The organism is Hyphomonas sp. (assembly GCF_041398465.1).
GTDB lineage: Bacteria > Pseudomonadota > Alphaproteobacteria > Caulobacterales > Hyphomonadaceae > Hyphomonas.
Map to the genome: position 1 here is coordinate 1 of NZ_JAWKUS010000002.1, position 54,964 is coordinate 54,964.

57 protein-coding genes, 1 tRNA gene and 2 pseudogenes (1 of these 60 cut by a window edge) are annotated in these 54,964 nt (G+C 59.0%); 32 read left to right on the forward strand and 28 right to left on the reverse strand.

Features of this window, described 5'->3' with window-relative positions; genetic code table 11:
* From R3C98_RS06615 to R3C98_RS06645, 7 genes and pseudogenes are all read left to right on the forward strand, one after another.
* A pseudogene (locus R3C98_RS06615) lies at window positions 1–1,441 on the forward strand (hypothetical protein); the annotation flags it as partial.
* On the forward strand, window positions 1,438–2,778 hold the full coding sequence (locus R3C98_RS06620) for a multicopper oxidase domain-containing protein (RefSeq protein WP_371313339.1): 1,341 nt from the start codon (window positions 1,438–1,440) through the stop codon (window positions 2,776–2,778). The pseudogene R3C98_RS06615 and the gene R3C98_RS06620, both read left to right, overlap by 4 nt.
* A gap of 32 nt (window positions 2,779–2,810) precedes the next feature.
* Complete coding sequence (locus R3C98_RS06625; protein WP_371313340.1) at window positions 2,811–4,259, forward strand: multicopper oxidase domain-containing protein; 1,449 nt, start codon at window positions 2,811–2,813, stop codon at window positions 4,257–4,259.
* 41 nt (window positions 4,260–4,300) lie between these two features.
* On the forward strand, window positions 4,301–5,752 hold the full coding sequence (locus tag R3C98_RS06630; RefSeq protein ID WP_371313341.1) for a hypothetical protein: 1,452 nt from the start codon (window positions 4,301–4,303) through the stop codon (window positions 5,750–5,752).
* Window positions 5,749–6,270, forward strand: coding sequence for a hypothetical protein (locus R3C98_RS06635; RefSeq protein WP_371313342.1), 522 nt, complete (start codon window positions 5,749–5,751; stop codon window positions 6,268–6,270). The genes R3C98_RS06630 and R3C98_RS06635 overlap by 4 nt, the downstream gene beginning before the upstream one ends.
* 117 nt (window positions 6,271–6,387) lie before the next feature.
* A complete protein-coding gene (locus R3C98_RS06640) occupies window positions 6,388–8,502 on the forward strand; it encodes a S8 family serine peptidase (protein WP_371313343.1) in 2,115 nt (704 codons plus the stop codon).
* Between the two features lie 47 nt (window positions 8,503–8,549).
* Window positions 8,550–8,933: a hypothetical protein gene (locus tag R3C98_RS06645; RefSeq protein WP_371313344.1), complete on the forward strand. Its 384-nt coding sequence runs from the start codon at window positions 8,550–8,552 to the stop codon at window positions 8,931–8,933.
* 2 nt (window positions 8,934–8,935) lie between these two features.
* On the opposite strand, the gene R3C98_RS06650 is transcribed toward R3C98_RS06645, so the two are convergent.
* The 8 genes and pseudogenes from R3C98_RS06650 to gspD all read right to left on the reverse strand — a co-directional run bounded on the left by R3C98_RS06650 (window position 8,936) and on the right by gspD (window position 16,620).
* Window positions 8,936–9,565 (reverse strand): type II secretion system protein GspJ, encoded by a 630-nt coding sequence (locus R3C98_RS06650; RefSeq protein WP_371313345.1) that lies wholly within the window; start codon window positions 9,563–9,565, stop codon window positions 8,936–8,938.
* Window positions 9,565–9,951 carry a prepilin-type N-terminal cleavage/methylation domain-containing protein gene (locus R3C98_RS06655; RefSeq protein ID WP_371313346.1) on the reverse strand — a complete coding sequence of 129 codons (387 nt, stop codon included), beginning with the start codon at window positions 9,949–9,951 and terminating at the stop codon, window positions 9,565–9,567. The genes R3C98_RS06650 and R3C98_RS06655 overlap by 1 nt, the downstream gene beginning before the upstream one ends.
* The gene (locus R3C98_RS06660; protein WP_371314010.1) at window positions 9,944–10,249 is read right to left on the reverse strand and encodes a GspH/FimT family protein; all 306 of its coding nucleotides are present in this window, start codon (window positions 10,247–10,249) and stop codon (window positions 9,944–9,946) included. Before R3C98_RS06660 ends, R3C98_RS06655 begins: the two co-directional genes overlap by 8 nt.
* A gap of 72 nt (window positions 10,250–10,321) precedes the next feature.
* Window positions 10,322–10,429 (reverse strand): annotated as a pseudogene (locus tag R3C98_RS06665) (prepilin-type N-terminal cleavage/methylation domain-containing protein); the annotation flags it as partial.
* Window positions 10,413–11,630 (reverse strand): type II secretion system F family protein, encoded by a 1,218-nt coding sequence (locus R3C98_RS06670; protein WP_371313347.1) that lies wholly within the window; start codon window positions 11,628–11,630, stop codon window positions 10,413–10,415. The gene R3C98_RS06670 and the pseudogene R3C98_RS06665, both read right to left, overlap by 17 nt.
* A gap of 2 nt (window positions 11,631–11,632) precedes the next feature.
* Window positions 11,633–13,309, reverse strand: coding sequence for a GspE/PulE family protein (locus tag R3C98_RS06675; protein ID WP_371313348.1), 1,677 nt, complete (start codon window positions 13,307–13,309; stop codon window positions 11,633–11,635).
* Window positions 13,310–13,341: 32 nt separating this feature from the next.
* Window positions 13,342–14,250 (reverse strand): general secretion pathway protein GspK, encoded by a 909-nt coding sequence (locus R3C98_RS06680; RefSeq protein ID WP_371313349.1) that lies wholly within the window; start codon window positions 14,248–14,250, stop codon window positions 13,342–13,344.
* Window positions 14,251–16,620, reverse strand: coding sequence for a type II secretion system secretin GspD (gene gspD / locus R3C98_RS06685; RefSeq protein WP_371313350.1), 2,370 nt, complete (start codon window positions 16,618–16,620; stop codon window positions 14,251–14,253).
* Between the two features lie 336 nt (window positions 16,621–16,956).
* Between gspD and gspG the strand changes: the two genes are divergently transcribed.
* Together gspG and R3C98_RS06695 are read left to right on the forward strand one after the other, a co-directional pair.
* On the forward strand, window positions 16,957–17,628 hold the full coding sequence (gspG, locus tag R3C98_RS06690) for a type II secretion system major pseudopilin GspG (protein WP_371313351.1): 672 nt from the start codon (window positions 16,957–16,959) through the stop codon (window positions 17,626–17,628).
* Between the two features lie 202 nt (window positions 17,629–17,830).
* Window positions 17,831–19,179, forward strand: a protein-coding gene (locus R3C98_RS06695) for an IS3 family transposase (protein WP_371313352.1) whose coding sequence is annotated in 2 segments (ribosomal slippage) — window positions 17,831–18,164 and window positions 18,164–19,179 — 1,350 coding nt in all. Because the reading frame shifts where the segments join, the coding sequence is not laid out codon by codon here.
* 27 nt (window positions 19,180–19,206) lie between these two features.
* On the opposite strand, the gene R3C98_RS06700 is transcribed toward R3C98_RS06695, so the two are convergent.
* Window positions 19,207–19,455 carry a hypothetical protein gene (locus tag R3C98_RS06700; protein ID WP_371313353.1) on the reverse strand — a complete coding sequence of 83 codons (249 nt, stop codon included), beginning with the start codon at window positions 19,453–19,455 and terminating at the stop codon, window positions 19,207–19,209.
* A gap of 238 nt (window positions 19,456–19,693) precedes the next feature.
* Between R3C98_RS06700 and R3C98_RS06705 the strand changes: the two genes are divergently transcribed.
* Complete coding sequence (locus R3C98_RS06705) at window positions 19,694–19,879, forward strand: NepR family anti-sigma factor (protein WP_371314011.1); 186 nt, start codon at window positions 19,694–19,696, stop codon at window positions 19,877–19,879.
* A gap of 11 nt (window positions 19,880–19,890) precedes the next feature.
* Window positions 19,891–20,523: a sigma-70 family RNA polymerase sigma factor gene (locus tag R3C98_RS06710; RefSeq protein WP_371314012.1), complete on the forward strand. Its 633-nt coding sequence runs from the start codon at window positions 19,891–19,893 to the stop codon at window positions 20,521–20,523.
* A 10-nt stretch (window positions 20,524–20,533) separates the two neighbouring features.
* Here R3C98_RS06710 and R3C98_RS06715 read toward each other — a convergent pair whose 3' ends face one another.
* Together R3C98_RS06715 and R3C98_RS06720 are read right to left on the reverse strand one after the other, a co-directional pair.
* Window positions 20,534–20,746, reverse strand: a complete 213-nt coding sequence (locus tag R3C98_RS06715) for a hypothetical protein (protein ID WP_371313354.1) — start codon at window positions 20,744–20,746, stop codon at window positions 20,534–20,536.
* 224 nt (window positions 20,747–20,970) lie between these two features.
* Complete coding sequence (locus R3C98_RS06720; RefSeq protein WP_371313355.1) at window positions 20,971–21,450, reverse strand: outer membrane protein assembly factor BamE; 480 nt, start codon at window positions 21,448–21,450, stop codon at window positions 20,971–20,973.
* A gap of 83 nt (window positions 21,451–21,533) precedes the next feature.
* Between R3C98_RS06720 and R3C98_RS06725 the strand changes: the two genes are divergently transcribed.
* The 6 genes from R3C98_RS06725 to R3C98_RS06750 all read left to right on the forward strand — a co-directional run bounded on the left by R3C98_RS06725 (window position 21,534) and on the right by R3C98_RS06750 (window position 25,227).
* Window positions 21,534–22,106: a ubiquinol-cytochrome C chaperone family protein gene (locus tag R3C98_RS06725; protein WP_371313356.1), complete on the forward strand. Its 573-nt coding sequence runs from the start codon at window positions 21,534–21,536 to the stop codon at window positions 22,104–22,106.
* Window positions 22,107–22,163: 57 nt separating this feature from the next.
* On the forward strand, window positions 22,164–23,198 hold the full coding sequence (plsX, locus tag R3C98_RS06730; protein WP_371313357.1) for a phosphate acyltransferase PlsX: 1,035 nt from the start codon (window positions 22,164–22,166) through the stop codon (window positions 23,196–23,198).
* Window positions 23,199–23,224: 26 nt separating this feature from the next.
* Complete coding sequence (locus R3C98_RS06735; protein WP_371313358.1) at window positions 23,225–24,196, forward strand: beta-ketoacyl-ACP synthase III; 972 nt, start codon at window positions 23,225–23,227, stop codon at window positions 24,194–24,196.
* 103 nt (window positions 24,197–24,299) lie between these two features.
* On the forward strand, window positions 24,300–24,593 hold the full coding sequence (locus tag R3C98_RS06740; RefSeq protein WP_034762814.1) for an integration host factor subunit alpha: 294 nt from the start codon (window positions 24,300–24,302) through the stop codon (window positions 24,591–24,593).
* 20 nt (window positions 24,594–24,613) lie between these two features.
* Window positions 24,614–25,096 carry a MerR family transcriptional regulator gene (locus R3C98_RS06745; RefSeq protein WP_371313359.1) on the forward strand — a complete coding sequence of 161 codons (483 nt, stop codon included), beginning with the start codon at window positions 24,614–24,616 and terminating at the stop codon, window positions 25,094–25,096.
* Between the two features lie 53 nt (window positions 25,097–25,149).
* Window positions 25,150–25,227 (forward strand) — tRNA-Pro (locus tag R3C98_RS06750).
* Between the two features lie 98 nt (window positions 25,228–25,325).
* On the opposite strand, the gene R3C98_RS06755 is transcribed toward R3C98_RS06750, so the two are convergent.
* The 9 genes from R3C98_RS06755 to R3C98_RS06795 all read right to left on the reverse strand — a co-directional run bounded on the left by R3C98_RS06755 (window position 25,326) and on the right by R3C98_RS06795 (window position 34,820).
* Entirely contained in the window at window positions 25,326–27,491 is a 2,166-nt protein-coding gene (locus R3C98_RS06755; RefSeq protein ID WP_371313360.1) for a S9 family peptidase, read from the reverse strand.
* Between the two features lie 60 nt (window positions 27,492–27,551).
* Window positions 27,552–27,953: a peptide-methionine (R)-S-oxide reductase MsrB gene (gene msrB / locus R3C98_RS06760; protein WP_371313361.1), complete on the reverse strand. Its 402-nt coding sequence runs from the start codon at window positions 27,951–27,953 to the stop codon at window positions 27,552–27,554.
* 123 nt (window positions 27,954–28,076) lie between these two features.
* Window positions 28,077–28,532, reverse strand: a complete 456-nt coding sequence (locus tag R3C98_RS06765; RefSeq protein ID WP_034762806.1) for a MaoC family dehydratase — start codon at window positions 28,530–28,532, stop codon at window positions 28,077–28,079.
* Between the two features lie 148 nt (window positions 28,533–28,680).
* Window positions 28,681–29,826, reverse strand: a complete 1,146-nt coding sequence (locus R3C98_RS06770; protein ID WP_371313362.1) for an aminotransferase class V-fold PLP-dependent enzyme — start codon at window positions 29,824–29,826, stop codon at window positions 28,681–28,683.
* Window positions 29,823–31,157: a GH1 family beta-glucosidase gene (locus tag R3C98_RS06775; RefSeq protein ID WP_371313363.1), complete on the reverse strand. Its 1,335-nt coding sequence runs from the start codon at window positions 31,155–31,157 to the stop codon at window positions 29,823–29,825. The genes R3C98_RS06770 and R3C98_RS06775 overlap by 4 nt, the downstream gene beginning before the upstream one ends.
* A 93-nt stretch (window positions 31,158–31,250) precedes the next feature.
* The gene (locus R3C98_RS06780; protein ID WP_371313364.1) at window positions 31,251–32,798 is read right to left on the reverse strand and encodes an acyl-CoA synthetase; all 1,548 of its coding nucleotides are present in this window, start codon (window positions 32,796–32,798) and stop codon (window positions 31,251–31,253) included.
* A 113-nt stretch (window positions 32,799–32,911) separates the two neighbouring features.
* Entirely contained in the window at window positions 32,912–33,514 is a 603-nt protein-coding gene (locus tag R3C98_RS06785) for an N-acetyltransferase family protein (protein WP_371313365.1), read from the reverse strand.
* Window positions 33,493–33,894: a ketosteroid isomerase-related protein gene (locus R3C98_RS06790; protein WP_371313366.1), complete on the reverse strand. Its 402-nt coding sequence runs from the start codon at window positions 33,892–33,894 to the stop codon at window positions 33,493–33,495. Before R3C98_RS06790 ends, R3C98_RS06785 begins: the two co-directional genes overlap by 22 nt.
* Window positions 33,891–34,820 carry a sterol desaturase family protein gene (locus R3C98_RS06795; protein ID WP_371313367.1) on the reverse strand — a complete coding sequence of 310 codons (930 nt, stop codon included), beginning with the start codon at window positions 34,818–34,820 and terminating at the stop codon, window positions 33,891–33,893. Before R3C98_RS06795 ends, R3C98_RS06790 begins: the two co-directional genes overlap by 4 nt.
* 196 nt (window positions 34,821–35,016) lie before the next feature.
* On the opposite strand from R3C98_RS06795, the gene R3C98_RS06800 reads away from it, so the two are divergent.
* Together R3C98_RS06800 and R3C98_RS06805 are read left to right on the forward strand one after the other, a co-directional pair.
* The gene (locus R3C98_RS06800) at window positions 35,017–35,937 is read left to right on the forward strand and encodes a crotonase/enoyl-CoA hydratase family protein (protein WP_371313368.1); all 921 of its coding nucleotides are present in this window, start codon (window positions 35,017–35,019) and stop codon (window positions 35,935–35,937) included.
* On the forward strand, window positions 35,934–36,905 hold the full coding sequence (locus tag R3C98_RS06805) for an alpha/beta fold hydrolase (RefSeq protein ID WP_371313369.1): 972 nt from the start codon (window positions 35,934–35,936) through the stop codon (window positions 36,903–36,905). Before R3C98_RS06800 ends, R3C98_RS06805 begins: the two co-directional genes overlap by 4 nt.
* A 19-nt stretch (window positions 36,906–36,924) precedes the next feature.
* Here R3C98_RS06805 and R3C98_RS06810 read toward each other — a convergent pair whose 3' ends face one another.
* Window positions 36,925–37,695, reverse strand: coding sequence for an SDR family NAD(P)-dependent oxidoreductase (locus tag R3C98_RS06810; RefSeq protein ID WP_371313370.1), 771 nt, complete (start codon window positions 37,693–37,695; stop codon window positions 36,925–36,927).
* Between the two features lie 110 nt (window positions 37,696–37,805).
* Here R3C98_RS06810 and R3C98_RS06815 point away from each other — a divergent pair, with 110 nt between their 5' ends.
* On the forward strand, window positions 37,806–38,291 hold the full coding sequence (locus R3C98_RS06815) for a CinA family protein (RefSeq protein WP_371313371.1): 486 nt from the start codon (window positions 37,806–37,808) through the stop codon (window positions 38,289–38,291).
* A gap of 3 nt (window positions 38,292–38,294) precedes the next feature.
* Here the strand turns inward: R3C98_RS06815 and R3C98_RS06820 are convergent, their stop codons facing one another.
* From R3C98_RS06820 to rpsF, 4 genes are all read right to left on the reverse strand, one after another.
* The gene (locus R3C98_RS06820) at window positions 38,295–39,794 is read right to left on the reverse strand and encodes a replicative DNA helicase (RefSeq protein ID WP_371313372.1); all 1,500 of its coding nucleotides are present in this window, start codon (window positions 39,792–39,794) and stop codon (window positions 38,295–38,297) included.
* 164 nt (window positions 39,795–39,958) lie between these two features.
* Window positions 39,959–40,546: a 50S ribosomal protein L9 gene (gene rplI / locus R3C98_RS06825; protein ID WP_371313373.1), complete on the reverse strand. Its 588-nt coding sequence runs from the start codon at window positions 40,544–40,546 to the stop codon at window positions 39,959–39,961.
* A gap of 12 nt (window positions 40,547–40,558) precedes the next feature.
* Complete coding sequence (rpsR, locus tag R3C98_RS06830; protein ID WP_034815380.1) at window positions 40,559–40,816, reverse strand: 30S ribosomal protein S18; 258 nt, start codon at window positions 40,814–40,816, stop codon at window positions 40,559–40,561.
* 14 nt (window positions 40,817–40,830) lie between these two features.
* The gene (rpsF, locus tag R3C98_RS06835; RefSeq protein WP_371313374.1) at window positions 40,831–41,172 is read right to left on the reverse strand and encodes a 30S ribosomal protein S6; all 342 of its coding nucleotides are present in this window, start codon (window positions 41,170–41,172) and stop codon (window positions 40,831–40,833) included.
* Between the two features lie 210 nt (window positions 41,173–41,382).
* Here rpsF and fabD point away from each other — a divergent pair, with 210 nt between their 5' ends.
* From fabD to R3C98_RS06875, 8 genes are all read left to right on the forward strand, one after another.
* Window positions 41,383–42,333: an ACP S-malonyltransferase gene (fabD, locus tag R3C98_RS06840; RefSeq protein WP_371313375.1), complete on the forward strand. Its 951-nt coding sequence runs from the start codon at window positions 41,383–41,385 to the stop codon at window positions 42,331–42,333.
* A gap of 4 nt (window positions 42,334–42,337) precedes the next feature.
* A complete protein-coding gene (fabG, locus tag R3C98_RS06845; RefSeq protein WP_371313376.1) occupies window positions 42,338–43,075 on the forward strand; it encodes a 3-oxoacyl-[acyl-carrier-protein] reductase in 738 nt (245 codons plus the stop codon).
* Window positions 43,076–43,187: 112 nt separating this feature from the next.
* On the forward strand, window positions 43,188–43,421 hold the full coding sequence (locus R3C98_RS06850) for an acyl carrier protein (protein ID WP_034762761.1): 234 nt from the start codon (window positions 43,188–43,190) through the stop codon (window positions 43,419–43,421).
* Between the two features lie 25 nt (window positions 43,422–43,446).
* Window positions 43,447–44,733 (forward strand): beta-ketoacyl-ACP synthase II, encoded by a 1,287-nt coding sequence (gene fabF / locus R3C98_RS06855; protein WP_371313377.1) that lies wholly within the window; start codon window positions 43,447–43,449, stop codon window positions 44,731–44,733.
* Window positions 44,734–44,800: 67 nt separating this feature from the next.
* Window positions 44,801–45,829: an endolytic transglycosylase MltG gene (gene mltG, locus R3C98_RS06860; protein ID WP_371313378.1), complete on the forward strand. Its 1,029-nt coding sequence runs from the start codon at window positions 44,801–44,803 to the stop codon at window positions 45,827–45,829.
* Complete coding sequence (locus tag R3C98_RS06865) at window positions 45,826–46,713, forward strand: YicC/YloC family endoribonuclease (protein WP_371313379.1); 888 nt, start codon at window positions 45,826–45,828, stop codon at window positions 46,711–46,713. The genes mltG and R3C98_RS06865 overlap by 4 nt, the downstream gene beginning before the upstream one ends.
* Entirely contained in the window at window positions 46,703–47,356 is a 654-nt protein-coding gene (gene gmk, locus R3C98_RS06870; protein ID WP_371313380.1) for a guanylate kinase, read from the forward strand. The genes R3C98_RS06865 and gmk overlap by 11 nt, the downstream gene beginning before the upstream one ends.
* 83 nt (window positions 47,357–47,439) lie before the next feature.
* On the forward strand, window positions 47,440–47,625 hold the full coding sequence (locus tag R3C98_RS06875) for a hypothetical protein (RefSeq protein ID WP_371313381.1): 186 nt from the start codon (window positions 47,440–47,442) through the stop codon (window positions 47,623–47,625).
* A 54-nt stretch (window positions 47,626–47,679) separates the two neighbouring features.
* Here R3C98_RS06875 and R3C98_RS06880 read toward each other — a convergent pair whose 3' ends face one another.
* Entirely contained in the window at window positions 47,680–48,900 is a 1,221-nt protein-coding gene (locus R3C98_RS06880; protein ID WP_371313382.1) for an NADP-dependent isocitrate dehydrogenase, read from the reverse strand.
* A gap of 77 nt (window positions 48,901–48,977) precedes the next feature.
* On the opposite strand from R3C98_RS06880, the gene R3C98_RS06885 reads away from it, so the two are divergent.
* Window positions 48,978–49,739, forward strand: a complete 762-nt coding sequence (locus R3C98_RS06885; protein ID WP_371313383.1) for an RNA methyltransferase — start codon at window positions 48,978–48,980, stop codon at window positions 49,737–49,739.
* On the forward strand, window positions 49,729–50,964 hold the full coding sequence (locus tag R3C98_RS06890) for a TIGR03862 family flavoprotein (RefSeq protein WP_371313384.1): 1,236 nt from the start codon (window positions 49,729–49,731) through the stop codon (window positions 50,962–50,964). The genes R3C98_RS06885 and R3C98_RS06890 overlap by 11 nt, the downstream gene beginning before the upstream one ends.
* 6 nt (window positions 50,965–50,970) lie before the next feature.
* Here R3C98_RS06890 and R3C98_RS06895 read toward each other — a convergent pair whose 3' ends face one another.
* A complete protein-coding gene (locus R3C98_RS06895; protein WP_371313385.1) occupies window positions 50,971–51,735 on the reverse strand; it encodes a crotonase/enoyl-CoA hydratase family protein in 765 nt (254 codons plus the stop codon).
* A gap of 162 nt (window positions 51,736–51,897) precedes the next feature.
* Between R3C98_RS06895 and R3C98_RS06900 the strand changes: the two genes are divergently transcribed.
* Window positions 51,898–53,091, forward strand: a complete 1,194-nt coding sequence (locus R3C98_RS06900; protein WP_371313386.1) for an acyl-CoA dehydrogenase family protein — start codon at window positions 51,898–51,900, stop codon at window positions 53,089–53,091.
* A 3-nt stretch (window positions 53,092–53,094) separates the two neighbouring features.
* Complete coding sequence (locus tag R3C98_RS06905) at window positions 53,095–54,141, forward strand: acyl-CoA dehydrogenase family protein (protein WP_371313388.1); 1,047 nt, start codon at window positions 53,095–53,097, stop codon at window positions 54,139–54,141.
* A 12-nt stretch (window positions 54,142–54,153) separates the two neighbouring features.
* On the opposite strand, the gene R3C98_RS06910 is transcribed toward R3C98_RS06905, so the two are convergent.
* Window positions 54,154–54,964: the 3' portion of a LysR family transcriptional regulator gene (locus tag R3C98_RS06910; protein WP_371313389.1), read on the reverse strand. 149 nt of this gene lie beyond the right edge of the window; 811 of the gene's 960 nt are visible here — the last part of the coding sequence; its start codon lies off the right edge, out of view; the stop codon is at window positions 54,154–54,156.

Sequence of the window (54,964 nt, forward strand, 5' to 3'; positions counted from 1 at the left end):
CATCTATGCCGGTGCTGACGGATACCTGATTTCCGAAAATACCATCTGCGGCAACTTCGCGGTGGCCAATGGCGGCGGTGTCGCTCATGTTGGCCTCAGCGATGGCGGAAGCATCATCAACAACCGCATCCTGTTCAACCAGTCCTTCAATCAACAGCAAGCTGCAAATGGTGGTGGACTTTATATCTCAGGCTCCGCGCTCGCGGGTGAACCGGCCACCGCTGGAGCAGGCAATGTTGAGGTTATCGGCAATGTCATCCAGGGTAACCAGGCGGGTGCTGGCGATGGCGGTGCAATTGCGACCTTTGCGTTCAACGGTGATGACGCTGTTCCGGGTGATGGCATTGCGACCTACCGGTTGAGTGTCATCAACAATACGATCGTGAACAACGTTACTGGCGGGGCAGGTGTGATTGCTCTTCAGGATGTCGAACTCGGTGATTTCTTCCACAACACGATCGCCTACAACGACAGCACTGCGACCGCCGCCTCGGCATTTACCGGACCGAACGGGTTCTCGGAATCTGTAAAACAGGTTTCCGGCGTCTATTCCAAGCTTCACGGCGCCAATTTGCTGGCAGCGCTCGGGGTTGCATCCGGAAACTCTGATCCGGACCTCCTAAACAACATTCTCTGGCACAACCGTTCCTGTCATTGGAGCGATGTCGACGGAGTAATTTGCGATGTGGCCGGTACGACGACCTATGACGAACTCGGCGTGCAGGGCAATGCAGCGTGCCTTAGGACGGACTATTCAATCCTGAGTGATGTTGCAGACGTCGACATATGCCTGCCCGTCGCTCCAGACGTGTTGAGCAACATTCAGGCGGATCCAGACTTTATCGGGCCTTCTTTCCTGACGGCTCCTTCCGCAGGTGGGTTTGCTGGTGAAGCCGTCCCAGTTGTGCAGGCATTCGCTGCGCTAGACGAGGGTGGCAACTTCATCGACCTGAACTTCGGGCTTGTCTCCGCCCTTGATCAGGGTGGGCAGCTGATGCCGAAAGGGGATTTCCATCTCTATTACGGATCGCCAGCTCAGGATATTGGTACTGATCTTGGCGTCCTCTCGGATATTGACGGAGATGTCCGTCCGATGGGCCCCGCTCCCGATGCCGGATCGGATGAGGTCTTTGACGGGGTTGTGGGGAACTCGATTGCTATTACCCAGGCTGCAGTCACTGCTCAGCTTCCGCTCAATCGGTTCCGTGTCACGATAACTGCAACTTCCGACCTCGGACCGAATGCAGATCTGACCTTTACCTTGTTGGATAGTCTTGGACGCCCGATTGCCCAAAACTATACGCTAAACTGGGATAGTGTTGATGCTGTGTGGACGCGGACCATCCGGTTCAACATGAACAACCGTGACTTCCCGCTCGAGGTAACCGTGCAGGGGTCTGAAGGATCCGCGTCTGCCACGATTAATGCACCTGCGCCGTGAGGAAGATTGTGATGAATATGATTAGAGAGCGTGAAAAGGGGAGTAAGATGACGTCAAGACGCGTACTTCTATCGTCAGCTGCCCTGGCAGTGTGTACATGGGTCGGGTCGGGCATGACGGCGAGTGCCGGGGAGTTCTACCAGCAGTGCCCTGGTCCAGTGAACGCAGAAGGTGAAGTGCTCGACGGGGTAGGCGGTCAGGTAATCCGAATGGATGGCACAACAACCAGCATTGATCTTCCTGCCGCTTCCGTCTGCTATCATATCGTGGGTGGTGATGGATTTATCCGGATGGCCGATGGAACACCACTTTATTCGTTCGGGTTCTCTCCGCTTGCGGACGGTCAAAATCCCGGTACGCGCGCGCTGAAATCGAACCTGCCTGCGCCTCTCATCCGGGCGGTTCAGGGTCAGAAAGTTTATCTGACGATGTCAAACGTTCCGTTCATTATCCGGCCGGACCTGTTTGACCCGCATTCGGTGCACTGGCACGGCTTTCCAAATGCGTCTGCGGTGTTTGATGGTGTTCCGGATAACTCCATTTCTCCTAATCCGCTGTCATCCATGACATATTTCTACAACGTCGCCCGGCCGGGTACTTTCATGTATCACTGCCACGTCGAAGCTGCCGAACACATGCAGATGGGCATGGTCGGCAACCTTTATGTCGAGCCAGCCCAGGATTTCCTTCCGGATGGTGCGGATCTTAACGGCTTCACGCACAATACGGGTGATCGGTATGCCTATAATGACGGTGATGGATCGACCTATTTCGATATCGAGATCCCGCTTCAAATCAACAGCTATGATGGGGCCTTCCACAAGGCTCACTACAATGTCCAGCCGCTTCCATTCGCCGAAATGGAGGACACCTATCCCATGTTTAATGGACGTGGCTATCCAGATACAATCCGGACGGACGTTTTCCTGAACGCGAATCCGGATTTTCCAGGAACAACCGGAACCGGTCTTGAAACATTCGCGCAGCCGCTTTCGTCTCTGATTTCCGCGGCGCCGGGTGACAAGGTCCTTCTGCGAATTTCGAGTTTGTCCACCGTTGACTACTATACACTCGTCTCGCCGGACCTAAAGATGCAGGTCGTTGGTCAGGGTAGTGAGCAGCGCGTTGGCCCGGATCTAGGCGCTGGTTCACCGAGCAAAGCCTACTACAACACCCACCAGCTCACGCTCGGTGGTGGGCAATCCTATGACGTCATCATCGATATTCCGGATAATGCATCAGGCGATATTTTTTTCCTGTACACATCCAACCTCAATCAGCTTGCGAACGATCAGCAGGATTATGGTGGGATGATGACAGAGATCCATGTTCAGTGACCAAGATGACGACCAGAGGAGCAGGAAAGAGAATGGCTAAGATCTCGATCTCGAAAGCAGCACTGGCAGTCTCGGCCGTCGCATTGGGGGTGACTGGCGGCGCATTTGCCGGTGTCCCGGGATATGTGGACCCAACACCTGGGAGTGCAAATTTCGACCTCACCGTAGATGCAGGTTACATCTCGGCGGCAGATGGATCCGTTATATACATGTGGGGCCTCCACACGCCTGATCGATCCCTTATGCAGTATCCTGCGCCGACCCTGATCGTTAATGAAGGGGATGAGGTCTCCATCACCCTCACAAATTGCCTTGATGGCGAGGCAGCAGCAGAAAATACGTCATTGATCTTCCCGGGCTTCGATGTGACGGCCACTGGTGGTGTTGCCGGTGCTGCGACCAGGGAAGCTGCACCTACCTGCAATGCAGCGGATTCCGTTACGTATACATTTACCGCAGACCACGCAGGAACGTTCCTCTACCAGAGTGGAACTAATATCAGTGTGCAATCCGAAATGGGGTTGGGAGGCGCGCTGATTGTGCGGCCGACAGGCTTCCTTCATCGTGATGAAATGGATATTCCGGATGCGCGCCCCACGGCAGATCCGACCGTGGCGACCGAAGATCCCTTCAACTATGTTCCTCAGTCGGGGAACCAGATCGCTTATGGTACGGGAACGGATTTTGACTACGAATATCTCTATGTTTTGACTGACATTGATCCCGATATTCACGAAATGGTCCGCATTGGTGACATGGCGGGTGCCAAGTCGAGGGATGGCAAAGCGGTTTACTGGATGATCAATGGCCGTGCGGGTCCAGACACCTTCTTCGCGAATGATGTGCCGTGGCTTCCGACTCAGCCATATGGATCCATGACGCAGATGCAGCCGGGCCAGAAGGTTCTGGTCCGGACCGTAAGTCTGGGGCGAGATCTTCACCCGTTCCATACGCACGGTAACAATTTGCGGGTTGTTGCGGTCGACGGAAACCTGCTGAGTTCGGTTCCGGGAAGCGGTATTCCGGATCTGGGATTTTCTGACTTCACGGTATCCGGCATTCCGGGGCAGACATTCGATGGAGTCTTTGAGTGGTCCGATCTTGGCATGGGATGGGATATTTTTGATGAGGCGACCCAACATCCCGTTGAATGGCACGAGCCGTCAGCACGCACTGACGGTACGCATGGTGGCGTCATCCCTGTTTCATTGCCAGGTATCCCAGATCTGACATTCGGAGGCTTCTATTCGGGTAGCCCGTATCTCGGTTCGTTCGGACAGCTTCCTCCGGGCGAGGGTGGACTTAATTTGAATGGGGGCTTCTTCTACATGTGGCACTCCCACAATGAAAAAGAACTCGTCAACAACGACATTTTCCCGGGCGGAATGATGACGATGCTCATCGTCGAACCGTTCCTCGATGGAAATGGCGACCAGTTGGTAATCCCGCGTGGCTCGATTTTTGAAAAAACGGCGAACTAGGCATGGCTATCTGGGGTCGATGGAATAGTGGAGACGCAAAAATGATCAGACATCGTCTTACGCGGTTAGCGCTTTCAGCCTGTGTATTTGGGGTTTTCGCTTCAGGCTCCGCAAGCGCAAAGGACTACTTCCTCAAAGCTGAACGGGTTGAAATCCCGGTACAGGACGTAGACGCCAATGGGGCTCCGGTCACTGTTATGGTGCCAATGTGGGGCTATGCGCAATGTGCTGCCAAAGACCCCAATCAGTGCGGAACGGCGACCGTTCCAGGACCGGAAATTACAGTCAAGGAAAACGAAAACCTGTCGGTGTTCGTCTACAATGACCTCAAAACAAGTGCAGGTGATCATGTTGAGCTTGATGCCGGTCGAACTTCATTCACTGTTGCGGGGCTGCGATTGCGTCTGAACTACGGCCCAATTTTCTGGGGACCAAGTAAGTTTGATCCGGCAGGTGATCCTGACCAGCCAAGACGTGTTCGCTCGATGACGCAGGAAGCCCGCCCGGGCCAGTGGCAGCGCTATAGCTGGCTGTGGAAGCAGGGTGATCTGAAACCGGGTACCTATATCTATCACTCGGCTACTCATCCGGCGGTCCAGGTTCAGATGGGGCTCTACGGACCAATGACAGTTCTGCCAGCTGCCGCTTCCGAGGTCTATCACGGCGTATCCGTCGATGCGGCGGTCGATATTTTCTATAGTGAAATTGATGCAGCTTTTCACGCTGACGTCGACAAGGGGCTCGATGGCTACAATCCGATTCCCCAACCAGGAAACCCAGCGGGCGCAAGAACAAGCCCGCTTGTGTATTCACCAACTTACTATCTGGTGAATGGCAAGCCGCAGGTAGATGGCGTATTTGCTCCTACTTGGGATGATCCGGCGTCGGGTGGGGTCACGGGTGCCTTCTACGACAGGAAGACTCTGGTTCGGTTTCGCTCTGCCGCGCTCAGAAGTCGCATCCCGATGACGACTGGAGCAACTGCATTCGACGTTATTGCAGAAACTGCAGAGCCCTACTATGCACCTCCCGGTCAGGAAGTGACTGTTGCCGCTCGCCGCCAGAACGCCATTCTTTTGCCAGCACTTACGACCAAGGACGCTATTGTGCAGGGTGGAAAAGAAGGGGCGACCCTGATCGTAGATCGCGCCCTCGGCGAGACCAATGCAGGGGGGATGAATACTTTCCTTGTGTTGCCGGACAAGCTTCAGGTTTATCCACCGGTATGCACACCTGCGGGTAATCTTATCGCCCGGGTACGGACGAATTCGAGCCTCGGTGATCAGCAGGTTATAAACTTCAAAATCAGCAATGGAACACCAGCGGACGATCTGATCATAAATAATGTCCCCGCTCAGGCTCAATTCGCCGGGAAGTGGCAGTACCGGAGCATATTGGTCAATAGCCCATTCTGTGCGCCCGGAACGGTCGTCACGTTGAGTGCGATGTCCGGATCTGGTGGTTTCCACAGCGACACGGTGACGATCGAATGAAGGCGGTCTGGGGAACAATCTTCGCGATCTGTATGATAGGCCTCATGCCAGCAAATGCTGACTTGTCGGGCGATGAAGAGCATATGGCCGATCATGATCACACCATGATGGAGATGGTGTCAGAGCCACCGGAAGTTACGAACTATTCCCTGGCTGATGGAGGGCTGGAGGCTCTGAACACGGCCCTTACCCTTGAGCATGGTATCCGTGTTGAGGGTGTGCGGCTGACGGCAAATGGGACGATGCTTGATTATCGTTACCATATTGAAGATGCGGAGCTGGCCCAGTCGTTGCATGGAGAACATGAGCGCCCCTCAATCCTTCATCAACGTAGCGGTCTGATTTTCCAAGTCCCATTCATATCCAAAGTTGGGTCTTTGAAGCAGAACGCCAAAGCTCCGAAAGTGAACCGGACCTATGTGATCCTGTTTTCCAATCCGGGACGGATTGTGCAGAGCGGAGACCTGGTCACGATCGAACAGGGACCGATAAGGGTAGCAGACATTCCGGTCGAATAGTCAAAAATGATAAAAATTCACGGCTTTATCCTGCTTACAGTTCTCGTGGGAGGCTTAGCTGGCTTTTGCCTTGGCGCAAACGCGCAGGCCCGTCCAAGCGGCTCCGGAGTCGTGTCATTGGAGCTTGAAGTCGAAATGTCTACCCATGCGCGGGAAGACACGATTCCGGTAATCATCTCCTTTGAACGAAAAGTGCATCCGACGAAATTTGTGCAGCGAGATCGCAGGGACCGGCGCGCGCGGATGTTTGAGGCCCTACGTTCTGAAGCTGAAGGCACAGAACGGAGATGGCGTGAGACATTGCGGGTCGCAGGGGGGCGGCGGACGAAAACCCTCTGGGCAAGAAACGCGATTGCAGTCGAAATGTCGGTGTCGGAAATTGCCAGAATGGCAACCCGCCCCGGGGTCAGCCGGATCGACTATGATGCGAAAGTATATGCGGTAGACACGGCCTACAGTTCGGCAATCCAACCGGAATGGAATCTTCAGCTAATCGGAGCGCCTGAGTTGTGGAACCAGGGGGTGACCGGTGCGGGAGTTACCGTGGCGAGCCTTGATACGGGTGCGGATGCTGTTCACGCAGATCTCGCGAGCTCATGGCTGGGAACGAATGGAGGATGGTACGATCCGCATGGCGTTTACACCCAACCTCATGATGCAACCGGCCATGGCACCCAGACCATAGGGCTAATGGTTGGGGGAGGCGCGACTGGATCCAATATCGGAGTCGCGCCGGGCGCGAAGTGGATTGCCGCCAAGTTGTTTGACGACGCAGGCACCGCGCAGGTATCAGATGTGGAATTGTCTCTCCAGTGGCTTCTGGACCCGGATGACGATCCGAGCACGAATGATACCGCCGACGTCGTAAACAATTCATGGGGCTACGACTCCTTAATAAATGAATGTCACCCTATTTTTCAGTATTACTTCGATCTACTGTCGGCGGCTGATGTTGCCATCGTATTTGCCGCAGGAAACACGGGCCCCGGACCTTATACCAGCACCAGCCCAGCAAACACGCCGGGGTCTTTCTCGGTTGGTTCTGTGGACGACGATCCCAACTCGACAGTCTCGAGTTTTTCGGCGCGTGGCGCCGGGGCCTGCTTGCCGAACGAGGTCTTCCCCAAGATCGTCGCGCCCGGGCGTAATGTCAAAACCGCCGATCTGACGTTTGGGTTCAATCCGCAAGCATATTCATTTGTTTCGGGCACGTCATTCGCGGCGCCTCAGGTTGCAGGCGCTCTGGCGCTTCTGGCCAGTGCGTTTCCCGAAAAATCAATGCTGGAACTCGAAGCGGCTCTTGAGGCCACCGCCAGGGATCTGGGGGCGGCCGGGCCAGACAATGACTACGGTGCGGGCCTGTTGGATGTCGCGGCTGCCTACGTATCGCTCGGAGGGAGTCTGGTTGTCGACAATGATGCGGATGGATATGGAAGCGATGTGGACTGCAATGATTCAGATGCCTCAATAAATCCTGGGGCCAAGGAAATCATCTCGGATGGTATCGATCAGGACTGCAATGGATTCGATCTTACTATTGCTGTTCCAAGGGCGGTGTACCGGCGTGATCTGGGCAGTATCGTCGTGTTTGCAGAGAGTGGAATTGCGGATCCCAACGCCGCCGGTTCTCTGTTGGCACAGCTAAATTACATTGATGGGTCCGTTTCTCAGGATATAGCACTGCTGTACAAATCTGGCACGGCGGATTGGCGCCGGCTTATCCGGGACATCAGTGCAAAGAGTAACGTAGAGCCAGTCTCTGTGACCGTTCGTGGTGTTGAGGGTGAGGTAACAGTTCTATTGGATGTGGTTGGCTTGCCACCTGCAGACCAGGATCTTGACGGCTTTGATGTCAATATCGATTGCAATGACATCGATCCTTCGGTCTATCCCGGCGCTCCTGAAATCAGGCGTGATGGTATAGATCAGGACTGCAATGGCTATGATCTTACAATAAATGTAACACGTGCGGTCTACCGGCCAGACTTAGACAAGATTGTTGTTTTTGCAGAAAGTGATATCGCAGATCCAAATGCCCCAAACTCTCTGCGTGCTGAGGTGAATTTTTCCGAGGGATATGCTTCGAGCAAAGTGACATTGCTTTTCAAATCTGACGCGATGCTTTGGCAGCGCCTGATTGGGCATGTGTCTTCACTCTCGACCGCGGAGCCTGTTTCAGTCACCGTTTCCGGTATTGAAGGATCTGTAACTGAAACGTTGACCTTGAAGTAGACATCGATGCCAGTTTGTATCGCGGCTTTCGTGCTTGGAGTAATTTGATGAACGCTCGTCACATTGCGCTTTTCGCAATGCTCGTCACGCTTGGTGTCGCTGCATTTCTGGCTTTCGGGCGCCACACACTGGACGCAACGGTGCCCCCCGGCGAGATCGAAACGGACTCAATCGGTATTCTGGAAACTGTCCGGTCGGACGTAAGGGATGGCCTGACACCCATCGTGAGCGGCAATATCGGTCCCGCGCCCGAACCTGGTTTCTATACCGAAGAGGAATATGCGCAGTTCAAGGAGAGCTATTATTGCGACCTTGCCCGGGATACGCGACTGAAGTGTGAGTCTCTGGACCGCGGTCCGGATGGGTTGGAACAATGCCTCAAGCTCAGCCAGTACTATACGTATTCACGCCACTGCGGCACTCAACCCTGACGTCAGTTCAGGGACGTCACCCGAGGCTGTGCGTATATCGACTGCCACTTTGCGCCAGGGTCCTTGAATTCGACGTCAATCCGTACGAGTTCCGGCATGGCGGTCGCGTCCGTTAGGGAAGAGGACCACCCACGATGGTCGCGATCCGATCGAAGATATGCAAACTGCAGGCTTTCGACCCCGTCGATCAGCACTTCCTGGGTTGTTTCTGAAAAATTGCGCCGGAAGTCATTTGGTCCCTGAAAAAGAGATCGAGCAAATATGAGCTGTCCATCCACAAGCCGGTATTCGATCCGATAAAGCCCATATCTCCCGAAATGCGATGGAAGCGGTGCAACAAAAGTAATGCTATCGGCGTTTCCATTCAGCATCACTCGTTCTTCCCTCGGCGTCGTTCGGCCCAGCACCGGCAAAGCCTGTTGGATCTGCTCGCGCATCAGGTTCTGAACCGCTTCGACCTTCTCGGCTGTTGAGACATACTCATCCACTTTGGTCCAAACTCTTTGCCCTGAGACAAGTGCGTTGCCTGCGATAACGGCGATCAGGCTCAGAATAGCAAGCGAGACCATGAGCTCAACCAGGGTAAATCCGGCGGAAGACCTTGCACTGGGGATTGGTTCGTTCTTGATCATCACAGCGTCAGTAAACGGAGAGTATCAATATCCAAGAGGGGGGTGGATCCACGGCTATCGGATACCGTCATACGGACCATAAAGAGATGGGTGCCGCCATCCGGCGCCGAGGCGTAGGGCTCGATTTCCACTCGCCAATAGGGAAGTTCAGCTTCGTTGGCTTCGAAAATTCCCGGACGCAACGGCAAGTCTGACGTGCCGATGCGGTTTAGAAGAGAGTCGGCAACAGCAACGGCGGAGCTTTGATCTGCAGCCCTTCTGGCGCTGTTGCTTGAAACAGACCAAGCCTGGAAAAATGCTGTTACACTCATGGACAATATTACGAACGCCACAAGCGTTTCGAGCAGTGTGTATCCGGCCTCGGAATCTGTGTGATTGTCATGCATCTGACTTTTTGACCTCCACCGTTCCCAGTAGCCAGTCGACACTCACATCATAGGCTAGCTTGCTCGTCCGAAGGTGAAGCTTGCCGCCCGTGGAGCCACCATTGCCGAAGAAACGGATATTGCCGCGATTGCTATCAACACGCTCGGACTCAGCGATGACCGCGGTGATCTTTACGGCATCTGACCAGGCCAAGCTGTCCTCTTCGTTGCCGAAAGCGGCCATATTCTGATCAAGGTCGAATGTGACGACGGTATCTCGGCCGGTGCGAATTGCATTGTTCCTGGCTTTGCGAAGCAAGGCGGCAACTTCCCCGGATGTGGAGCGAAGCTCTATCCCCGGACGTATATTGCGGTACGCTGCAGGCGTTAGCGCTGCGATCATGGCTATGATCGTCAGTACAACAAGCATCTCGAGTAGCGAGTAGCCGCGGTTTCGCTCAGTCTGTCGCTGACGGGCGGATTCAGAATGCCAGATCATTGATGCTCAACACGGCCAGAAGAACGGAGAACACAATGACGCCAACAAAGCCGCCAAGTACGAGTGTAAGGGCAGGGGTGAGAATCGACATACTTCGGTCGACGCTGTTGCGCGCGTCCTGCTCAAGGGCTTCAGATGCCTTGATCAACATCTTTCCTATTTCGCCCGTATGCTCGCCGGCGCGTATCAGCTGCGAAACAATATCCGGGCACAATGTCTGAGCTTCGAAGGCATCAGACAAACGCTTGCCGTCGACCACTTCACGCTGAATTTTTTCCAGACTTGACCGAAACGCGCGATTATCAGGAACTGACACAGTCAGCTTCATTGCCCGGTCGAGAGATACGCCGTTCACGAGCAGCGCCCCGAGAACGGCGCTTGCCCTCCCATATCCCGACCGTTGCAGGAATGGGCCGATTGCCGGTGCCCGTGCGACAGATGCGTCCCATTTTGCCCGAATTTGTTCGATCTGGTGCATTTGAGCGATAAGGAATGCGGCCAATGCAATTATCAGCAAAAGCCAGAGGCCGTACTGGCTGAAGAAACGCGAAATCGACATTACGATCGCTGTCAACAAGGGCAATTCAACGTTCGACTGTGCGAACATGGGTTCGAACGATGGCAGCACGAAAAGGAATATCGTCGCCATCGCAATGGTCGAAGTCACAGCAAGTATTGCCGGATAGATCATCGCAGATTGGACAGCCTGCCGAGTTTCAAGCGACCGTTCGAGCATATCTGCAATCCGCGTAAGGATTTGTGGAAGCGTCCCGCCTTGCTCGCCGGCCCTCACCATTGCGACGTACTGCTCCGGAAATGATTTCCGGTCGGCGGCCAGAGCGTCGGCCAGGCTCAGGCCATCGTGCAGGCGCGCAAGGAGCTCTTGGCAGACCACTGCGATAGCCGATTTCCTGCGTTCTTTCGAACTTATTGTCAGTGCATCCTCGATCGAAACACCTGCACTAGTCAGCGTCGCGAGCTTTCGCATGAGCAAAAGCATCGACTTATCGGCCAGCCGGGTTGGCGTCCCTCTTTGCCGGGTAAGTTCAGTCCAGAGATCAGAGGTCTGCTCTTCGACGCGCAGAGGACGCTGTCCTTTCGCGACAATGGTACGAACAGCGTCATCCCGTGAACCGGCTTCAAGAGTGCCATGTACAATCGCGGCGTTCGAGTCGATTGCTCTGAAATTGTATCTGGGCATGGTTAGACCTTCGCGGTTCTCAGCAACTCGTCGATGCTGGTGATGCCCCTCGACGCGAGCGCCAATCCATGTTCTGCGAGGGTTGCCATACCGTGGGCCCGCGCCAGTACCCGCAGGGACCCGGCATCCTGCCGCTTGAGAATTGCCTGCCGGATTTCATCCGTGATAGGCAGGATCTCAAGAATGCTTGTTCGGCCCAGATAACCGGTCTCATTGCAGTTCGGACACCCTGTCGGACGGCGGTAGTCCCCCTCCCAAGTCTTTGCAGTCGGGGAAATCCGCTCAAGCAGGTCTGGATCTGGCGCATAGGGCTCGCTGCAACTATTGCACAGCTTCCGAACCAGTCTTTGCGCGACAACGCCATTGAGGGTCGCGGCAAGCAGATAGTCCTCAATGCCCATTTCAACGAGACGGGTAATCGCACTCGCAGCGTCATTGGTATGCAGCGTGGAAAGGACCAGGTGGCCGGTCAGGCTCGCCTGGACGGCGATGTGACCGGTTTCGACATCCCTGATCTCGCCGACCATCAGAATGTCCGGATCCTGCCGCAGGAAAGCACGAAGAACGCTCGCAAAGCTCAAGCCGATATCGGGCCGTACGTTGACCTGGGTAATTCCAGGCATTTCATATTCGACCGGGTCTTCCACACTCAGGATGTTCACATCCGGGCGGTTTAGGTGCGCAAGCGAGGCATATAGGGTCGTCGTTTTGCCTGAACCGGTTGGCCCGGTTACAAGCAAGATCCCGTGTGGTTGTTCGAGAAGCTTCAGGTAGGATTGCAGGAGTGCCGGTGGAAAGCCGAGGCTTTCGAATTCGAGCGGCACGCGTTTTCGATCAAGAACCCTAAGGACCGCTCTTTCTCCGAACAGGCTTGGTGCGGTGGCAACCCTGAAATCGATGTCTTCCCCACGGATGGTTTCGGTCATGCGCCCGTCCTGGGGCATGCGTTGTTCGCCGATGTCCAACTGGGCAAGGATCTTGATTCTGGAAATGATAGCTGCCCGCATCGACGCAGGTGGGGGTTCAATATCCAGCAGTGCACCATCGACACGCAGGCGCACCCTGAGGTCTGCGCGCGTGGTTTCGAAATGTATGTCAGACGCGCGCCTTCGAACTGCTGTTTCAAGGACATTGCTGACATAGCGGACAACGGGGGCTTCGCTTGCTATGTCTCTCAGCCGCGAGACATCTTCGGATTTTACTTCCTCAACCGGTTCCGCCGGATTGGTCGAGTCAGCTGTGACCAGTTTGAGGATTGCTGCATCGATCTCGCTCAGCAGCCCCGGGCGAACCGAAAGTCTTAGGCCCGTAGCAAGTTCGATCGACGAAATGGCAAATTGGTCGGATGGATCCGCCATCACAACCTGCAAAGTGCCATTGTCGATCCCGATCGGAACCAGATGCTCCTTCTGCAGAAACGCTGCGCTGATCCGGCCATCCAGTGTCGTGGCGGTCAGGAGGTCGTCTGCGCCGGCGACAGCTGAACCGCCGATCCGGGCGAACGTCTGAGCGATCTCCACTTCGGAAACAAGCCCGATCCGCGACAGGACAATCGCGAGCCGCTCACCACTCGAGCGAGATAGCGCGACTGCTCGATTGAGACCAAGCGTGTCGATTTTTTCCCTGGAAAGAAGATCGTCCAGGAATGTCTGCGGTGTGCCGTGATTTTGGCCCACCATTTTGATTTGATCGGTTGAGTCAGTCATCGGCACTAGTGAATTTCCAGATTTGAAATTTCATGTCCACGGCCCCACTCGAGCATATCAAAAGCGGGAAACCCACCGGGATTTATTCGGACAGTCGCATCCCGCACGAATACGGCGCCATTTGATGTCGCCTGGGAGCGGATCCTGAACACTCTCGTGCTTGATGCCGCCAGATATGGCCGCGTTTGCTGGTCCGGTTCAGACTGGAGGTTGGCGTTCTGACTCATATTGAGCAATTCCAACAGCTCCGGTGAAGCTTTGGTTGGGTCAATTCCGGTCAATCCGGAGTGGATCGTTGCAACCGAGTCCAGCCGGGTTATCCAAGGCGCTGGGAAATGTATGATCTGACCCAGTTCGTTCAGGGAAACGAATTGATTGTTCTTCGGTCCGTAACTGAGACCCGCCGCGGAATAGGCTTGGGCTTCACCTCCTGTTCCGGTGGGCCGCCGATCAGGATCCCGCCAATCGATAATTTCGTCGGCGAGTTGGGACGCTTCCTGGCTGCTCGCGCCAAGCCCTTCAAAAAGGGCAGCGAGTAACGCCGGACGTGCCGCATTCATGTCGACAAGGCCGGCTGTGTCCTGGACGGAGATGATCAGAGGAATATCGTCAAACACCGCTGGCTTCGGGGTTCCGTCATGCGGGGCAGGATTGATCGAGTCGCGCTGTAACAACTCATCAATCGCCATAAAAAGACCGGCATCCGCAGCCGCGGACAATTTAACCGCCTGATTTCGGACCGACACAGCTTGCACATAGGCGCTGGAAACCGAGAGCGCGACAAGCGTGATTGCAGAGGCAATAGCGATAGTCCAGATGACGGCCATCACGGCAATGCCACCCTGTGAGTCCTGGCAAGTCTCTACAGAAGAGCCCGGATCATGGTCAGTTTGCGAATGACTGGCCGCACGCATCTACAATCCCAGTTCGGAAATCTGAGACAGGAGCTCAGAAGTAACCGCGTCAATGTCCTCAGGCGCTTGTACCACTTTCGGTGTGATCAGGACAACGAGCTCGCCACGGCGGCGCGTCTTGTTCGTCGTTCGGAACAGCTGTCCAAGAATAGGTACATCGCTGAGCACCGGGATACCCGACCGTGTCGTGGTTGCATCGTCCCGGATAAGACCACCGAGTGCAATGGTGGCGCCGGAATCGACGGTCACATTGGTCTGGAGGCGACGCTGGCGGATGGTCGGTGAATCGATGCCGGACGAAGTCGTCGGGGCGACATCGCTGACTTCCTGTTCAATATCCAGTGAAACCAGGCCGTTGGCGTTGATCCGCGGGGTCACACTAAGAATGACACCTGTATCGCGCAGTTCCACATCCGCAACGATCGGGGCCGCCGGATCGATCGTCGACGTGGACGTCCGCGTAACCACTGGTACCTGATCGCCGATCTGAAGAGATGCCTGCTGGTTGTTGGAAACCAGTAGTCTCGGACGTGACAGGATTTGTACGTCGGTCACAGATTCAAGTGCGCTGATCGCGGCGTTTGCCTTGTCTCCCTGGAAGGTCACGGCAAAGCCCGGCAATGTCGCTCCGGTGGAGGAAAGGCTTGATTTGGATTGCGTCAGGCCGACATTGAACTCACCGGATTCAAGGAACCATTGAACTCCGTAGCGCAGGTCATTGTTCAGGGTTACGTCGACAATCGTGGCTTCCAGCATCACCTGCATCGGGCGGACATCTATTCTATTCAATGCGGATTCAACGATGCGATACTCGCTCTCTGTCGCAAAAATCGCCAGGGAGTTGGATGTTTCATACGGAAAGATCCGGAACCCATCATTCTTGTTTGCAATCTGGCCAGAGGTGTATCCGGTGCTGTATGCCGAGTTGTCCGAAGGAGAAAATTCTGCCGACGGATCAGCAATAAAGTCTTCGATCGAGGCGCCCGATTGAATCGTGGCCATGGTCTCGCCGGGGGCGACAATCGAGCGATTGTTCGTGTTCGACTGGCTGACGACATTACCACCAAAAACCGACGACAGCATGGCGGCAAGCTCGGGCGCGCGGCCGAACTGGACATCATAGACCCACAATTGGCGACCCGACCGGGTTTGCTGGTCATCAAGCCGCTTCACCCACGATTCAGCGCGCTCCAACATTTTCGGCTCGCGGGTTACAATCAACACTGACTGCAAACGTTCAAGTGGCAAAAACTTCATGGAGGTGTCTGCGGTCTCGCTGCCAAGGGAAAAGACCTGCTGGAGACTGCTGGTCAGGGACGCAAGATCGGGTGAGTCGACGGGAACCAGCGCAAATGACATTCCCGCCATCCAGTCGACATCGAATGAAGCGATCGTTGCATTCAGGCGCGCTATAGTCGCTGAGTCACCGGAAAGAATGAGGACGTTGCGGGCTTCGTCGACGTTGACGATTGCGTTCTTGGGGGCCAGGGGTTCAACCAGCTTGGCGATCTCAGCAGCATTTGCATAATGCAGCTGGACGACTTTAACGGAGTATCCCGGGATCTGTGAAGATGACGCGTCGTAGGTCATCGGAGCGCCAAGGCGCAGTGCTTCACTCTCACGCACGACGTAATAAACACCGTTCTTTAGAACGATTGCCGTTCCACTCAGATGGAATGCGCTCTCCATGAGCGGCAGGACATCTCTGGTACGGACCGGCTGTGAAGTGGCGAGCGACACTTTGCCGGAGACCTGAGGGTCAATTACGTAGTTTACGGACAAAATGTCCTCAAAGACTGCACGAGCGACTTCTCGGATATCGGAGTCGACAAAGTTCAAGACCACGTCGCCTTGCCGGACTGGCGCACTGGTATCCTGTCCGAGATCGGAGTCGAAGAAAAATCCTGTCCCAATTTCGGACTGGGTGCTTCTCGGTGAATCTGCCGCTGAGGAAGAGGCAGGGGATGTGGTGACAGAAACCGGGAGGCCGGTGGTCTGAGGGGGCGCGGTGTCCGAACGATCTGTCGAGACATCCACTTTGGAGGCGGGCGCCTCCTGTCCATAGACGGGTGCGAAACTCGTTGTGGTTTCACTTCTCTGCGTGGCGCATCCTGCCAGTGCTGCAAATGTGGCAACGCCGATCATCAATCGCAGGCCGCTGAAGGCTCGTGCTGCTTCAGAACGCTGGTTCGTATTCATATTGATGACCCATTTCTTAGATAAACTGATCAAATTGGCAGTTTTGTCGTTTCGGTCAGAAGCCTGATGGCCGGAATTAGTGTTTGATTTGCGGTTAAACAGGGCAATTTCCGGTAACCGGGACCGACGATCGAGGTTTGCCTTTTCCGGTAACCATTCTTGGCTTTTCACGTTTTGGTCCTGATGCTCTGGCGTTGGCTGCTGTCAGGTGCAATTTCCGTGCAAACTTCCCCTCTGGCGCCAATTTCATCAAATTAGCCTAATTGAAATCAGTGCCGATGGGACTGATTTCATCCAGGGAGCGTAATTCGAGCGTTAGATTCGCGGAATAAGAGGGAAACTTCGATTTGATTCCACTTTTTGGTGGAATTGTCAGGCGAAACTGGTGTGCGTCTGGCATCTGAAGTGTGATGGCTTCACTGCGCCAGGCATGGTTTCCGGTGCGATCCCGGTACGGAATAACTGGTTAATTCCTAGAGAGGTTAATTAAAATCAGGAAGGGCATCCATGCTGCAGGGAGGGCATAGGGCTGCCTGGTCAAATTGCCCTGTTAACCAATTTTCCGTGATGACGGCGACAAACGGGCAAACAGGCGTAAATATTGCTTACCCGTTCAATCAGGTGAAAAAGCCAGGCGCTGGGATCGTATTTGCCTGCAAAGCAAGACACGGACTGGGCAAAATTCATTTGTTAAGGATAAGGCCTTGCGCTTTTCTGAAAAGGCAGGGGTTGGGAAAAGGAATTCTTGATATGAGCAAGCCGAATAGGGGCCGGACAGGAGAGGCTGGTTTCAGCCTTATGGAGATACTGGTTGCACTTGTCATTCTGGCCCTGATCGTCGGCGTGGTCGGGCCGCGCGTGATCGGATATCTCAGCCGCGCCAAAAGTCAGACGGCAAATGTCCAGATTCAGGGAATCAAGTCGGCGCTGGATTTGTATCTTATGGATGTAGGTCACTATCCCACTCAGGAAGAAGGGCTCAAGGCATTGGTTGTTGAGCCCCAGGGAAACTTGGGCTGGGCCGGCCCCTACCTGGATAGCGAGGAGGTTCCCCTGGATCCTTGGGGTAACCCCTATCATTATTCCACTGGCGGAGAGATAAGCGGATTCAAGATCATTTCTCTTGGGCGGGACAATGCGCCCGGAGGTGTTGGCGAGGACGCCGACGTTTCCTCTTAGCTGTTCCTTCCGGCAAGTCCGGAATAGCGCGTGAGATCTAATCCATTTATTGGAAACCTTATATGCTTGGGGTCCGTAGCTCGGTCTAGTCGGTGTTTCGGGTGATACTCAGCGTTTGTTCCCCGTCAGCGACTGTGAGACAGATCGGCCAAATTGCTTAAGGAGGATTTCTGGCACATCGTAGCCCGCCAAGGGAGCGAAGATGAGACAGAAATCCGGGCCGGAAGGATCGGCCGAAAAACATGTGAAAGAGATACGCCGTAAGACCCGGCGCAAATTCTCTGCCGAAGAGAAGATCCGCATTGTTCTGGAAGGCCTGCGCGGAGAGTATTCGATTGCCGAGTTGTGTCGGCGTGAGGGGATCGCCCAGGGCCTTTATTACACCTGGTCGAAGGAATTCCTCGAAGCGGGAAAGAGGCGGCTCTCCGGCGATACCGAGCGCCAGGCGACGTCCGGTGAGGTGAGCGGCTTGAAGCGCGAGATGCGGGATCTGAAGGAAGTAGTGGCCGACCTGACGCTGGAAAACCGCATTCTGAAAAAAAGCGTGATCGGGGATGGGGAGGATACCGAATGAGGTATCCCGCATCCGAGAAGCTTGAGATCATCCGGCTGGTCGAGCAATCGCACCAGCCGGTGAAGAAGACGCTGGAGCAGATCGGCGTGTCGCGTCCGACCTTTTACAGATGGTATGATCTGTATCGCCGGTTCGGTGAAACTGCTCTCGAAGACCGGCGTGGTGGCTCTGGCCGCGTGTGGAACCGCATCCCGAATGATGTGCGCGAGCAGGTGCTCGAAATGGCGCTCGACCGACCAGAACTTTCTCCCCGCGAACTGGCGGTGACGTTCACCGACGAGAGGCGCTACTTCGTCTCTGAGGCCAGTGTTTACAGGCTTCTGAAGGCGCATGACCTGATCACCAGTCCGGCCTTCATCGTGATGAAGGCGGCAAATGAGTTCAGGGACAAGACGACTGCACCCAACCAGCTCTGGCAGACAGACTTCACCTATCTGAAAGTGATCGGCTGGGGATGGTTCTATCTCTCCACCGTGCTTGATGACTTTTCCCGCTACATCATCGCCTGGAAGCTCTGCACCGGCATGGCGACGAGCGATGTTGAGGATACGCTCAACCTGGCACTGGAGGCTTCAGGACTCGATGAGGCGAATGTGGTTCATCGTCCGAGACTACTCTCAGACAACGGACCATCTTACATCTCTGGCGACCTGGCTGAGTATCTTGCCAGCAAGGGCATGGCGCATACACGCGGGGCGCCTTACCATCCCCAGACGCAAGGAAAGATCGAGCGCTGGCATCAGACCCTGAAGAACCGCATCCTGCTGGAAAACTACTTCCTGCCTGGAGACCTTGAAGCGCAGATCGACGCCTTCGTCGGCTACTACAACCATCAGCGCTATCACGAGAGCCTGAACAACCTCACCCCAGCAGATGTCTACACCGGGCGCGGCCAGACCGTCCTGCTCGAACGCGAAAAAATCAAAAGGAGGACGATGAAACTGCGGCGCTTGCAGCACGCCCAATCCGCTGCTTAACTCAAACCCAGATGCGCCAGACCCTCCTTAAGTCAGGCAGCCATCTGCCTCAAAATACCTGACGACGGACAGCGCTGGATCTGCGAGAATCGCATCGAGCAATTTGAATAAGTCGATCCGGTTTTCGGGGAGTGGCGCATCGGCGGGTTGCGGCTTCAGGACGTGCTCCTGAAGCATGGTCTCAACGCAAATATCCCCTGCCACCTGATCACCGGTCATGGCGCGCGCGTAGCGACGCAAATATGGCAATTCCTTCGTTATAAGTTCGTATAACACGCAGATGACCTTCCTGGATTAGGAATATATTTTGTAGATTCCATAAGATAACAAAATGGCAACAGAGTCGTTCGGTTATTTTGTCGTGGGGAAATACGAATACTTGCACACATATTCTTAACTCCATCCGGGCACCTTTTGGTGCACGACGTGGCAAATGAACGATTGGGCGTGTTTGTGAGCTAGTGGTAGAAACACTGCGGGGACATTCATTTTGGGGAATCTGGCTAGGTCGCAGTTGGCGGCAAAAGAGCCGTTCAGGCGCACGGCACCATCAAAAAATGTACAGACAGGGCTGGAAGGAGCAATCGGCGACGCGCTGAGGGAGAGCTTCAAACCAGTATTGGATGAGCCGTTACCTGAGAGGTTGCGGGAATTGGTTGATAAGTTGCGCATAGAAGAACAACAGAGGAAGGGCCGCTGATCGTGACCAAAATGTCTCCGGCTTGTCAGGATGAGCTGCCGGATTCTGGGAATGAATGGTCGTTCGTTGATGAGCTTGAACGGCTGATCCCGGAATTGCGGGCCTTCGCTCGTAGTTTGTGCCGTGAGCGCGAGCTTGCGGACGATCTTGTGCAGGATACCTGCTTGAAAGCGTGGCAGGCGATTGATTCCTTCGAGCCTGGCGCGCCGATGCGTCCGTGGCTTTTTCGAATTCTTCGAAATGAATTTTATCAGTATGCACGGCGTTCCTGGCGGTCAGCGCCGCTTGAGCAGGAGGTTGCCGAGAACACACTCGTCGCCCCGGCAGACCTGGATGCGAGGATCGATTTCAAGGTCCTGCAGGCGGCGATTTCCAACCTGCCGGATGTGCAGCGCGAGGCACTGATTTTGGTCGTCGCAGCCGGCTATACTTATGAAGAAGCTGGTGAAATCTGCAACTGTTCGCCGGGCACAATAAAAAGCCGGGTTAGCAGGGCCCGTGAAGCTGTCGTATTCAAGATGCAGCAAGCCGATGTCGGCCAGGTCGGCGGTTCCACACGAGACGGCAGTCGTACCGCGAACGGTCACATCGACCTGATTTCCGATATCGAATCACTCGCGCGAGGATTGTTCAGCGCAGCCTGATGCGAGTTGCTCAGCTCGCGTTTTCTGTTCCTTCGAACTGGTCGAAGGCCTGATCGGCGCGTGCGAGGCGTTCACGTGCACGGTCCCGAATGTGTTGCACCTTTTCCAATGGTGGCAGAAGACCCGCTTCAGCCGCTGCATCTTTGAGGGATGCGTAGGCGCGAGACTGTCTGGAACTCGGGGCGCTGGTGCGCCGGCCGAACAGGGAGAACCTGATTGCCATCACCCAATCTCCTTGCAACCTGACAAAACTGGCCAGCTGGCAAGTTTCGAAAGGTGAGCGGGCCGCTTTCTCGGGAATGCCCGGGGCTGTCGCTCCGCCCAGCCGCTCCTTTGGAGCTTATAATGAAACATTACCTCCAACACGCCTGTTTGACGAATTATTTTTTTATAAGATTCCCCAAACAGGGGAGGAGGAGGCGAAATGTTGCGCCGCACAAAGAGCGGTTAACGCCGTCTTCCTGTCGGGTTGTCCGGTGTGATCTCGTCAGAATTGGGCAGGCGCACATTGCCGACCGAGCCGAATATCTGCTCCCACAACCCGAGCTCCCGTCCGCGAGTTGGGGTCTCGCGTGATGCGTAATTGATCACCCGACCGTCGTCCGCTGTGTATTCAAGAATCTCTTCGACTTTATCATCAGTCCCGAAGGCAATGGCCGTAATTTTCCGGGTTTTTACCCTGGGGTGATAGAACGCGACCCGCTCTTGCAGTTCGGACATGTAGATCCAAGTGTTGTCGTCGAACAGGCTTTTTGTCGAGGGAGAGCCGAGCTGTGCCAGAACCGTCGAGCGCGTGTCTTCACCCGGCTTGATTTCACCCGGCTGCAACTCATCCGCGACATAGCCGTGGAAATCGCGGCTGGGCGTAAGGCACGCAGTCAGCGGAAGGGCCAGAAGGCCTACGGCCAGAATTGCGCGTCGCGCCATCGGCAAACTCCTGATAGTGGTCCGCGTCAGACCTAGCGGCAGCGGCATGGCTTTGGCAAGCACATGAGTGCAGGAGAGTTCTATTGGTAGGGATCTGGAACCCGTTTCTCAAAGCGAAGGCACAGAGGCAGAGGGCAGAAAAGCTGTATCGTGGTCTGATGGCGGCTGCGTTATCGCCCGAGGCATATGCATTGGGGGTGGTGCCTGATGATTTGGATCATCGTGTCCAGATGGTCAGTCTCCATGCCGCGGTCCTGGTCTGGCAGTTGACGCAAAGACCGGAAGAGGAATTGCAACGTCTGCCTCAGCTGGTCCATGCGAAGGTTTTCGATGGATTTGATGCTTCGTTACGAGAAACCGGTGTCGGAGATGCATCGATCGCCCGTAAGGTCCGGAAGATGGGCGAGCATTACTATGGCCTTGGTACATCGATCGCAGATGCCCTTTCTTGCTCGATTGGTGAAAGGGCTGTCGAAATCGAGGATGTTCTGAGGCGCAATGGGGTTGCAGCTGCCGGTCGTGAGCCGGATCTGGCTCAGCATCTGGTAGCAATCGCTAGCGTCTTCGATGCGACCGCATCTGAGGCCTTTTTATCCGGCACTGCCCCTTGGCCAACCTTCCCTGCGACAAGCAGACCCGGCGTTGCAAAGGTCTGAGGCGCGCCTTAAACAGCGCGAACGGCTCTCAACAGAGGCCAGAATCCGGAAGGTGTAATGACTCGCGGAACGATCCTGTCAGTTGATGCAATGGGCGGGGATCACGCACCGGGCGTGATCGTCGACGGCGTAGCTGTGTTCCTTCGGGAGCGATCAGATTCCACGATCCTGTTGTTTGGCGATGAGCCATCCCTGACACCGCTCGTCGCGGCTTACCCCGGGCTCAGTGGACGATGTGAAATCGTTCATTGCGATCACAAGATCACCAGCGACATGAAGCCCAGCCAGGCGCTCCGCCGTGGCAAGGGCTCTTCCATGTGGAACGCGCTGGAGGCCGTCAAGGAAGGCCGGGCGAATGCCTCTGTATCAGCGGGCAATACCGGAGCCCTGATGGCGATCTCGATGCTGGTCCTGCGCAAGATGGATGGTGTTCACCGGCCGGCCATGACCGCGATGTGGCCGACGCTGATCGGCCGCTCGGTCGTGTTGGATGTCGGGGCGAACGTCGAGGCGGACGCCGCTCAGCTCGTGTCGTTCGCCATCATGGGAGAGGCTTACGCCCGCGCCATCCTTGGGAAGGAAAGGCCGACGATCGGCTTGCTGAACATCGGGTCCGAGGAGATGAAAGGGCATGACGAAGTGCGTCAGGCTCACGAGATTCTGCGTGCCTCTGGACTGGACCTGGATTATCGCGGTTTTGTTGAGGGTGACGACATCTCCATGGGCGCCGTCGACGTCGTTGTGACTGACGGTTTCACCGGAAACGTTGCTCTGAAGACGGGCGAGGGCGTTGCAAGAATGCTCGGGACCCGCGTGCGCGAGGCGCTGACGAAGAGCATCGCGACGAAAGCGGGCGCTGTGCTGGCATCCTCGGGGCTTAAACAACTCCGAGAACAGATGAACCCCAGCAATGCAAATGGCGGCGTGCTGCTTGGCCTTGGTGGCGTATCCGTCAAAAGCCATGGCGGCACGGACGCGCAAGGGTTTGCTACCGCGTGCCGGCTGGCGGCAGACCTTGCGACAAGTCACTATCCGGAAGAGGTTGCTGCAAACCTCGCGCGTATCCAGAAGAAAGGGGCGGCGGCTGGCTGATCGGTCACCCCCAAAAAGGAAAACAGATGGCACGGCGTAGTTTTATCCGAGGAACAGGCAGTTATCTTCCCGAAAAAGTTCTGACCAATGACGAAATGTCCTCTATCGTCGACACGTCCGATGAATGGATTCAGGAGCGAACGGGAATCAAGCGCCGGCATATCGCGGCCGAAGGTGAGCTGACGTCTGACATCGCAACCGCTGCAGCCCGCTCTGCGCTGGAGGCCGCCGGTATTCCTGTCTCGGAAGTCGACCTCATCGTACTGGCGACCACGACGCCGGATCAGACCTTCCCGGCAACCGCAACGGCCGTTCAGGCAAAGCTCGGCATGACCGGGGGCGCAGCGTTCGATGTGCAGGCTGTGTGTTCCGGCTTCCTCTTCGCGCTCGCCACGGCGGACTCAATGTTGAAACAGGGCCTGTTCAACACGGCACTGGTCATCGGCGCGGAGACATTTACCCGCATTCTGGACTGGTCCGACCGCGGCACTTGTGTTCTGTTCGGCGACGGTGGTGGCGCGGCTGTGCTTCAGGCCGAAGAGTGGGCCGGCGAGGAACTCGCCGGTGTCATCACGCACCACATCCGTACCGACGGCACCAAATCTGATTTACTCTATGTCGACGGAGGGGTCAGCTCCACCGGAACGATTGGGCATGTCCGCATGGAAGGGAACCGCGTGTTCCGCCATGCCGTCACCAATATCTCATCCGCCATCCAGGCGATCTATGACGAAACCGGCCTGAACGGTGACGACATCGATTGGTTCGTGCCCCACCAGGCCAATAAGCGCATTCTGGACGGCGTCGCGAAGAAGATGAACATCGCCGAGGAAAAGGTGATCGTGACCGTGCAGGAGCACGCCAACACATCGGCAGCGTCGATCCCCTTGGCGCTGAATCACGCAGTCCGGTCTGGCCGGGCGAAACCGGGCGACCTGATCCTGTCAGAAGCCATGGGTGGCGGCTTTTCCTGGGGCGCCAGCCTGTTCCGCCTTTAAATTCAGGCGACAAGCTCGACTTTTTCACGGATTTTAGCTGACGGATGCGCTAGTAATCCGTTAACAATCCTTGGCTACATCTTAACCAGATCGGGAGAATCCCATGTCCAACCAGACCATCACCCGCGCCGAAGTGACCGACAAGATCGTCAGCGAAGTCGGTCTGACCCGGCAGGAATCGTCTGATTTGCTTGACCGGACGCTGGATATGATCGGCGCTGCGCTTGAGCATGAAGACGAAGTGAAACTCTCCCGGTTTGGCAATTTCGTGGTGCGCTCCAAAGCCGCGCGCGAAGGCCGCAATCCGAAAACCGGGGAGGAGGCAACGATCGCAGCACGGCGCGTTGTCACCTTCCGCCCGTCGCCGATGCTGAAGGCGCAGGTCGACAATAATTAGAGATCCAGGAAGGAACAGACATGAGCGCCAGCCGGGCCCGAATCGAGAAATCTGCGACCGCATTCCGGTCCATCGGTGAAGCAGCTTCGGAACTCGGCATCGAGACTCATGTCATCCGCTACTGGGAAAGCAAGTTCCCCCGCGAAGTCCGCCCGGTAAAACGCCCGGACGGCCGCCGCATGTTCCGCCCGCAGGATGTTGACGCGTTGCGGGCCATCCAGATCCTCGTCCATGAGCGCGGCATGACGCTGAAGGGGGCCAAGGCACTGATCGCGGAACAGGGCATGCCTGCCGTGCTGAACGGTGAAGCCACACTCGGTGCCGGCGCACCCGCCGGCAGCAGCCCCGCCCGCGAGCTTCAGGCGACCGTGGCAAAAGCCTTCACCCAAGAGACACCAGAAGGGCTCAGCAATGATCGTCGCGCCCGCCTGGAGGGGGCTCTCACTGAGCTGACAGACATCAAATCCCGCATTGATGCGGCGCTCGGTCGGCGCGCAGCCTGAACCCACATAATTCATTGCACAGGTCGGGCGGCTTGGTTACAAGCCGCTCTCGTCGGAGCGTGGCGCAGTCCGGTTAGCGCACTAGTCTGGGGGACTAGGGGTCGTGGGTTCGAATCCCGCCGCTCCGACCATTAAATTCCGGTCCGGCTGTACCGGACTTTTTTGATCCAGTGGATCAAAAAGAGGAATGAAATGCCCGAAGCGCAGGCGAGGGCGGGACTATTCCCGATCAGTCTTTCGACAAATCCACATCCTCGACCTGGCCAACTGCAGCGAGGGCAAAGGCATATTCTGTTGCGATTTCCTTCAGGCCTTCGAAACGGCCAGAGGCGCCGCCATGGCCAGCTTCCATGTTGATCTTCAGGAAGTACGGTCCGCCTTCCGGCGCATCGTGGCGCAGCTTGGCGGCCCATTTGGTGGGTTCCCAATAGGTCACACGCGGATCGGACAGGCCGCCGGTGATGAACATGGCCGGATAGTTCTGGTCGGTCAGGTTATCATAAGGGCTGTAAGCCGCGATCCGGTCATAGTCCTCTGCGCTGATGAGCGGGTTGCCCCATTCAGGCCATTCCGGCGGTGTCAGCGGCAGGCTCTCGTCCGACATTGTGTTGATCACATCCACAAACGGGACGGCGGCGATGATGCCGGCGAAGAGGTCCGGGTCCATGTTGGCGACAGCGCCCATCAGCAGGCCACCGGCGGAGCCGCCCATGGCGACCACCTTGTCCTTCGCGGCATAGCCTTTGTCGACAAGGTAATGGCCCGCTGCGATGAAATCTCGGAACGTGTTCGTCTTCTTTTCGAGCTTGCCATCGAGATACCACTGATAGCCCTTCGCCATGCTGCCGCGCGGGTGAACAATGGCATAGACGAAGCCGCGATCGGCGAGGCTGAGGCGGCTGGTGCGGAAGTCCGCCGGGATGGTGATGCCGTAGGAGCCGTAGGCATAGAGCAGCATGGGCGCGGTGCCATCGATTGCCGTGTCCTTGCGGTGCAGCAGGGTGACCGGCACTTCCGCGCCATCCCAGCTCGGCGCCATCACGCGCTCGGCGACATAGTCATCCGGATTGTGGCCCGACGGCACTTCCCGCGTTTTACGCAGGATGCGCTCGCGAGTGTTGAGGTCATAATCGTAGACCTGGTCCGGCGTGGTGGGTGATGCGTAGTCGAACCGCAGCATCGGCACGTCGTAGTCGTAGCCGGAATCGAGCCCCAGATCGTAGGCCGCTTCATCGAAGCTGATTTCATGCTCCGCGCCGTCAGCGCGGGCCCGCACCACGATGCGCGGCAGGCCATTCTCACGTTCCATGCGGGAGAGATAGTCCTGTTGGGCCTGGAGGCCGAGGATCAGCGTGCCGGGGCGGTGCGCGATGACTTCTTCCCACTGGTCGCGTGATGTCGCCTCGAACGGCGCGCGCATGACCTTGAAGTCGACTGCACCGCCGGAATTGGTGGTGATGTAGAACTGGCCGTCCCAGACGACCACAGAGTACTCGATGCCGTCTTCGCGGGGGGCGATCGTGTGCAGTGCGGGCGCATGTTCGCTTGAATCGAACCAGTGCCATTCAGATGTGGTATGGTTCGAGGAGGTCACGAAGATCTTCTCGCGATTTGCGGACTTAGAAACGCCAACGAAGAAGCCGGGGTCCTTTTCCTCATAGATCAGCGTGTCTTTGCCGGTTTTGAGATCGCGCTCATAAACGGCGTCGGGCCGCGCATTCCCGTCCCGGTGAACCCAGAAGATGGACTTGCCGTCCTCGCTCCATTCGAAAGAGCCGTAATTGTCCGAGATCGGTTCTGCCACGGCTTCACCTGTCTCGATGTTCCTGATCGTGACCGTGTAGAATTCGCTGCCCTGCGTATCGAGCGCGTAGGCAATCAGGGTATGATCCGGCGAGGTATCGATGCTTCCGAAAGAGAAGTATTCGGTGCCTTCCGCCATCTTGTCGCCGTCGAGCAGGATGGTTTCGACTGCGTCCGGATTGAAGGCGTCTGCGGCGTCGCACCGGGCAATGATCGGGTATTCGCCACCTTCACGGTAGCGGGAAAAATAAGCGAAGGGGCCGTCGATTTCCGGAACGGTGGAGTCGTCTTCCTTGATGCGGCCTTTCATCTCCTGGAACAGCGCTTCGCGCAGCGCGGCCGTCGGCTCTTCAAGGCGCGCCTTCGTGTAGGCGTTCTCGGCTTCGAGGTATTCGCGGATGTCGGCGCGCAGGACAGATGGATCGCGCATTACTTCTTGCCAGGCATCGTCCTTCATCCAGTGATACGGATCGACGCGCGTGCGGCCGACCTGCGTGATCTCGCAATCCTCGCGTTTGGCGATGGGCGCTGTCGGGGCGGTTGGGCGTGCCGCTGCGGCCGCCGCTCCGGCAAGGTCAGTTTTTTCGTTCATCGGGTATCCTGCAAGAAATACTGCTGGCGTATTGCCGGTAAGTGATTGAATTATCCAGACTTATTCCTCGGGGCGGAAGTCCAGAACAACACCATTGATGCACCAGCGCTCTCCGGTCGGCGGTGGGCCATCCTTGAAGACGTGTCCCATGTGAAACCCGCAAGTCGCGCAATGGCATTCGGTGCGGGGGATGATCATCTTGAAATCGGTCTTGGTCGCCACGGCATCGGGCGTGATTGGCTGCCAGTAGCTCGGCCAACCGGTGCCGGAGTCGAACTTGTGCTCGGACGACCAGAGCGGGGTATCGCAGCCCTTGCAGTGAAAGACGCCGGCGCGTTTTTCGTCATTGTAATTGCCGGGCGTGAAAGCGCGCTCAGTGCGTTCCTTTACGCCGACACGGTATTCTTCCTCGGTAAGCATTTCCCGCCATTCGCGGTCCGAACGTTTGATGCGCTGGGTCATGTGGGATCTCCTCTGCCGGGCAAGCAAATATAGACGGGTGCCGGCCAGTTTTCACCAGCCCCAAAAGCAGAACGGCCGCCCCGGATCACGGAGCGGCCGAAAAAGTGTCACGTCTTCAGTGGCTTACGCGTAGAGGACGGTGATGGACTCTGCGACGAGGGCCGGGCGTTCCTGGCCTTCGATCTCGACGGTCGCTTCCATTTTCATCTGCTTGCCGCCAGCCTTCGGCTCAACCGACAGGCATTTCTGGCGCAGGCGAACCTTGGAGCCGACCGGCACCATGTTGGTGAAGCGCACCTTGTCGGAGCCGTAATTGATGCCGCGGGTCGTGCCGGTCACGCGCATCACTTCGGCGCCCAGCATCGGCAGCAGGGACAGGGTGAGGAAGCCGTGAGCGATCGGGCCGCCCATGGCCTTGGTGGCTTTCTCGACGTCGACGTGGATCCACTGATGGTCGCCGGTTGCGTCGGCGAACAGGTTGACGCGGTCCTGGTCGATCAGGTGCCAGTCGGAGACGCCGACCTCCTGACCTGCAATAGATTCAAGGTCATCGAAGGCGACGACGCGTGGGTTAGCCATGGAGTCCTCCTTAAAAAGTGCTGGCTTGTTTTGGCGCGTCGGCGACGGCGGGGCAAGCCTGACGGTAGGGTAATTACGCCCGTGACCTCTGCGATCAGGCCATGATCATACCGGACCAAGCCGGACCATACCGGATCAGTCCGTGACTTCAGCCGGCCAGGTGATGACCAAGCCTTGCGATAAAATGCTCCACATCGCCGTCGCTGGTGAACAAGTGCTGAGTGATGCGCAAACGGTCACCCCGGCGCGAGACGAAGATGCCGTCTTCTTTCAGCCGGGCGGTCAGATCGGCTGGAACGCTCTCCGGCAGCAGCGGGCAGAGATAGTGCGCACCGCGAACGCTCTCCGGCGGGCAATCGAGCCCGATCCCGGAAAGCTTTTCGGCCAGCGCTGCGTTGCGCGCGCCAAGCGCCTCCTGGATGTTGCCGACGCCCCAGCCGAGGATCGTCCGGATCGCCGACTCGAAGGCCGGCAGCAGCGCGAAGTTTGAGCGCTCGCCCATGTCGAAGCGCTGGGCGCCGGGACCGTAATTGTCTGTATAGTCGATCAGGCGGGCGAAGTTCGACGAGCCTTCCCGCGTGATCCAGTTCTGCTCCAGTGGCGTGCCGCCCCGGTGCTGCGGAGCGACATAAAGGAAGCCGGTGGCATAAGGGGCCAGCAGCCACTTGTAAGCGGCGACCGCGACGAAATCCGGCTGCACATCCTTCACGTCGAAGGCCAGCGCGCCACAGCTCTGCGTCAGGTCCAGAACGAGGGCAGCACCAACTTCGCGGCAGCGCTTGCCGATCGCGGCGAGGTCCAGGATTGCCCCATCCGTCCAGCGGACGTTGGCGCAGGCAACGAGGCCGGTCTTCGGGCCGATGGCGCCGAGCAGGGCGTCCGACAGGGTCTCGTTCCCGTGCGCGCCGATGGTGCGGATCGAGGCGCCGGTTTCCTTCGCCAGCTGGCGCCAGGTGTAGACGTTGGACGGAAACTGATCTTCCAGCAGCAGGATTTCCTGATCCTTCGACAGGGGCAGGTTCCGCGCCGCCGTGGCCAGCGAGTAGCTGACGGAGGGCGAGAAGGCGATGCCGTCTGTATCCGCGCCGATCAGTTCCGCCAGAAGCGGGCGGAGGCGCTCAGTGTCCGCAAAGAACTCCGTATCCGGAATGGTCCAGGGGTGCAGCTTGCGCGCGAGGCCTTTCTGCCCGGCCTCGACGGCGGCCTTCGTCATCGGCCCCATCGTGGCGGTGTTGAAATAGGCGACACCTTCGGGGATGTCGAACAGGTGGCGCTGGTTCGGGATCTGGGTCATGGATCAGAGCTAACGCGAGCGAGCCCTGCAAGGAAGTGGTAAGATGCCTTCGGGGTGCGTACCTGCGTTGCATAATCGACATGCACGATACCGAAGCGCGGGCCATAGCCCATCGCCCATTCGAAATTGTCCAGCATCGACCAGACGAGATAGCCCCTGATATCGGCGCCGTCGGCGCGCGCTTCCAGAAGGGCTCCGAGGTAGCGGTCGAGGTAGGAAATCCGGGCCTCGTCATTTACGTCGCCCTGATGGTCAGGTTCGACATCGTCGGCCATGCCGTTCTCGGTGACGTAGACCGGCACGCCGTAACGCTTCGAGGTCTCGACCAGAATTTCCTTGAATGCGTCAGGAGCAACATGCCAGCCCATCAGCGTGGTCTCAGCCCCTTCCGGCGGGTTCATTGAGCGGTAACCGAACGGGTTTGACCGGGCGCTGGCATAGTGGGGCGAATAGTGATTGAGCCCCAGCCAGTCGAGCGGCTCAAAAATGGCGGCTTCGTCGTCCGGGCGTATCCGGTCGCCCATCCATTCGCGCGTCAGCGGATCGTATTTTCCGAGAAACACGGGATCGGCCGTCGCGCGGTTCATGACGGCGTCCATCTTTGCCGCCGCATCCTTGTCTTCGGCACTGTCGGAGACCGGCCGCACAGGCTGCAGGTTCGGAACAGACCCGATCTGAGCGCCGGCCGGCAGCCGGTCACGCAAGCGCCTCACCGCTGCGCCATGAGAGAGGTTCACATGATGAACCGCGTCCAGCCAGAGGTCCCGGTCGCGGATGCCCGGTGCGTGCACACCGGCTCCATAGCCCAGCATGGTGAACATGTTCGGTTCGTTGAATGTCGCCCAATGCGTGACCCGGTCACCCAGCCGGTCGGCGAGCAGCCCCGCATAATCGGCAAATAGAGGCACGATCTCTCGGCTGGTCCAGCCTAGACCGTTTTCATGGAGCGCGAGCGGCAGGTCCCAGTGGTAGAGGCACAGCCAGGGAGCGATGTCGTTGGCCAGTAATTCGTCGACCAACCGGTCATAGAAGTCGAGACCCGCCGCGTTCACTGTGCCGCGTCCTTCGGGCATGACGCGGCTCCACGAAACGGAAAAGCGATAGGCGGCAAAGCCCGCCTGTCGCATCAGGCCGACATCCTCCCTGTACCGATGGTAATGGTCGCACGCGACATCTCCGGTCGCCCCGCCTATGACTTTGCCCGGAGTATGGCTGAAGGCGTCCCAGATGCTTGGCGCCCGGCCGTCTTCATCGTGTGCGCCTTCGATCTGGTAAGAGGCGGTGGATGCGCCCCAGACGAAGTCTTTGGGAAAATCTGAACGTGTGACCATGGCTTTCTCCCCTGAGCGTGCGCCTTTTGGCGTCTCTCAGGGGATGTTGCGCCGCCTTGAGGGCGGCGGCAAGCCTGTCGCGGAATGCGAGGATCAGACGATGCGGCTGTCTTTCTTGCCCCAGTAGCGGTCGCGGATCAGGCGCTTGTACAGCTTGCCGGTCGGGTGACGCGGCAGTTCCGGGTCAAAATCGATGCTTTTCGGGCATTTGAGTTTCGACAGATTGGCCTGCGCGAATTCCATCAGCTCTGCGACAAGCTCATCGGAGGGCGCAATACCCGGCATCAGCTGGACGACGGCTTTTACAGACTCACCGAACTCCTCATCCGGCACGCCGATCACGGCAACATCAGCCACTTTGGGGTGGGTGATGAGGACGTTCTCGGTTTCCTGCGGATAGATGTTCACGCCGCCGGAAATGATCATGAACGCCTTGCGGTCGGTCAGGTAGAGATAGCCGTCTTCGTCCAGCTTGCCGACATCGCCGAGGGACGACCAGTCCTTATGCTTCGGATTGAGGGCAGCTTCGTTCTTGTCCGGTGAGTTGTGATAGTTCGGCGGTGTCGTGCCGGAGAAGTAGACCTGGCCTTCTTCGCCGACCGGGACTTCATTGCCCTCTTCGTCGCAAATATGAACTTCACCATAGACAGCTTTGCCGACGGTGCCTTTGTGCGTCATCCATTCCGGGCTCTTTGCCCAGGTCATGCCGTTGCCTTCGGAACCGGCATAATATTCGTCGATGATGGGGCCCCACCAGTCGATCATCTGTTCCTTCACCGGCACCGGGCATGGCGCGGCGGCGTGAACGACCCATTTCAGGCTGGAGACGTCGTAGGACTTGCGGACCTCTTCGGGCAGTTTCAGCAGCTTCACGAACATGGTCGGCACCATCTGGATGTGCGTGACCTTGTGCTTTTCAATGCACTTCAGAAGCGTCTCCGCGTCGAACTTTTCCATGATGATCAGCGTGGCGCCGAACTTCATGAAGGTCATGCAGTAGCGCAGCGGCGCGGCGTGGTAGAGCGGCGCCGGTGAAAGATAGACGCTGTCCTCGCCAGCGCCGGAGAAGGCCTGGAGGACTTGTGCCAGCACGTTGGTGTCGTCGATTGGCGTATCCGGCTCCAGCGCCGGACGGATGCCTTTCGGACGGCCGGTCGTGCCCGAGGAGTAAAGCATGTCCGTGCCGGCCATCTGGTCCTTGATCGGCGTTTCCGGGAATTCGCCCCGAAGTGTTTCCAGCGGCGCAAAGCCCGGCATCGGGCCATCGATGGACCAGTAATGTTCGAGACTGGTGAGGGCTTTCACCTCTTCGGCAACGGCACGCTTGGAAGCGCCGGCGATGAAGAGTTTCGCGCCGGAATCCGACAGGATGTATTCCACTTCCGGTGCCGTCAGGCGCGAGGAGATGGCGACATAGTAGAGACCGGCCCGCTGGGCGCCCCAGCAAATCTCGAAATAGCGCGGGGAGTTTTCCGCGAACAGCGCGATCGTGTCGCCCGGCTTGCAGCCTGCAGCCCGCAGGGCGTGTGCGACCTGGTTGGAGCGTGCCTCCAGCTGGCCATAGGTGACGGTCTCGCCCGAGCCCGCCATGATATAGGCTGGCTTGTCCGGATTGGTCTTTGCGTGGTGATGGGGATGCATTCCAGGGTCTCCTCACGAATTTCGGGGGCGCCTGTGCCCGGCCCCCTCGAAATAGTCAGCTGTGACCATACTCATACCGGTGATGGCGTCCACCGGAGACGTAACGGAAAGTTTCAGAACTGTCGCAGCCAGTAGGCCATCGGGTGATCGATCTCGGGGCCGCCGGCTGTCTCCGGCCAGGTAAAATGGGCGGTCACGCCGGGCAGTTTTTGATAACCGCGCGCCTGCCAGAAGGCATCGAGCGGGGAATAGTTCGCCGGGCGCCGAGGGTGGCCTGCCGGACGCTCGACAGCGCAGAAACAGGCGCGTTCGTAGCCACGGGCGATGGCATGGGCCTCGCGGGTGTCGAAGAAGGCATGGCCAATGCCGTGGCCGCGATGTTCCGCCAGCAGGACAGATTCCCCGAAATAGAAGGTCGTCGGCAGGTCATAGCCCGCCGCCTGTAGCGGCTGGGAGAATTCGGCATGCTGGTCGTCCAGGCCGGACCCGGTCGCGCAGCCGACAATCTCTCCATCGTCCATTTGTGCCGCCACGATGAAGGCATCTTTCGCCGCCGCGAATTTCTGCAGGTAGCTCTCCTCATAGGCGAGCGAGCCTTCATAGAGATAGGGATAGGCACGGAAGACCTCTATCCGCAGGCGGGCAAGCGCCGGCAGGGCGTCGTCGAGATCTGCGCCGGAAAGCGGCCGGATGTTCACGAGACCTGCCGGATCCATTCGTTCAGATTGTAGTAGGTCGTAACACGCCGGATAAAGCCGTCCTCGACTTCGAAGAAAGCCCCGGCTGGCAGGCGGTAGGTTTGGCCGCGTGCAGGCGGCAGGTCGCCGTCGGTGGTCTTGTAGGTGCCGTTGACGATGAACTCGGCCGCTGCGCGTCTTTCGTTTCGGGACACCATGACCGCCATGTCGGTCAGCGTTTCGTCGTAGCAGGTGTCCATGTGGGCAAGGAAAGCACGGAACTTGTCCCGGCCGCCGCGCGCACTGCCTTCGTTGACGTCGTGGCGGACATCGTCGGCCAGGCAGGCGAGCATGCCTTCCCAGTCCTTCGCGTTGAAGGCTTCGTAGTAGCGGTGAATGAGGGCTTCTGTGTCGTTCATCGGGGCAGTCCCGGCTTGCCGGCCTGATCGGGATGGGCGTCGACATAGGCGCGCTTCAGTTCGACGGAGCGGTTGTGCTGGCCGTCCGGGCTCCAGCCCGGGGCATTGACGAAGCGGCCGAACCATTTGTCCGGGCGGAGGCCATCGCTGGCGCAGTCTCGCATCAGGGCGAAGAATTCGTGGAAGGCCACGGTGAAGGGATTGTAGGAGCCAACCGGTTTCACGATGCCATAGGCCGGTTTGTCCTCGTCCAGTTCTGGAACGAAGGTGCCGAACATCTTGTCCCAGACGATGAAGACCCCGGCATAGTTGGTGTCGAGGTAACGTGGGTTCGTCGCGTGGTGCACCCGGTGGTGCGACGGCGTGTTCATTACCGCCTCGAACCATTTCGGCATCCGGTTGATGGCCTCTGTGTGGATCCAGAACTGGTAGAGCAGGTTCCAGCCCGCTGCGAAGCCGATGAGGTAGGGGTGGAAACCGAGGATCACCATCGGAAGCCCGAGGATGTAGAGGCCGGTGAATGGCCCGAACCAGGGCTGGCGCAGGGCAGTGGTCAGATTGTAATGCTCGGAAGAGTGATGGGTGACGTGTTCCATCCACCACCATCGCGCCCTGTGCGCGAAACGGTGCTTCCAGTAGTAGATAAAGTCATACAGCACGAAGCAGGCAATAAAGCTCCACCAGGTGTAGGGCAGGGTCAGAACGCGGTAAGGCCAGGCAATAATCAGCAACCAGAAGAAGATTGTCGCGGTCAGCGTGTTCACCACGACATTCCCGATTCCCATCGCCAGCGAGGTGATCGCGTCTTTGGTTTCATACCGGCCATGGAAGCGTCCGGTTTTTACGCCCCACCATTCCAGCGCGACGGACAGGACGAAGAAGGGGGCTGCGTAAGTCGTCACAGGGGGGAAGTCGTGAAATTCCATGAGGCGCGGTCCCGGAAACTCAAGGTTGGCAGAGGGGCAGGACTATCTGGTCCGTTCGGGCATTGCGTCAAGCACACCCGCCGAATCCGGATGAATGAAGTTTCCGCGCGGGGAAACCGAAACTGTCTCGTCTCCGCTTGACGAACCTTGCGGAACCCCGCCTCACTGGCTGGCGAAGCAATAGGGAGACAAGCCAATGGCAGCAACGGCGATGAAAGAATTCACGGAAATCAAGCTGGAGAAGGAAGATGGCATCGCCATCCTGACCCTGCACCGTCCGGAGAAGATGAACGCCTTCACAGGCAAGATGATGCAGGAGATGATCGAAGCCTTCGACATCACCGATGCTGATGATGACATCCGTGTCGTTATCGTCACAGGCCATGGCGACCGCGCCTTCTGCGCAGGGGCTGACCTCTCCTCCGGCGCCAAGACGTTCGACTATGACAAGCGCGCAGGTGACGGCGAGGCAGGCCGGACTGCCAATGAAGACATCCAGCGCGATGGCGGTGGCCGTGTAACGCTGCGTATCTTCGACAGCCTGAAGCCGGTGATCGGTGCCATTAATGGTGCAGCCGTCGGTATCGGCGTGACGATGCAGTTGCCAATGGACATTCGCCTCGCGTCCGACAATGCGCGTTTCGGTTTCGTGTTCAACCGCCGGGGCATCAACCCGGAAGCGGCATCGTCCTACTTCCTGCCACGCCTGGTTGGTATCCAGCAGGCGCTGGACTGGTGCTATACGGGCCGGATCTTCTCGGCTCAGGAGGCCAAGGAAGGTCGTCTCGTGAAGGAAGTTTATCCGCAGGCGGAGCTGATGAACGAAGCAAAAAAATTGGCACGTGAAATCGCCGACAATACGGCGGCTGTGTCGACTACGCTGACCAAGCACATGATGTGGCGCATGCTGGGTGCAAGCCATCCGATGGAAGCGCACATTGTCGATTCCGCATCGATCTACTCGCGCGGCAAGACCGAAGACGCGCGCGAAGGCGTGATGAGCTTCCTCGAGAAGCGTCAGCCTACCTATCCGGTGAAAGTGTCCGACGGCATGCCGAGCTTCTTCCCGTGGTGGGAAGAGCCGGAGTTCAAATGGATCGGCGGTGACGGCTCGTGAGTGAGCAGACCTTCGAGTTTGTAAAAACGAATGGCGTCACGCTGCGCGTGGCGACTGCCGGGGACGGGCCGCTTGTCGTGCTCGTCCACGGTTTTCCCGAGAGCTGGTATTCGTGGCGCCACCAGATCAAGGCGCTCAGCGAAGCCGGCTACCGGGTCGCTGCGCCGGATGTGCGCGGATATGGCGAGTCGGAACGGCCTGAGCCGATCGAAGCCTATGATCTTGAAAGCCTGACGGGCGACATAGCCGGGGTGGCCGAAGCCCTGTCGCCGGGCGAGAAGGCTGTCGTCATCGGCCACGACTGGGGCGCGCCGATTGCGTGGAACACAGCCCGTCTGTATACGGACAGGTTCCGCGCGGTCGCCGGGCTTTCCGTTCCGTATACGCCGATGGGCGACGTCATGTTCCTGGACATGGTGCACAAGGTGTTCACCGAGCGGGGCCTGTTTTTCTACCAGGTTTATTTCCAGGATGTCGGCCCGCCCGAAGCGGAGCTGGAAGCAGACCCGGCGGCAACGATCCGCCGGTTCTACTATGCGATTTCCGGAGATGCGCCGGACGGCACCTGGCCGACGGACAAGAAGCATGGCGACACGCTGCTACACCGCCTGCCGGAACCGCCGATGCCGCTGCCTTGGCTGAGTGAAGAGGATGTCGCCTATTACGACAGCCAGTTCCGCACGTCGGGCTTTCGCGGACCGCTGAACCGGTATCGCAATCATGCGCGCGACTATGCGTTCCTGAAGAACCATCCGTCCAATCCGGTCATCCAGCAGCCGTCACTGTTCATCGGCGGCACGAAAGACCTGGTGCTGAAAATGTTCCGCGGGGATGTGGTTGCAGCGATGAAGCCGAACCTGGCTGACCTTCGCGGCTGCCACCTGCTGGAGGGCTGCGGCCACTGGACCCAGCAGGAACGTCCGGAAGAGGTGAACCATTATCTGATCGACTGGCTGGGCGGGCTGTAAGGCCCGCCTGCCGGCACGATCAGAAATTCACGCGATTTGAGACTGCGCCGTCCACGATGAGGTTCGCGCCCGTTGTGTAGGACGAGGCCGGGCTGGCCAGGAACACAGCCGCGTTCGCGATTTCCTGCGGCGTGGCGCAACGGCCGGTCGGATTGCGGGAATTGGCCTGCTTGAAGAATTCCGGCTGGTTCGTCTCGATCATGTGCCAGATGCCGCCCTCGAAATAGACCATGCCCGGCGAAACAACGTTCACGCGAAGGTGCTTGCCGGCGTTTTCGCGGGCGAGGCCTTTGGCGAAGTGGATCAATGATGCCTTGATCGGGCCGTAGGAGTCTGCCCGGTCAGCCTGGGCGGCCGATACGGAGGCGATGATGACGAAAGCGGCGTCGCCACTCGATTTGGCTGCCTTGCTGAGGAACGGCTCCGCAGCATTGAACGCGTTCACGGCGCCCAGCACGTCGAGCTGGAAGTTCTGGGTCCAGGCTTCCGGCGTGTTGCCCTGTGCCATCGCGCCGGCATTGGAGACAAGGATGTCGATCCCGCCCAATTCCACGCCTGCTTTCTGGATCCACGATTTGAGGGCGTCCTCATCGGTTATGTCCACCGAAGCACCGGTGGCTTTCACCCCCTTAGCCTGAAGGGCGTCTACGGCTTCCGAAACCTGATCGGCGTTCCGGGCGCAGACAGCCACATTGGCGCCTTCGTTTGCCAGCGTTTCAGCGATCGCTCGGCCGATGCCGCGCGTGCCGCCAAGAATGACGGCGTTCTTTCCTTTGAGATTCAGATCCACCTGGGTTTCCTCCTGCGTTTTTCGGGAGTGTGACGGCAAAGGCGGACGAAACCAACACCTGTCGCCACGTTGAGGCTTGCCAGAACGCCCCACCATGGTTTCATGAAGGCATGCAAAGCCTTCTTCCCATCGCTGCCGATATCGGTGAGCGCCTCAGACAGCGCGGCGAGACTGTCGCGATTTCGGAATCCTCTGCCGGGGGCCTGATCTCGGCGGCCTTGCTGGCCCAGCCGGGGGCATCGGCCTTCTATCGGGGGGGCGGTGTGATTTACACGCCGCAGGCCTTCCGGGGGCTGTTGGGGCTGACGAAGGAAGACCTCGGTGACATGCGCTCCTCAACGGAGCCCTATGCACGGCTCCTGTCGAAGACGATACGCGGCAAGCTGCGGGCTGACTGGGGGCTGTGCGAGACAGGCGCATCCGGCCCGAATGGCAATCCCTATGGTGATGCGGCTGGGCACACTTGCGTGGCGGTCTGTGGCCCGGATGGGTTCGAGGCCTCCCGCACACTGGAAACAGGCCTGAGTGACCGGGAAGACAATATGCGCCGCTTCGCCATCGATGCGCTGGACCTGCTGCACGCGGCGCTGGCCTGAGCCTTACTCGAAGTCGGCGCCGTAGCCCTGCTGTTCCTTGGTCAGGTCGCCGAAGCGCGTGATGTTGGAATCGAAGGCGAGTTCGACGCGGCCGATCGGACCATGGCGCTGCTTGCCGATGATACATTCAGCCTTGCCGTAGACCTCGTCCATGCGCTGGCGCCACTTGGCCCATTTCTCGTTTGAGGCCGGATCGCTCGGGTCCGCGCCAGGCTCCGTCCGGGCGAGGTAGTATTCCTCGCGGTATACGAACATGACGACGTCGGCATCCTGCTCGATGGAGCCGGATTCACGAAGGTCGGAGAGCTGTGGGCGCTTGTCATCGCGTTGTTCCACCGCACGCGAGAGCTGGGAGAGGGCGATGATCGGGACGTTCAGATCCTTGGCGAGCGCCTTCAAGGAGGTCGTGATCTGGGTGATCTCCTGTACCCGGCTGGCATTGGCGCCGGAGGTGCTGACCGTGATCAGCTGAAGATAGTCGATGACGATCATGTCGAGACCGACAGACCGCTGCAGGCGCCGTGCGCGGGCAGCGAGCTGGCTGATCGAAATACCGCCGGTGTCATCGATATAGAGCGGCAGGTTCTGCAGCTCCTCCGTCGCCTCACGCAGGCGTTCGAAGTCGCCCTTGTCGAGATCGCCCTGACGGATGCGGTGGGTGGTAATGCCGGTCCGCTCTGCAATGATACGCGTGGCCAGCTGTTCGTTCGACATCTCGAGTGAGAAGAAGCCGACAATCGCTCCGTCTACAGTTTTCTTAGAACCATCTTCCTGCATCTCCGCACGATAGGCGGATGCGGCGTTGTAGGCGATGTTCGTCGCGAGCGAGGTTTTCCCCATGGACGGTCGGCCGGCGAGGATAATGAGGTCGGACCGGTGCATGCCGCCGAGTTTTTCATCGAGGTCACGCAGGCCGGTCGGGATGCCGGCAATCTTGCCTTCACGCTTGTAGGCGGCTTCTGCCGTTTTCAGCGACTCCGTCAGCGCTTCGGCGAAGCTGGTAAAACCACGCCCGGAGGCACCCCGTTCCGCCAGGTCGAACAGCTGGCGTTCAGCGAGTTCGATCTGCCGTTCGCCGCTTTCATCCGGAGAGGGCTGGAGTGCCCGGCCTTGAAGGTCGCTGCCGATGCCGACCAGAGAACGTCGCATGGCGAGGTCGCGGATCATGTGAGCGTAGTCGCTTACTTCTGCACCGAACGCTGCAGAGTCCAGCAGCTGTTCCAGGTAGCGCGCCCCTCCGATCTCTGAGAGCTTTTCGGCCTTTTCGAAATGCTCGCGCAGCGTCACGCCGTCGGCGATTCGACCCTGCTGGATCATGATGGAGGCGACTTCATACAGTTCCTGGTGAGCAGGGGCGTAAAAGTCCGACGAGCGCAGGATGTCGGCGACGCGCTGGTAGGAATTGTTGTCGAACAGGATCGCGCCCAGCACGGCGGCTTCGGCCGACAGATTGTGCGGCGGCGCGATGGCGTCTTTCGGGGAGGCGGTGTCGTCGAGGGGCATGAGATTAACCCTACCTTACCTCAGGTGAGAGTGCACGGTGATAGAGCGGCCAGACCTGTGGATAAGTACGCGTCATCGGTGGATGACCCGAGAAGTACAGGATTTGCCAAAGAAAAAGGCCGCACCCGGAAGTGCGGCCTTTTCGGTCTGGTATGCCGTGAAGCTTATTCTTCTTCAGCCGGGCCTTCAGCGGCGCGGTCGGCAGCGGCTTCCGCCAGCTCACCGGCCTGCTCTTCAGCGAGGGCCTGGTTGGCAGCCTGCAGGGAAGCGACGATGTCTTCACCTTTGGCCTGACGCTCGGCTTCGTCGGTAGAGCGGGCAACGTTTGCCTGCACCGTGATGCTGACTTCCGCGTGAAGACGGACGGCAACATCATAAAGACCGATCGCCTTGATCGGCTTGTCGAGGCGAACGCCCGAACGCGGCACGCTGTATCCGGCTTCTTCAGCCGCATCGGCGATGTCACGTGCGGTAACCGAGCCGTAGAGCTGACCGGTGTCGCCGGCCTGACGGATCAGGACGAAGACGGCGCCGTCGAGCTTCTGGGATTCGGTTTCGGCAGCTGCGCGAGCTTCGGCATTGCGGGCTTCGATGGCATCGCGTTCACGCTCGAAACGGGCGCGGTTGCGGTCGTTGGCCATCAGGGCCTTGCCTTGCGGGAGAAGGAAGTTACGGGCGAAGCCGTTCTTCACTTTCACTTCGTCGCCGATGCCGCCGAGATTGTCGACGCGCTCAAGGAGGATCACTTGCATGTCAGTCTCTCCTTACTTCACTTCGAAGGGCAGCAGGGCGAGCATGCGGGCACGTTTGATGGCCTGGGCAAGCTTGCGCTGGTTCTTCAGATTCACAGCCGTGATGCGGCTCGGCACGATTTTCCCTTTTTCAGAGATGTAGCGCTGGAGCAGTTTCACGTCCTTGTAGTCGATCTCCTGGGCGTTTTGCCCGGTGAACGGATCGACCTTGCGGCGGCGGCCGAACGGACGGCGGGCCGGGATATTGGTGATGTTCAGTTTCTGAGCCATGTCCTGTCCCTTTCCTAGTCGCGGCGGCGGCTGTCTTTGCGGGAGAGGACCGGCGACGGTTCGTCGGTAAGCTCTTCCACGCGGATGGTCATGTAGCGCATCACGTCTTCGGACAGGCGCTGGCGGCGTTCCAGTTCGTGGATCGCGTCAGCCGGCCCGTCGATGTTGATCAGCGAGTAGTGACCCTTGCGCTGCTTCTTGATCGGGTAGGCAAGGTTGCGGAGGCCCCAGTATTCGGTCTTGCCGATTGTGGCGCCTTTTTCCTTGAGGAAGCCGGTCAGTTCTTCGACAAAAGAGTCGACCTGGGCCGGCGAGATGTCAGGTCGTGTGATCACGACATGCTCGTAAAAAGCCATGTTTTCATTCCCAAAATCAAAGGGATGCGGCGCCAGACAGCGGGAAACTGCCAGACGATGGCCCCTCTTCCCCCGGCTCATTCCGGAGTACCAAGGACCGCATCCCTGTCCATGAAGGCGGCTGTAAAGCCTATCTGGCAAGGAATTTCAATAGCTTGCGCACACGCGGTCTCACCTTTAGGCACGGCGAAAATTTCGGGAGAATCGCCGATGACCAAACTCGCTTTCATTTTTCCTGGCCAGGGCAGTCAGGAAATCGGCATGGGCAAGGCCCTTGCTGATGCCTATCCGGCCGCCCGTGACGTGTTCCAGACGGTCGATGAGGCCCTTGGCCAGAAGCTGTCGGACCTGATGTGGAATGGAACGATCGAGGAGCTGACGCTCACCGCAAACACCCAGCCCGCGCTGATGGCGCATTCGCTGGCCGCGATGAAGGCGCTGGAGGCCGAATTCGGCATTTCGGCAAAGGACGCGGCCTTCGTGGCCGGGCATTCGCTGGGTGAATATTCCGCGCTGGCCGCTGCCGGATCGCTCACAATCGCCGATACGGCGCGCCTGCTGCGCATTCGCGGTAATGCGATGCAATCTGCTGTTCAGCCCGGTGAAGGCGCCATGGCGGCATTGCTGGGCGCGGAAGTGGAACAGGCCGAAGCTGCCTGTGTCGCTGGCCGTGAAACGGGCGGGGCCTGCGAACTGGCAAATGACAACGCACCGGGTCAACTCGTGCTTTCCGGTTCGAAAGCCGCGATTGATGCAGCCTGTGAGTGGGCGAAGGCAAACGGCGTGAAGAAGGCGATGCCGCTGAACGTCTCCGCACCTTTCCATTGCTCGCTGATGCAGCCGGCCGCCGATGCCATGGCTGAAGCGCTGGCCAGCACCGACATCAAGTCACCGGTCGTGCCGGTCGTCGCAAACGTCTCGGCATCTGCTGTGACAGACCCGGAAACCATCCGCCAGAACCTTGTCGCACAGGTCACCGGCCGCGTGCGCTGGACCGAGAGCGTGCAGTTCATGGTCGCTGAGGGCGTCGACACGACGGGCGAAGTTGGCAACGGTAAGGTGTTGACGGTCATGCAGCGCCGCATCGAGAAATCACTGAATGGCTTCACCCTCGGCGCGCCTGAGGACCTCGAAGCCTTCGCACAAGCCTTGAAGGGATAACCCCATGTTCACTCTCACCGGCCGTACGGCCCTCGTCACGGGCGCTTCTGGCGGCATCGGTAGCGCGATTGCGAAAGCCCTGTCGGAAGCGGGCGCGAAAGTCGTCCTGTCCGGAACGCGCGAAGGCGTGCTGAACGAGGTTGCGGCAACGCTGCCCGGCGAAAGCGCCATCGTCACCTGTAACCTGTCCGACCCGGAGGCCGTGGACGGTCTCGCCGCAAAAGCGGAAGAAGTGATCGGACCACTCGACATCCTCGTCGCGAATGCGGGCATCACACGCGACAAGCTGCTGATGCAGATGAAGGATGATGACTGGAATGATGTGATCAACGTCAATCTCGGCTCCTACTATCGCCTGACGAAGAGCGTCGTGCGCGGCATGATGAAGCGCCGTCATGGCCGCATCATCGGTATTACGTCGGTTGTCGGCGTGACCGGAAATCCGGGGCAGACGAACTATTGTGCGTCCAAGGCGGGCATGATTGGCTTTACCAAATCGCTGGCTCAGGAAGTCGCGAGCCGAGGTATTACGGCCAATGCGATCGCACCCGGATTTATCGAATCGCCGATGACGGATGTGCTGCCCGAAGCGCAGAAGAGTTCGCTTCTTGGGAGAATTCCGGCCGGCCGGCTGGGGCAAGGTTCCGATATTGCTGCAGCTGCGGTGTATCTGGCATCTGACGAAGCCGCTTATGTTACGGGGCAGACACTGCACGTAAATGGCGGCATGGCCATGATCTGATAGGCACAGTTCACAGCTATACAAGGGCTTGGCGGCTCGGATAACTGTGTGCTAGGCGCAACACAATGGTTCGGGTTTCGGGCCATTCCTCAGGCATTTAAGAGAGGTAAGCATGTCTGACGTTCTTGAACGTGTTAAGAAAATCGTAGTCGACAATCTCGACGTGGAAGGTGACAAAGTCGTCGAAAGCGCGAGCTTCATTGACGACCTGGGCGCAGACTCGCTGGATCTCGTCGAGCTGGTCATGGCTTTCGAGGAAGAATTCAACATCGAAATCCCGGACGATGTGCAGGAATCCATCCGCACCGTCGGCGACGCCGTGACCCACATCAAGGCTCACATCTAAGATATCCTGGACAGGAGGGGTCTCCATGTCTGACCGCCGCGTCGTCATTACTGGCATTGGTATCGTGTCGCCGCTTGCGGCAACGCGCGAGGCCACTTGGGAACGTTTGCTTGCCGGCAAGTCCGGGGCCGGACGCATTGATGTGTTCGATCCAGAGGACATGCCCTGCAAGATTGCTTTCCAGGTGCCATGGGTGACGGGCCGCGGTGGCGGAGAAGGGGACTCCGAGGCGTTCGATTCGGAAAAATTTGTCTCCAAAAAGGAGATGCGCCGGATCGACGAATTCATTCTCTACGCCCTCGCGGCGGCCGAAGAGGCTGTCGAGGACGCCAACTGGCGTCCTGAGGACGAAGAGGAAAAAGAACGCACCGGAGTCATGATCGGCTCGGGCATCGGCGGTCTTGAATCCATCTACGATACGGCGATCAACCTGCACGAGCATGGCCCGCGCAAGGTGAGCCCGTTCTTTATTCCGTCGGCCCTGATCAACCTTGCCTCTGGCCAGGTCTCGATCAAGTACGGCTTCAAGGGGCCAAACCATTCCGTGGTTACGGCTTGTGCCACCGGCGCTCATGCCATCGGCGACTCTTCCCGCCTCATCAAGTACGGCGATGCCGACGTGATGATTGCAGGCGGATCCGAAGCCGTGATTGGCCGTATCGGTATTGCCGGCTTCTGCGCCGCCAAGGCCATGTCGACCAATTTCAACGATACGCCCGAAAAGGCCTCGCGTCCTTATGACAAGGATCGTGACGGCTTCGTCATGGGTGAAGGCGCTGCCGTCCTGGTGCTCGAAGAGTATGAGCACGCGAAGGCACGTGGTGCGAAGATTTATGCCGAAGTGTCAGGTTACGGCCTGACGGGCGACGCTTATCACATCACGGCACCTGCCGAGGGCGCTGAAGGCGGCTATCGCGCCATGAAAATGGCGCTCAAGAATTCCGGCATCGACCCGACCGAAATCGACTATGTCAACGCCCACGGCACTTCCACGCCGAAGGGTGACGAAGGCGAAGCTGGCGCTGTGGAGCGCGCGTTCGGCGAGCATGCGAAGAATATCTCCATGTCGTCGACCAAGTCGGCTGTTGGACACCTGCTCGGAGCGGCTGGCGCAATCGAAAGTGCCTTCTGCGCGCTGGCGATCCGCGACCAGGTGATGCCGCCGACGCTGAACCTCGACAATCCGAGCTTCGAAACGGTGATCGACCTCATCCCGCACAAGGCCAAGAAAGGCCGGGTGCGTGCTGCAATGTCGAACAGCTTCGGGTTCGGTGGTACCAATGCCAGCCTCGTGCTGCGCGAGGTGAAGTAAGTCCCTTTCCGGATTCCTGTGCTGTGCGTAGGCTGCGGTGCAGGAACTCCGATGATTGAGGCTGCAGATGAAATTCCTGAAGGGACTCCTGTCGCTCGTCATCCTCGCCATCATTCTTGGCGGGGCTGCTGCTGGTGCAGGTTGGGTCTGGATGCAGGATGCACTGAACCGCGACGGGCCGCTGACGGAAGATGTCGTCTTCAAAGTGGAGTCCGGTGAGGGCCTGAACAGCGTTGCCGCGCGACTGGAAAAAGACGGCATCATTCGCGATGCGAAGCTGATCCGCCTCAAGGCGAAGCTCGAAAAGACCGAAACCGACATCAAGACTGGCGAGTTCAAGATCGAACGCGGCGCCAGCATGGTTGAAGTGCTGCACACGCTGATCGAAGGCAAGGGTGTGCTCTACAAGATCACCCTGCCGGAAGGGCGCACGACCGCGCAGCTCCTGAAGGTGATCGAGGCAGATCCGGTTCTGGTCGGTGACATGCCGGAAGAGGAAATTCCAGAAGGCTCGCTCCTTCCGGATACGTACCTCTTCGACCGTGGCATGACGCGCGCTGACCTGATCCATCTGATGCAGGACAAACAAACCGAACTGCTGGACGAACTCTGGCCGCAGCGGGATCCGGAAATCCCGGTAAAGACGCCTTATGAAGCGGTCATCCTCGCCTCAGTGGTCGAGAAAGAGACGGGTCTCGTGGACGAACAGCCCGAAATCGCGGCCCTGTTCACCACCCGCCTGAAGCGTGGCATGCGGCTGGAAAGCGACCCGACGATCATCTACGGCGTCTCTCGCGGCGAACCGCTCTATAATGCGAAGGGCCAGCGCCGCACATTGCGCCGGTCCGAGATCGATACGAAGACGGACTGGAACACATATCAGATCGATGGCCTGCCAAAGACACCGATCTGCAATCCGGGGCGCGGAGCCATAGCTGCTGTGCTGAATCCACCGCACACGGAATATATATTCTTCGTCGCGGACGGGAAAGGCGGGCACCTGTTCGCCAAGACGCTGGCAGAGCACAACCGCAATGTGGCCGCGTATCGCGCCTATGAGCGGAAAGAAATCGCACGGGAGCGGGCAGCGGAATGAATGCACTTTCGGGGATGACCGGCTTTGCCCGCGTGGCGGGAGAGGCTGAATGGGGCAGTTGGGCCTGGGAAGCGAAAAGCGTCAATGGCCGGGGCCTCGACGTGCGCGTGAACTATCCGCCGGGCTTCGAGGCGCTTGACCGTGCGATCAAGACCGCCGCGCCGAAGCATTTCCAGCGCGGCTCCCTTCAGGTGGCCTTGCGGATCGACCTTGCCGCCGGATCGGAAGATGTGGCGGTCAATGAGCCGCTGCTCGACAGACTGATCAGCGTGGTGGACGGACGCGCCCAATCGGCGATGACCGCTGACGCTGTGGCCACCCTGATGACGCTGAAAGGCGTCGTCGAAGCAGGCGCATCGAACCTTCGCGATCTTGGCAGCGATGAGACCATCACGAAAATGCTGGCAGAGACCGGCGAGGCGGCCCTGCTGGCCCTGCAGGCCGAGCGCCTGCGCGAAGGCGAGGTGCTGGCCGGTCTCCTCTCCAATCTCGTGCAGGGCATGGAAGACCTGACGGTACAGGCCGAACGCCTCGCAGCTGACCAGCCGGGCCTCCTGAAGGAGCGCCTCACCAAGCAGCTCGACGAACTGGACCCGGATGGCCGGGTGGACCGGGAGCGCATGGCCGCAGAGATCGCGCTCAGCGCCGCCAAGGCCGATGTCCGCGAGGAACTGGATCGCCTGAGTGCCCACTTTGTTTCAGCGCGCGAGCTGCTCTCCGGCGGTTCTCCTGTGGGCCGCAAACTCGACTTCCTGGCCCAGGAACTGAACCGTGAGGCCAATACGCTCTGCTCCAAATCGGTCAGCCTCGATTTGACGAATGCGGGACTCGGTCTCAAAGGACTAATCGACCAGTTCAAGGAGCAGGCCGCCAATGTCGAATAGCGGACACCCCAAAGACAGCGGCAAGCGCCGCGGCCTCATGCTGGTCCTGTCCAGCCCGTCTGGCGCCGGCAAGACGACGCTCGCCCGGAAGCTGATCGACGAGTTCCACGATGTGAAGCTGTCGGTCTCGGCGACGACCCGCGCGCCGCGCCCAGGGGAAGAAGACGGCAAGGATTACTTCTTCCGCAGCGTGGAAGATTTTCACGGCATGATCGAACAGCGTGATTTCCTCGAATGGGCACATGTCTTCGACAAGTATTACGGCACGCCGAAAGCTGACACGGTTGCCCGGCTGGAGGCTGGGGAGGATGTTCTGTTCGATGTGGATTGGCAGGGAGCCGATGCGCTTCACGACCAGATGCCGAACGACGTCGTCTCCGTATTTATCCTGCCGCCAAGTATCAGCGCGCTGGAGCAGCGCCTGGCCACCCGGCCGGGCTCGACGCCTGAAATCGTTGCTCGGCGGATGGAAGACGCCAAGCGGGAGATCATGCATTGGCGCCGCTATGACTATGTCATCGTCAATGAAGACCTCGAAGTCGCTTATCAGCGGCTTCGCAGGATCTTGTTGGTCGAGCGTCTGAAGCGCCTGCGCCAGCTGGACCTCGAAGACCATGTCCGTCGCTTGCTGGGTGAGGCCTGAACCAGAACAGAGCTTGACTTGAACGCGCCATTGACGACGCTCACAGGTAGAGCGGCGTTACACCAATCCGACAGGGCCCCTGAATGACTGACCCCGGAGATCCGAAGCCAGACCTGCCAGAACGCGCGCCTGCGCGGCCTGTGTGGCTGTTCTGGCTGATTCCGATGGCATTGCTGGTCGGGGTGGTCTGGTACGTGCTGAGGGGTGACAGGTCGCCTGAAGCGGCAGCAGAAAACGCGGCTGTGGCTTCCGAAGTTCCCGCCCAATGAAAAACCCCGCAGCAGGCGCTGCGGGGTTTTTCATTATTGAGTGTGCTGGAAGGATCAGGCCTTCGCCATCTTCTTTTCGAAGTTCTCGGCGACCTTTTCGATGAAGCCTTCGGTGGTCAGGTAGCCCTGATCCGGACCCACGAGCAGGGCGAGGTCTTTCGTCATGAAGCCGGCTTCAACCGTTTCCACGATGGTCTTTTCCAGCGTTTGCGCGAATTCACGCACTTCCGGGGTTCCGTCCATCCGGCCGCGATGGTCGAGGCCTTGCGTCCAGGCGTAGATCGAGGCGATCGAGTTGGTCGAGGTCGCTTCGCCTTTCTGGTGGTTACGGTAGTGGCGCGTGACGGTGCCGTGAGCCGCTTCGGCTTCGACCGTGTTGCCATCCGGGCTCATCAGCACGGAGGTCATCAGGCCGAGCGAGCCGTAGCCCTGGGCAACCGTGTCGGACTGGACGTCGCCGTCATAGTTCTTACAGGCCCAGACATAGCCGCCGGACCATTTCATGGCGGCTGCCACCATGTCGTCGATCAGGCGGTGCTCATAGGTGCCGCCGAATTCTGCAAACTTGTCAGCGAACTCGGTATCGAAGACTTCCTGGAAGATGTCCTTGAAGCGGCCGTCATAGGCTTTGAGGATGGTGTTCTTCGTGGAGAGGTACACCGGCCACTTGCGCTGCAGGCCATAGTTCATGCTGGCACGGGCGAAGTCGCGGATCGACTCGTCGAGGTTGTACATGCCCATCGCGATGCCGGAGCTCGGGAAATCGAACACTTCGAATTCCTTGGAATCGGAACCGTCGGAGGCTTCCCATTTCATGGTCAGCTTGCCTTTGCCCGGCACGAGGAAGTCGGTGGCCTTGTACTGGTCGCCGAAAGCGTGACGGCCGACAACAACCGGCTTGGTCCAGCCCGGCACGAGACGCGGGATGTTGGAGATCACGATCGGCTCGCGGAACACGACGCCGCCGAGGATGTTACGGATCGTGCCGTTCGGCGAACGCCACATCTTCTTCAGGCCGAATTCTTCCACGCGGGCTTCGTCCGGCGTGATCGTCGCGCACTTCACAGCCACGCCGTACTGCTTGGTAGCGTTGGCAGCGTCGATGGTGATCTGGTCGTCGGTCTCGTCGCGCTTCTGGATCGACAGGTCGTAATATTTCAGGTCGACATCCAGGTAGGGGTGGATCAGCTTGTCCTTGATAAGCTGCCAGATGATGCGGGTCATTTCGTCCCCGTCCATCTCGACGATCGGGTTCTTGACCTTGATTTTCGCCATATTTGGAAGTCCTTGCGCTTGTAATTGTCTGGCAGGCCTATAGCAGAGCCCGGGCAGGCGTCAAAACAGGTTACGACATGGCAGATCACCGCAGCCCGGCCATCATTCTTCACTCGCCCCAATTGGGTGAAAATATCGGCGCTGCTGCCCGTGTCATGCGCAACTTTGGTCTGACGGATCTGCGCCTCGTGACGCCGCGCGATGGCTGGCCGAATCCGGCAGCGGACACGATGTCGGCTGGCGCCTTTGATGCGGGCGTGACCGTGTCTGTGCATGAAACACTACAGGATGCGCTGGAAGGCATTACCTGGCTCGCCGCCGCGACGGCGCGGCTGCGTGGGATCGAGAAGCGGGTCGGCGATGCGCAGGGCGCGGCTGAGGTCGCGCATGAGCGGCTCGGCACGGGTAAATCAGCGATCATGTTCGGGGCGGAGAAGTCCGGCTTGCCGAATGATGCCGTGGCAGTCTCCGATTTCCTGATGACCTATCCGGTGGATGTGGATTTCAAGAGCTTGAACCTCGCGCAGGCGGTCTGTGTGTTCTGCGCCGAATGGGGCAAGCTTGCCATCGGGCCGCGGGCGGATGAGGGGGACAACAAGGCCGGCCTTGGCGACCTTGCGCCGCGCGACGAGCTCTACCGCATGTTCGAGCACTTCGAGGAAGAGCTTGAAAGAGCGGGATATTTCTTCCCGCCGGAGAAGACGCCGCTGATGAAGGACAATCTCCGTGCGGCGCTCATCCGGGCGGACTGGACGCGCCAGGAAGTTCAGACGTTCCGGGGTGCGATCAAGGCGCTGGCGCTGGGCAGGGGCAAGGCGCGGGTGATCCGTGACGACTGATCCCAAGACTGGGCGAGTCGCTGTCATAGGTTCCGGACCGGCGGGTCTGATGGCCGCGGAAGTGCTGTCGGAAGCGGGTGTCGGCGTCGACGTTTATGAGGCGATGCCGAGCGCCGGGCGCAAGTTCCTGATGGCCGGAAAAAGCGGACTGAACATATCCCATACCGGATCAGAGCATGACTTTCTCATGCGATACCATGACTATAGCGGACTATTCCGTGATCATGTCCGATCATTCGGACCAGACGAGGTGACCCGCTGGATGGAAGGCCTCGGCATGCCAGCGCATGTCGGCCCGACCGGTCGAATCTTTCCGCAGTCGATGAAGGCCTCTCCGCTGCTCCGCGCCTGGCTGAGGCGGCTGGCGGAGCAAGGCGTGCAACTTCACCTGAAACACCGCTGGACGGGCTGGACGCCGGAAGGGGGCCTCAGATTCGAAGCGCCGGAAGGCGAGGTCGAAGTGACGCCCGCAGCGACCGTGTTCGCGCTTGGCGGCGGCAGCTGGCGGCGGCTCGGATCTGATGGCGCATGGGCCAGCCTGTTCGAGCAGGCGGGAATCGACGTGGCGCCGTTCCGGCCGTCCAATTGCGGGTTCACCGTCGACTGGTCAGACCGGATGCGGGAGAAGTTTGCGGGCGCGCCCGTGAAAGGCGTGCAGCTCTCCGCGGGCGGGCAGGCGACGCGCGAGGAATTCGCCGTCACGGCACGCGGCGTGGAGAGCGGCGGTGTCTATACATTGTCCGCCGCGCTTCGCGATGAGATCGAAGCGGAGGGCACGGCGACGCTGTGGCTGGACCTGCTGCCGGACATGGATGCAGGCGAGATCTTCCAGCGTCTCGCGGCGGCCCCTGCGAAACAGTCGCTATCCAACCGGCTTCGCAAGGCGTTGAAACTCACCGGCGTGAAGGCGGCCTTGTTGTTCGAGTGCGCGGACCGCGAGGCGCTGAACGACCCGGCGCGGGCGGCGGAGGCAATCAAGGCGCTGCCTTTGAAGCTGACAGGCACAGTTCCGCTGGACGAGGCGATCTCGACGGCGGGCGGTGTCGCCTGGGAGGCTCTGGACGAGCAGCTGATGCTGAAAGCGAAGCCCGGCCATTTCTGCGCGGGCGAGATTATCGCGTGGGATGCGCCGACGGGTGGCTATCTGATCACGGCCTGTATGGCGACAGGCCGGGCGGCCGGACGCGGCGTGCTGGAATGGATCGCACGCCGCGCCGCAGACTAGTCCGGATTACTTGCCCTTCCAGACGGGGGCGCGTTTTTCGATGAAGGCGCGCGGGCCTTCCTTGAAGTCTTCGGTTCCGGTGATGCTGGCGAAAGCGACGCCGCTATCCTTCCAGAGTTCCTCGTCCGTCTTGCTCGTGGCATTGAGGGCGACGCCGCGGCTGGCCGCGACGGCGAGCGGGGCGTTGGCCGTGATGCGCGCGGCGAGCGCTTCGGCTTCGGCCATCACGTCAGCTTCGGGCACAACCTTGTTGACCATGCCGAGTTCATAGGCGCGCTGCGAAGGAAGCGGGTCACCGGTGAGGATCGCTTCGAGCGCGACGGCTTTGCCGACAGCGCGCGGAAGGCGGAACAGGCCGCCTGCACCGGCGACGAGAGACCGCTTCACTTCAGGCAGGCCAAAATTGGTGTTGTCGGCACATACGATCATGTCACAGGAAAGGGCGATTTCCGTGCCCCCAGCGAGGGCCGAGCCTGTGATCGCTGCAATCAATGGTTTGGTGCGCTCACGGCGGGCGATGCCAGCGAAGCCGCCTTTCTTGGTGCCCAGAGCCGCACCGTTTCCGGCCGAGATCTCTTTCAGGTCGGCGCCGGCGCAGAAGGCCTTACCGACGGCAGTGAGGATGCCCACCCAGACTTCCGGATCGGATTCCATCTGGTCGAGGGCCGCTTCCATTGTCTGGGCCATTTCGCCGTTGATGGCGTTGCGGGCTTCCGGACGGTTCATCGTGATGATGGCGACATTGCCTTTTTTCTCATATTCGACAGCCATTGGTTTTCGCTCCCTGGTGACTCGTGATGACTTTATCAGACGGGAAGTAAACGCGTTGACGCAGCGTCCGCGCAAGGCCTGTATCCGGCTTGATCATTGTGCGCTTGCGAAGAAAGATTTTCTACTTGGCAACCCTTGGGGAAGGCCAGCCAGCATGGGGGCATGGAACTCGATCTAAGCCCCGAATACGAAGCCTTCCGGCAGGACGTGAACCGCATCCTGACGGAAAATTCCCATCTTGCCCCCGGGCCTGAAGACAGAGGGATGAAACATCCCAAGCGTCTCGCCTGGCAGAAATTCCTTATCGAGAACGGGCTGACCGCCCGGACGATCCCGAAGGAATATGGTGGCTATGGCGCTGCGCCGGATCTGCTGAAGTCCCGAATCATCGCGGAAGAATTTGCCCGCACCGGCATCGCGCGCCCGATGGGCGGTCAGGGCATCTCCATGCTGGTGCCGACGTTGCTGGAACTCGGCACGCCGGAGCAGAAGGAAGCCTATATCCGCCCGACGCTCTATGGCGAGATGATCTGGTGCCAGGGTTATTCCGAACCGGGCGCAGGCTCTGACCTTGCCGCGGTGCGCACGGCAGCCGTGGAAGACGGCGATGATTTCATCATCAACGGCCAGAAAATCTGGACCTCCACCGCGAAACAGGCCGACATGATTTTCTGCCTTGTGCGGACGGATCCGGACGCGAAGAAGCATGAAGGCATCAGCTATGTGCTGTTCTCCATGGAGACGCCGGGCATTGAAGTGCGCCCGCTGGTCGACATGACCGAGAACGCCAACTTCAATGAGGTCTTCTTCACCGACGTGCGCGTGCCGCAGAGCGGCATCGTGTTCGAGAAGAACAAGGGCTGGCAGGTGGCGAATGCCACGCTGACGCATGAGCGCGGCATGCTGGGCGACCCGAATGCGACCAAGGCGCGGTTCCTGGAACTCGTCGAGCTGATGAAGGCGGAGACGCTGAATGGTGAGCGCCTGATCGACAATCCGCTGCTGCGCGACCGTCTGCTGAAACTGCAGGGCGAAGTCTATGCGATGCAGGCGAACGGCCTGCGCGTGACGACGGCCAGCCTGAAGCGGGAAAGCGCGGGCCTCGCGGGCCTGATCATCAAGCTGCAGGGCTGTGAGCTGAACCACCAGATTGCGGGCCTTGCCATCGATGCGCTGGGCGAGCTCGGTATACTCTACGGCGAGGGAGACCATCTGAGGTCGGATGGATCGTGGCAGTGGCGCTACATGTATGATCTCGGCCTGATCATCGGCGGTGGCACGGCGCAGATCCAGAAGAACATCATCTCCGAACGTGGCCTCGGCATGCCGCGCGAACCCAAGCCGGCAAAGGTGTAAGTCATGGAATTCGCACTCTCAGAAGACCAGCGCATGCTGCAGGATTCGATCAGCGGATTCCTGAAGGACAATGCCTCGCTCGATACGATCCGCAAGATTGCCGATGGCGACGCAGACGCAAAAGCCGGCCTGGATACCGGCCTCGCCGAAATGGGTATCATGGGCCTCGCTGTGCCGGAAGCGGTCGGTGGTTCCGGGCTTGGCCTATTGGAAGCCTGCCTCGTGCAGGAAGTGCTCGGCTATACCGTGGCGCCGTCCGGTTTCCTTGCGGCGACTGTTGCGGCCAACCTGCTGGCCAAGGGACAGGAAAGTATTGCAAGCGGCATTGCGGATGGGGAAAAGGTCTTCGGCCTCGCGCTGACCGAGCTTTCCTCTCGCCGCGATGGTGCGGGCGTGACGGCGGACAATGGCCGCCTCAGCGGCACCAGCCTGCTGGCTGATGTGCCGACGGGTGCGACCCATGTGTTTGTCGCGGATACGAGCGGTAGTTTCCACGTTGCCGGCGAGTGGTCCGCCAAGCCGATGCGGACGATTGACCGGACACGTACGTTTCAGGAGCTTTCTTTCGATGGCGTGACGGCGGAAGCGAGCCTGCAGCCTGATGCGTCAACGCTCGCGGTTGCTCGCCTGCTGGTGGCCGCCGACACACTTGGCGCCGCGCAGGCGATGATCGATCAGGCAGTCGAATACGCGAAAGAGCGCAAGCAGTTCGGCCGGGTCATCGGCTCGTTCCAGGCGGTGAAGCATCTCTGCGCCGAAATGGCCGCCAAGCTGGAGCCGGCGCGCGCGCTGGTCTGGCACGCCGCTTACGCCATGGACACGAACGATCCGGAAGCGCTGGTCATGGCGAACCTCGCCAAGGCGCACCTGGCCGAAGTCGGCACATTCGTCGCAAAGACGGCGACCGAGGTGCATGGCGGCATGGGCTTCACGGACCTGCTCGGCCTGCACTACTGGTTCAAGCGCATTGGCGTGAACCGGCAGCTCTTCGGCAGCCCGGAACAGGTGCGCCAGACCGCGGCGGAGCTGCAGGGCTTCCTCGCCGCCTGATCCGTCTACCCGTCAGGCCTGACGGCGCAGGATCGCTTCCGGTTCTGCGCGCAGGGCCTGTACGGGGTTCTGCCGGAAGCAGAGATGGTCTTCAGCGTCCATCAGGCCACGCAACCAGTCCAGCACGGTGATACATCGTTCCAGCCGGCGGGAGCGCTCCGGGAACGACATCCAGATGTCCGCCCGGACTTCGGGAATGGGGCAGATTCTCTGGAGGTCCGGATACGCAGCCTCCACGAATGTCGGCAGGGCGCAGAGCGATGCGCCGCTCCGGCACTCCGCCAGCGCGGCGGCAAGGCTGTTCGATATGGGTGAGCGTTCGCAGAACTGGCGCAGCGCATCCGACGTGGGCAGGGTCTCCGAGATGAGGTCCGCCAACGGACGAGGGAACACGCACCGTGCCGAATAGATGGATGCCAGTTTCGACAGGCCACCCGATGCTGCCGAATGCGAGGGAATGGCGTACACGGCATAGTGTACCTTGCCGAGACGCCGCGTGATCAGGTCTGACTGTACCGGCCGCTCAAGTGTCAGGAAGACATCTGCAATGCTGGCAACTTCCGGCGCGGGCGGCGCCCAGGCGCCGACACGAAGGTCGATCCCCGGATGGGTCTTCAGGAAGGCGCCAACCTGCGGGACGATCCACCAAGCGAGCAGGGATTCATCCGCGTCCAGCCGTACAATGCCGGCTGCCGTCCCTTGCTGGTCTGCGACATCGACCTGAACCGCCTCCATCACGTCGGCCATGACATTGGCATGGCGCAGCAGGATGCGGCCCGCTTCGGTCAGTTCAATGCCGCGTGTGGAGCGATGAAACAGCTGT

What these genes read in the sequence shown, in the direction of transcription:
- R3C98_RS06625 (WP_371313340.1), top strand. Translation starts at nt 2,811, where the DNA reads ATGGCTAAGATCTCGATCTCGAAAGCAGCACTGGCAGTCTCGGCCGTC.
- R3C98_RS06630 (WP_371313341.1), top strand. Translation starts at nt 4,301, where the DNA reads ATGATCAGACATCGTCTTACGCGGTTAGCGCTTTCAGCCTGTGTATTT.
- R3C98_RS06635 (WP_371313342.1), top strand. Translation starts at nt 5,749, where the DNA reads ATGAAGGCGGTCTGGGGAACAATCTTCGCGATCTGTATGATAGGCCTC.
- R3C98_RS06645 (WP_371313344.1), top strand. Translation starts at nt 8,550, where the DNA reads ATGAACGCTCGTCACATTGCGCTTTTCGCAATGCTCGTCACGCTTGGT.
- R3C98_RS06650 (WP_371313345.1), bottom strand. Translation starts at nt 9,565, where the DNA reads ATGATCAAGAACGAACCAATCCCCAGTGCAAGGTCTTCCGCCGGATTT.
- R3C98_RS06655 (WP_371313346.1), bottom strand. Translation starts at nt 9,951, where the DNA reads ATGCATGACAATCACACAGATTCCGAGGCCGGATACACACTGCTCGAA.
- R3C98_RS06670 (WP_371313347.1), bottom strand. Translation starts at nt 11,630, where the DNA reads ATGCCCAGATACAATTTCAGAGCAATCGACTCGAACGCCGCGATTGTA.
- R3C98_RS06675 (WP_371313348.1), bottom strand. Translation starts at nt 13,309, where the DNA reads ATGGTGGGCCAAAATCACGGCACACCGCAGACATTCCTGGACGATCTT.
- R3C98_RS06680 (WP_371313349.1), bottom strand. Translation starts at nt 14,250, where the DNA reads ATGCGTGCGGCCAGTCATTCGCAAACTGACCATGATCCGGGCTCTTCT.
- gspG (WP_371313351.1), top strand. Translation starts at nt 16,957, where the DNA reads ATGCTGCAGGGAGGGCATAGGGCTGCCTGGTCAAATTGCCCTGTTAAC.
- R3C98_RS06710 (WP_371314012.1), top strand. Translation starts at nt 19,891, where the DNA reads ATGTCTCCGGCTTGTCAGGATGAGCTGCCGGATTCTGGGAATGAATGG.
- R3C98_RS06715 (WP_371313354.1), bottom strand. Translation starts at nt 20,746, where the DNA reads ATGGCAATCAGGTTCTCCCTGTTCGGCCGGCGCACCAGCGCCCCGAGT.
- R3C98_RS06720 (WP_371313355.1), bottom strand. Translation starts at nt 21,450, where the DNA reads ATGGCGCGACGCGCAATTCTGGCCGTAGGCCTTCTGGCCCTTCCGCTG.
- plsX (WP_371313357.1), top strand. Translation starts at nt 22,164, where the DNA reads ATGACTCGCGGAACGATCCTGTCAGTTGATGCAATGGGCGGGGATCAC.
- R3C98_RS06735 (WP_371313358.1), top strand. Translation starts at nt 23,225, where the DNA reads ATGGCACGGCGTAGTTTTATCCGAGGAACAGGCAGTTATCTTCCCGAA.
- R3C98_RS06740 (WP_034762814.1), top strand. Translation starts at nt 24,300, where the DNA reads ATGTCCAACCAGACCATCACCCGCGCCGAAGTGACCGACAAGATCGTC.
- R3C98_RS06745 (WP_371313359.1), top strand. Translation starts at nt 24,614, where the DNA reads ATGAGCGCCAGCCGGGCCCGAATCGAGAAATCTGCGACCGCATTCCGG.
- R3C98_RS06755 (WP_371313360.1), bottom strand. Translation starts at nt 27,491, where the DNA reads ATGAACGAAAAAACTGACCTTGCCGGAGCGGCGGCCGCAGCGGCACGC.
- msrB (WP_371313361.1), bottom strand. Translation starts at nt 27,953, where the DNA reads ATGACCCAGCGCATCAAACGTTCGGACCGCGAATGGCGGGAAATGCTT.
- R3C98_RS06765 (WP_034762806.1), bottom strand. Translation starts at nt 28,532, where the DNA reads ATGGCTAACCCACGCGTCGTCGCCTTCGATGACCTTGAATCTATTGCA.
- R3C98_RS06770 (WP_371313362.1), bottom strand. Translation starts at nt 29,826, where the DNA reads ATGACCCAGATCCCGAACCAGCGCCACCTGTTCGACATCCCCGAAGGT.
- R3C98_RS06775 (WP_371313363.1), bottom strand. Translation starts at nt 31,157, where the DNA reads ATGGTCACACGTTCAGATTTTCCCAAAGACTTCGTCTGGGGCGCATCC.
- R3C98_RS06780 (WP_371313364.1), bottom strand. Translation starts at nt 32,798, where the DNA reads ATGCATCCCCATCACCACGCAAAGACCAATCCGGACAAGCCAGCCTAT.
- R3C98_RS06785 (WP_371313365.1), bottom strand. Translation starts at nt 33,514, where the DNA reads ATGGATCCGGCAGGTCTCGTGAACATCCGGCCGCTTTCCGGCGCAGAT.
- R3C98_RS06790 (WP_371313366.1), bottom strand. Translation starts at nt 33,894, where the DNA reads ATGAACGACACAGAAGCCCTCATTCACCGCTACTACGAAGCCTTCAAC.
- R3C98_RS06795 (WP_371313367.1), bottom strand. Translation starts at nt 34,820, where the DNA reads ATGGAATTTCACGACTTCCCCCCTGTGACGACTTACGCAGCCCCCTTC.
- R3C98_RS06800 (WP_371313368.1), top strand. Translation starts at nt 35,017, where the DNA reads ATGGCAGCAACGGCGATGAAAGAATTCACGGAAATCAAGCTGGAGAAG.
- R3C98_RS06815 (WP_371313371.1), top strand. Translation starts at nt 37,806, where the DNA reads ATGCAAAGCCTTCTTCCCATCGCTGCCGATATCGGTGAGCGCCTCAGA.
- R3C98_RS06820 (WP_371313372.1), bottom strand. Translation starts at nt 39,794, where the DNA reads ATGCCCCTCGACGACACCGCCTCCCCGAAAGACGCCATCGCGCCGCCG.
- rplI (WP_371313373.1), bottom strand. Translation starts at nt 40,546, where the DNA reads ATGCAAGTGATCCTCCTTGAGCGCGTCGACAATCTCGGCGGCATCGGC.
- rpsR (WP_034815380.1), bottom strand. Translation starts at nt 40,816, where the DNA reads ATGGCTCAGAAACTGAACATCACCAATATCCCGGCCCGCCGTCCGTTC.
- rpsF (WP_371313374.1), bottom strand. Translation starts at nt 41,172, where the DNA reads ATGGCTTTTTACGAGCATGTCGTGATCACACGACCTGACATCTCGCCG.
- fabD (WP_371313375.1), top strand. Translation starts at nt 41,383, where the DNA reads ATGACCAAACTCGCTTTCATTTTTCCTGGCCAGGGCAGTCAGGAAATC.
- fabG (WP_371313376.1), top strand. Translation starts at nt 42,338, where the DNA reads ATGTTCACTCTCACCGGCCGTACGGCCCTCGTCACGGGCGCTTCTGGC.
- R3C98_RS06850 (WP_034762761.1), top strand. Translation starts at nt 43,188, where the DNA reads ATGTCTGACGTTCTTGAACGTGTTAAGAAAATCGTAGTCGACAATCTC.
- fabF (WP_371313377.1), top strand. Translation starts at nt 43,447, where the DNA reads ATGTCTGACCGCCGCGTCGTCATTACTGGCATTGGTATCGTGTCGCCG.
- mltG (WP_371313378.1), top strand. Translation starts at nt 44,801, where the DNA reads ATGAAATTCCTGAAGGGACTCCTGTCGCTCGTCATCCTCGCCATCATT.
- R3C98_RS06865 (WP_371313379.1), top strand. Translation starts at nt 45,826, where the DNA reads ATGAATGCACTTTCGGGGATGACCGGCTTTGCCCGCGTGGCGGGAGAG.
- gmk (WP_371313380.1), top strand. Translation starts at nt 46,703, where the DNA reads ATGTCGAATAGCGGACACCCCAAAGACAGCGGCAAGCGCCGCGGCCTC.
- R3C98_RS06875 (WP_371313381.1), top strand. Translation starts at nt 47,440, where the DNA reads ATGACTGACCCCGGAGATCCGAAGCCAGACCTGCCAGAACGCGCGCCT.
- R3C98_RS06880 (WP_371313382.1), bottom strand. Translation starts at nt 48,900, where the DNA reads ATGGCGAAAATCAAGGTCAAGAACCCGATCGTCGAGATGGACGGGGAC.
- R3C98_RS06885 (WP_371313383.1), top strand. Translation starts at nt 48,978, where the DNA reads ATGGCAGATCACCGCAGCCCGGCCATCATTCTTCACTCGCCCCAATTG.
- R3C98_RS06895 (WP_371313385.1), bottom strand. Translation starts at nt 51,735, where the DNA reads ATGGCTGTCGAATATGAGAAAAAAGGCAATGTCGCCATCATCACGATG.
- R3C98_RS06900 (WP_371313386.1), top strand. Translation starts at nt 51,898, where the DNA reads ATGGAACTCGATCTAAGCCCCGAATACGAAGCCTTCCGGCAGGACGTG.
- R3C98_RS06905 (WP_371313388.1), top strand. Translation starts at nt 53,095, where the DNA reads ATGGAATTCGCACTCTCAGAAGACCAGCGCATGCTGCAGGATTCGATC.